The organism is Streptomyces sp. NPDC015345 (assembly GCF_043078805.1).
In the GTDB taxonomy this organism is placed as follows: Bacteria; Actinomycetota; Actinomycetes; order Streptomycetales; family Streptomycetaceae; genus Streptomyces.
In genome coordinates this window covers 1-55,451 of the sequence record NZ_JBIBTX010000001.1, presented here as the reverse complement: position 1 = coordinate 55,451, position 55,451 = coordinate 1, and the positions used below count along the sequence as shown (strand labels likewise).

Annotated in this window: 60 protein-coding genes (1 of these 60 running past the window's edge); 35 read left to right on the top strand and 25 right to left on the bottom strand. The window is 71.2% G+C overall.

The genetic code is table 11. The annotated features are described in order from the left end of the window. The 3 genes from abc-f to ACF062_RS00290 all read left to right on the top strand — a co-directional run. Positions 1-301: the 3' portion of a ribosomal protection-like ABC-F family protein gene (gene abc-f / locus ACF062_RS00300; protein ID WP_392133717.1), read on the top strand. 1,298 nt of this gene lie to the left of the window's left edge; only the last 301 of its 1,599 coding nucleotides appear in the window; its start codon lies off the left edge, out of view; the stop codon is at positions 299-301. Positions 302-659: 358 nt separating this feature from the next. After that, positions 660-881 (top strand): helix-turn-helix domain-containing protein, encoded by a 222-nt coding sequence (locus tag ACF062_RS00295; protein WP_055550175.1) that lies wholly within the window; start codon positions 660-662, stop codon positions 879-881. Positions 882-1,018: 137 nt separating this feature from the next. Next, on the top strand, positions 1,019-1,822 hold the full coding sequence (locus ACF062_RS00290) for an enoyl-CoA hydratase/isomerase family protein (RefSeq protein WP_392133714.1): 804 nt from the start codon (positions 1,019-1,021) through the stop codon (positions 1,820-1,822). 58 nt (positions 1,823-1,880) lie between these two features. Here ACF062_RS00290 and ACF062_RS00285 read toward each other — a convergent pair whose 3' ends face one another. After that, positions 1,881-2,597: a nucleopolyhedrovirus P10 family protein gene (locus tag ACF062_RS00285; RefSeq protein ID WP_392133711.1), complete on the bottom strand. Its 717-nt coding sequence runs from the start codon at positions 2,595-2,597 to the stop codon at positions 1,881-1,883. 95 nt (positions 2,598-2,692) lie between these two features. Here ACF062_RS00285 and ACF062_RS00280 point away from each other — a divergent pair, with 95 nt between their 5' ends. The 5 genes from ACF062_RS00280 to amaP are packed head-to-tail and all read left to right on the top strand — an operon-like array spanning position 2,693 to position 5,067. Continuing rightward, the gene (locus tag ACF062_RS00280; protein WP_223773897.1) at positions 2,693-3,178 is read left to right on the top strand and encodes an Asp23/Gls24 family envelope stress response protein; all 486 of its coding nucleotides are present in this window, start codon (positions 2,693-2,695) and stop codon (positions 3,176-3,178) included. Between the two features lie 58 nt (positions 3,179-3,236). After that, entirely contained in the window at positions 3,237-3,422 is a 186-nt protein-coding gene (locus ACF062_RS00275; protein ID WP_223773896.1) for a hypothetical protein, read from the top strand. A 3-nt stretch (positions 3,423-3,425) separates the two neighbouring features. Continuing rightward, positions 3,426-3,809, top strand: coding sequence for a hypothetical protein (locus ACF062_RS00270; RefSeq protein ID WP_392133709.1), 384 nt, complete (start codon positions 3,426-3,428; stop codon positions 3,807-3,809). Further along, complete coding sequence (locus ACF062_RS00265; protein ID WP_392133706.1) at positions 3,806-4,483, top strand: DUF6286 domain-containing protein; 678 nt, start codon at positions 3,806-3,808, stop codon at positions 4,481-4,483. Before ACF062_RS00270 ends, ACF062_RS00265 begins: the two co-directional genes overlap by 4 nt. After that, positions 4,480-5,067 carry an alkaline shock response membrane anchor protein AmaP gene (gene amaP, locus ACF062_RS00260; RefSeq protein WP_392133704.1) on the top strand — a complete coding sequence of 196 codons (588 nt, stop codon included), beginning with the start codon at positions 4,480-4,482 and terminating at the stop codon, positions 5,065-5,067. The genes ACF062_RS00265 and amaP overlap by 4 nt, the downstream gene beginning before the upstream one ends. Positions 5,068-5,217: 150 nt before the next feature. Here the strand turns inward: amaP and ACF062_RS00255 are convergent, their stop codons facing one another. The 6 genes from ACF062_RS00255 to ACF062_RS00230 all read right to left on the bottom strand — a co-directional run bounded on the left by ACF062_RS00255 (position 5,218) and on the right by ACF062_RS00230 (position 10,747). Next, positions 5,218-5,973 carry an SDR family oxidoreductase gene (locus tag ACF062_RS00255; protein WP_392133702.1) on the bottom strand — a complete coding sequence of 252 codons (756 nt, stop codon included), beginning with the start codon at positions 5,971-5,973 and terminating at the stop codon, positions 5,218-5,220. Between the two features lie 4 nt (positions 5,974-5,977). Further along, positions 5,978-7,762, bottom strand: coding sequence for a glycoside hydrolase family 15 protein (locus ACF062_RS00250; protein WP_392133701.1), 1,785 nt, complete (start codon positions 7,760-7,762; stop codon positions 5,978-5,980). Positions 7,763-7,805: 43 nt separating this feature from the next. Then, positions 7,806-8,594 carry an SURF1 family protein gene (locus ACF062_RS00245; protein WP_392133699.1) on the bottom strand — a complete coding sequence of 263 codons (789 nt, stop codon included), beginning with the start codon at positions 8,592-8,594 and terminating at the stop codon, positions 7,806-7,808. A 76-nt stretch (positions 8,595-8,670) separates the two neighbouring features. Continuing rightward, positions 8,671-8,904: a hypothetical protein gene (locus ACF062_RS00240; RefSeq protein WP_223773889.1), complete on the bottom strand. Its 234-nt coding sequence runs from the start codon at positions 8,902-8,904 to the stop codon at positions 8,671-8,673. A gap of 130 nt (positions 8,905-9,034) precedes the next feature. After that, the gene (locus ACF062_RS00235) at positions 9,035-10,030 is read right to left on the bottom strand and encodes a DEDDh family exonuclease (protein WP_392133697.1); all 996 of its coding nucleotides are present in this window, start codon (positions 10,028-10,030) and stop codon (positions 9,035-9,037) included. A gap of 66 nt (positions 10,031-10,096) precedes the next feature. Next, a complete protein-coding gene (locus ACF062_RS00230; RefSeq protein ID WP_392133695.1) occupies positions 10,097-10,747 on the bottom strand; it encodes a TetR/AcrR family transcriptional regulator in 651 nt (216 codons plus the stop codon). Positions 10,748-10,875: 128 nt separating this feature from the next. Between ACF062_RS00230 and ACF062_RS00225 the strand changes: the two genes are divergently transcribed. The 7 genes from ACF062_RS00225 (at position 10,876) to ACF062_RS00195 (ending at position 17,631) form a co-directional block, all read left to right on the top strand. Beyond that, a complete protein-coding gene (locus tag ACF062_RS00225; RefSeq protein WP_392133693.1) occupies positions 10,876-11,673 on the top strand; it encodes an acetoacetate decarboxylase family protein in 798 nt (265 codons plus the stop codon). 1 nt (position 11,674) lies between these two features. Next, positions 11,675-12,559 (top strand): SDR family NAD(P)-dependent oxidoreductase, encoded by an 885-nt coding sequence (locus ACF062_RS00220; RefSeq protein WP_392133691.1) that lies wholly within the window; start codon positions 11,675-11,677, stop codon positions 12,557-12,559. A gap of 14 nt (positions 12,560-12,573) precedes the next feature. After that, positions 12,574-13,866, top strand: coding sequence for an amidohydrolase family protein (locus ACF062_RS00215; RefSeq protein WP_392133688.1), 1,293 nt, complete (start codon positions 12,574-12,576; stop codon positions 13,864-13,866). Further along, entirely contained in the window at positions 13,863-15,101 is a 1,239-nt protein-coding gene (locus ACF062_RS00210; protein WP_392133685.1) for an amidohydrolase family protein, read from the top strand. The genes ACF062_RS00215 and ACF062_RS00210 overlap by 4 nt, the downstream gene beginning before the upstream one ends. Before the next feature lie 24 nt (positions 15,102-15,125). Beyond that, on the top strand, positions 15,126-15,836 hold the full coding sequence (locus ACF062_RS00205) for a VIT family protein (protein WP_392133682.1): 711 nt from the start codon (positions 15,126-15,128) through the stop codon (positions 15,834-15,836). 125 nt (positions 15,837-15,961) lie between these two features. Next, complete coding sequence (locus ACF062_RS00200) at positions 15,962-16,867, top strand: sterol desaturase family protein (protein ID WP_392133680.1); 906 nt, start codon at positions 15,962-15,964, stop codon at positions 16,865-16,867. Continuing rightward, positions 16,864-17,631 carry a lysoplasmalogenase gene (locus ACF062_RS00195; protein ID WP_392133677.1) on the top strand — a complete coding sequence of 256 codons (768 nt, stop codon included), beginning with the start codon at positions 16,864-16,866 and terminating at the stop codon, positions 17,629-17,631. Before ACF062_RS00200 ends, ACF062_RS00195 begins: the two co-directional genes overlap by 4 nt. On the opposite strand, the gene ACF062_RS00190 is transcribed toward ACF062_RS00195, so the two are convergent. The 4 genes from ACF062_RS00190 to ACF062_RS00175 form a co-directional block, all read right to left on the bottom strand. Beyond that, entirely contained in the window at positions 17,538-18,557 is a 1,020-nt protein-coding gene (locus ACF062_RS00190) for a CopD family protein (protein WP_392133674.1), read from the bottom strand. The genes ACF062_RS00195 and ACF062_RS00190 overlap by 94 nt on opposite strands. Before the next feature lie 106 nt (positions 18,558-18,663). Continuing rightward, the gene (locus ACF062_RS00185) at positions 18,664-20,127 is read right to left on the bottom strand and encodes a CoA transferase (RefSeq protein WP_392133671.1); all 1,464 of its coding nucleotides are present in this window, start codon (positions 20,125-20,127) and stop codon (positions 18,664-18,666) included. A gap of 108 nt (positions 20,128-20,235) precedes the next feature. Then, positions 20,236-21,819: a S8 family serine peptidase gene (locus ACF062_RS00180; RefSeq protein WP_392133669.1), complete on the bottom strand. Its 1,584-nt coding sequence runs from the start codon at positions 21,817-21,819 to the stop codon at positions 20,236-20,238. Positions 21,820-21,827: 8 nt separating this feature from the next. Then, positions 21,828-23,375: a S8 family serine peptidase gene (locus ACF062_RS00175; RefSeq protein WP_392133666.1), complete on the bottom strand. Its 1,548-nt coding sequence runs from the start codon at positions 23,373-23,375 to the stop codon at positions 21,828-21,830. A 361-nt stretch (positions 23,376-23,736) separates the two neighbouring features. Between ACF062_RS00175 and ACF062_RS00170 the strand changes: the two genes are divergently transcribed. The 3 genes from ACF062_RS00170 to moaA all read left to right on the top strand — a co-directional run bounded on the left by ACF062_RS00170 (position 23,737) and on the right by moaA (position 26,976). Next, positions 23,737-24,135 carry a DUF485 domain-containing protein gene (locus ACF062_RS00170; protein ID WP_392133664.1) on the top strand — a complete coding sequence of 133 codons (399 nt, stop codon included), beginning with the start codon at positions 23,737-23,739 and terminating at the stop codon, positions 24,133-24,135. Continuing rightward, positions 24,132-25,769 carry a cation acetate symporter gene (locus tag ACF062_RS00165; protein WP_392133661.1) on the top strand — a complete coding sequence of 546 codons (1,638 nt, stop codon included), beginning with the start codon at positions 24,132-24,134 and terminating at the stop codon, positions 25,767-25,769. The genes ACF062_RS00170 and ACF062_RS00165 overlap by 4 nt, the downstream gene beginning before the upstream one ends. A 172-nt stretch (positions 25,770-25,941) precedes the next feature. Beyond that, a complete protein-coding gene (gene moaA / locus ACF062_RS00160; protein WP_392133658.1) occupies positions 25,942-26,976 on the top strand; it encodes a GTP 3',8-cyclase MoaA in 1,035 nt (344 codons plus the stop codon). 575 nt (positions 26,977-27,551) lie between these two features. On the opposite strand, the gene ACF062_RS00155 is transcribed toward moaA, so the two are convergent. Next, the gene (locus ACF062_RS00155; protein ID WP_392133655.1) at positions 27,552-27,773 is read right to left on the bottom strand and encodes a hypothetical protein; all 222 of its coding nucleotides are present in this window, start codon (positions 27,771-27,773) and stop codon (positions 27,552-27,554) included. A 189-nt stretch (positions 27,774-27,962) separates the two neighbouring features. Next, on the bottom strand, positions 27,963-28,349 hold the full coding sequence (locus ACF062_RS00150) for a DUF3099 domain-containing protein (protein WP_392133652.1): 387 nt from the start codon (positions 28,347-28,349) through the stop codon (positions 27,963-27,965). A 225-nt stretch (positions 28,350-28,574) separates the two neighbouring features. Between ACF062_RS00150 and ACF062_RS00145 the strand changes: the two genes are divergently transcribed. Further along, positions 28,575-28,850, top strand: coding sequence for a GlsB/YeaQ/YmgE family stress response membrane protein (locus ACF062_RS00145; protein ID WP_223773874.1), 276 nt, complete (start codon positions 28,575-28,577; stop codon positions 28,848-28,850). Between the two features lie 101 nt (positions 28,851-28,951). Here the strand turns inward: ACF062_RS00145 and tyrS are convergent, their stop codons facing one another. From tyrS to ACF062_RS00130, 3 genes are all read right to left on the bottom strand, one after another. Further along, the gene (tyrS, locus tag ACF062_RS00140; protein WP_223773873.1) at positions 28,952-30,223 is read right to left on the bottom strand and encodes a tyrosine--tRNA ligase; all 1,272 of its coding nucleotides are present in this window, start codon (positions 30,221-30,223) and stop codon (positions 28,952-28,954) included. A 66-nt stretch (positions 30,224-30,289) separates the two neighbouring features. Further along, positions 30,290-31,684, bottom strand: a complete 1,395-nt coding sequence (locus ACF062_RS00135; protein ID WP_392133648.1) for a metallopeptidase TldD-related protein — start codon at positions 31,682-31,684, stop codon at positions 30,290-30,292. Next, complete coding sequence (locus tag ACF062_RS00130; protein WP_392133645.1) at positions 31,681-33,204, bottom strand: TldD/PmbA family protein; 1,524 nt, start codon at positions 33,202-33,204, stop codon at positions 31,681-31,683. Before ACF062_RS00130 ends, ACF062_RS00135 begins: the two co-directional genes overlap by 4 nt. A gap of 187 nt (positions 33,205-33,391) precedes the next feature. On the opposite strand from ACF062_RS00130, the gene fabG reads away from it, so the two are divergent. The 3 genes from fabG (at position 33,392) to ACF062_RS00115 (ending at position 35,350) form a co-directional block, all read left to right on the top strand. Continuing rightward, positions 33,392-34,111 (top strand): 3-oxoacyl-[acyl-carrier-protein] reductase, encoded by a 720-nt coding sequence (gene fabG / locus ACF062_RS00125; protein ID WP_223773870.1) that lies wholly within the window; start codon positions 33,392-33,394, stop codon positions 34,109-34,111. Positions 34,112-34,116: 5 nt separating this feature from the next. After that, positions 34,117-34,878 (top strand): enoyl-ACP reductase FabI, encoded by a 762-nt coding sequence (fabI, locus tag ACF062_RS00120; RefSeq protein ID WP_223773869.1) that lies wholly within the window; start codon positions 34,117-34,119, stop codon positions 34,876-34,878. 115 nt (positions 34,879-34,993) lie between these two features. Continuing rightward, on the top strand, positions 34,994-35,350 hold the full coding sequence (locus ACF062_RS00115; RefSeq protein WP_392133641.1) for a hypothetical protein: 357 nt from the start codon (positions 34,994-34,996) through the stop codon (positions 35,348-35,350). A 217-nt stretch (positions 35,351-35,567) separates the two neighbouring features. Here the strand turns inward: ACF062_RS00115 and ACF062_RS00110 are convergent, their stop codons facing one another. Next, on the bottom strand, positions 35,568-36,263 hold the full coding sequence (locus tag ACF062_RS00110) for a FadR/GntR family transcriptional regulator (protein WP_392133639.1): 696 nt from the start codon (positions 36,261-36,263) through the stop codon (positions 35,568-35,570). 68 nt (positions 36,264-36,331) lie between these two features. On the opposite strand from ACF062_RS00110, the gene ACF062_RS00105 reads away from it, so the two are divergent. From ACF062_RS00105 to ACF062_RS00090, 4 genes are all read left to right on the top strand, one after another. Further along, positions 36,332-37,645, top strand: coding sequence for a CynX/NimT family MFS transporter (locus ACF062_RS00105; protein ID WP_392133637.1), 1,314 nt, complete (start codon positions 36,332-36,334; stop codon positions 37,643-37,645). A 43-nt stretch (positions 37,646-37,688) separates the two neighbouring features. Continuing rightward, positions 37,689-37,805 (top strand): SGM_5486 family transporter-associated protein, encoded by a 117-nt coding sequence (locus ACF062_RS00100; protein ID WP_269075598.1) that lies wholly within the window; start codon positions 37,689-37,691, stop codon positions 37,803-37,805. 191 nt (positions 37,806-37,996) lie between these two features. Continuing rightward, positions 37,997-38,212 carry a hypothetical protein gene (locus ACF062_RS00095; protein WP_223773866.1) on the top strand — a complete coding sequence of 72 codons (216 nt, stop codon included), beginning with the start codon at positions 37,997-37,999 and terminating at the stop codon, positions 38,210-38,212. Positions 38,213-38,300: 88 nt separating this feature from the next. Continuing rightward, positions 38,301-38,819 (top strand): SixA phosphatase family protein, encoded by a 519-nt coding sequence (locus ACF062_RS00090; protein WP_392133633.1) that lies wholly within the window; start codon positions 38,301-38,303, stop codon positions 38,817-38,819. A 153-nt stretch (positions 38,820-38,972) separates the two neighbouring features. Here ACF062_RS00090 and serB read toward each other — a convergent pair whose 3' ends face one another. Continuing rightward, positions 38,973-40,187: a phosphoserine phosphatase SerB gene (serB, locus tag ACF062_RS00085; RefSeq protein ID WP_223773864.1), complete on the bottom strand. Its 1,215-nt coding sequence runs from the start codon at positions 40,185-40,187 to the stop codon at positions 38,973-38,975. A gap of 93 nt (positions 40,188-40,280) precedes the next feature. Further along, the gene (locus ACF062_RS00080; RefSeq protein WP_392133630.1) at positions 40,281-42,119 is read right to left on the bottom strand and encodes a streptophobe family protein; all 1,839 of its coding nucleotides are present in this window, start codon (positions 42,117-42,119) and stop codon (positions 40,281-40,283) included. Between the two features lie 306 nt (positions 42,120-42,425). Here ACF062_RS00080 and ACF062_RS00075 point away from each other — a divergent pair, with 306 nt between their 5' ends. After that, on the top strand, positions 42,426-45,044 hold the full coding sequence (locus tag ACF062_RS00075) for an FHA domain-containing protein (RefSeq protein ID WP_392133627.1): 2,619 nt from the start codon (positions 42,426-42,428) through the stop codon (positions 45,042-45,044). Between the two features lie 137 nt (positions 45,045-45,181). On the opposite strand, the gene ACF062_RS00070 is transcribed toward ACF062_RS00075, so the two are convergent. Continuing rightward, positions 45,182-45,874, bottom strand: a complete 693-nt coding sequence (locus ACF062_RS00070; protein WP_392133624.1) for a transglycosylase SLT domain-containing protein — start codon at positions 45,872-45,874, stop codon at positions 45,182-45,184. A 476-nt stretch (positions 45,875-46,350) separates the two neighbouring features. Between ACF062_RS00070 and ACF062_RS00065 the strand changes: the two genes are divergently transcribed. The 4 genes from ACF062_RS00065 to ACF062_RS00050 all read left to right on the top strand — a co-directional run bounded on the left by ACF062_RS00065 (position 46,351) and on the right by ACF062_RS00050 (position 48,835). Further along, the gene (locus ACF062_RS00065) at positions 46,351-47,496 is read left to right on the top strand and encodes a GAF domain-containing sensor histidine kinase (RefSeq protein ID WP_392133621.1); all 1,146 of its coding nucleotides are present in this window, start codon (positions 46,351-46,353) and stop codon (positions 47,494-47,496) included. Further along, a complete protein-coding gene (locus tag ACF062_RS00060; protein ID WP_356577778.1) occupies positions 47,489-48,151 on the top strand; it encodes a response regulator transcription factor in 663 nt (220 codons plus the stop codon). Before ACF062_RS00065 ends, ACF062_RS00060 begins: the two co-directional genes overlap by 8 nt. 159 nt (positions 48,152-48,310) lie before the next feature. Next, positions 48,311-48,556 (top strand): chaplin, encoded by a 246-nt coding sequence (locus ACF062_RS00055; RefSeq protein WP_392133618.1) that lies wholly within the window; start codon positions 48,311-48,313, stop codon positions 48,554-48,556. A gap of 39 nt (positions 48,557-48,595) precedes the next feature. Further along, positions 48,596-48,835, top strand: coding sequence for a chaplin (locus ACF062_RS00050; protein ID WP_392133615.1), 240 nt, complete (start codon positions 48,596-48,598; stop codon positions 48,833-48,835). A gap of 117 nt (positions 48,836-48,952) precedes the next feature. Here the strand turns inward: ACF062_RS00050 and ACF062_RS00045 are convergent, their stop codons facing one another. After that, the gene (locus ACF062_RS00045; RefSeq protein WP_392133612.1) at positions 48,953-49,735 is read right to left on the bottom strand and encodes a hypothetical protein; all 783 of its coding nucleotides are present in this window, start codon (positions 49,733-49,735) and stop codon (positions 48,953-48,955) included. Positions 49,736-49,856: 121 nt separating this feature from the next. On the opposite strand from ACF062_RS00045, the gene ACF062_RS00040 reads away from it, so the two are divergent. From ACF062_RS00040 to ACF062_RS00030, 3 genes are all read left to right on the top strand, one after another. Beyond that, a complete protein-coding gene (locus ACF062_RS00040; RefSeq protein ID WP_392133609.1) occupies positions 49,857-50,654 on the top strand; it encodes an ABC transporter ATP-binding protein in 798 nt (265 codons plus the stop codon). Positions 50,655-50,713: 59 nt separating this feature from the next. After that, entirely contained in the window at positions 50,714-51,151 is a 438-nt protein-coding gene (locus ACF062_RS00035; protein WP_392133606.1) for an NfeD family protein, read from the top strand. A gap of 99 nt (positions 51,152-51,250) precedes the next feature. Next, a complete protein-coding gene (locus ACF062_RS00030; RefSeq protein WP_127912969.1) occupies positions 51,251-52,186 on the top strand; it encodes an SPFH domain-containing protein in 936 nt (311 codons plus the stop codon). A 61-nt stretch (positions 52,187-52,247) separates the two neighbouring features. On the opposite strand, the gene ACF062_RS00025 is transcribed toward ACF062_RS00030, so the two are convergent. The 3 genes from ACF062_RS00025 to ACF062_RS00015 form a co-directional block, all read right to left on the bottom strand. After that, positions 52,248-52,754, bottom strand: a complete 507-nt coding sequence (locus ACF062_RS00025) for an HNH endonuclease (RefSeq protein ID WP_392133602.1) — start codon at positions 52,752-52,754, stop codon at positions 52,248-52,250. Positions 52,755-52,902: 148 nt separating this feature from the next. Then, positions 52,903-53,442 carry a YbhB/YbcL family Raf kinase inhibitor-like protein gene (locus ACF062_RS00020; protein WP_392133599.1) on the bottom strand — a complete coding sequence of 180 codons (540 nt, stop codon included), beginning with the start codon at positions 53,440-53,442 and terminating at the stop codon, positions 52,903-52,905. Between the two features lie 36 nt (positions 53,443-53,478). After that, on the bottom strand, positions 53,479-54,261 hold the full coding sequence (locus ACF062_RS00015) for a sporulation protein (RefSeq protein WP_223773851.1): 783 nt from the start codon (positions 54,259-54,261) through the stop codon (positions 53,479-53,481). Positions 54,262-54,424: 163 nt separating this feature from the next. Here ACF062_RS00015 and ACF062_RS00010 point away from each other — a divergent pair, with 163 nt between their 5' ends. Then, a complete protein-coding gene (locus ACF062_RS00010) occupies positions 54,425-55,066 on the top strand; it encodes a DNA-3-methyladenine glycosylase (protein ID WP_392136384.1) in 642 nt (213 codons plus the stop codon). A gap of 156 nt (positions 55,067-55,222) precedes the next feature. On the opposite strand, the gene ACF062_RS00005 is transcribed toward ACF062_RS00010, so the two are convergent. After that, the coding region (locus ACF062_RS00005; RefSeq protein WP_392133596.1) for a hypothetical protein at positions 55,223-55,451 on the bottom strand (229 nt) is incomplete at its 5' end.

The following is a 55,451-nucleotide window of genomic DNA, read 5'->3' as shown; positions in this document are numbered from 1 at the left end:
GGACGACGTCGACAAGCCGGCGGGCGTGCTCTCCGGCGGTGAGAAGACCCGGCTCGCGCTCGCGACCCTCGTCGTCTCCTCGGCCAACGTCCTGCTGCTCGACGAGCCCACCAACAACCTCGACCCGGCCAGCCGCGAGGAGATCCTCGGCGCCCTGCGCACCTACAAGGGCGCGGTCGTCCTCGTCACCCACGACGAGGGCGCGGTCGAGGCACTCCAGCCGGAGCGGATCATCCTGCTCCCGGACGGCGTCGAGGACCTGTGGGGCCAGGACTACGCGGACCTCGTGGCGCTCGCCTGAGCCCAGGGCGTCCACTTGGGGTGATCGAACTGCTGATCCACTGCGTATGGATCATTCGGCGGAGCGGTGATCCCTCATCTGTGTGAGCCGCCCTCGTACCGAGGTGTGTCATACACGGATTCCGCCGCCGTCGGGGCATGCGGCCCGGCCTCCCACCGGCACCGCGCTGACCTGCTGATTCGTCGCGCGGTCCGGACAGGCGTACGGAATCCAGCACGCGGAATAGTTGATTCCGCTCGTGGTGTGCCCCTCCGTCGCGGCAAACCTCGTCGTACGGACCTTGCCGAATGGGTGGCCAGGAAGCCCGGGAGGGGTGATCATGAGAAGTCCAGAGCGCACTTCCCATGAGGAGGCACGGGTGGCCGAGACTCTGAAGAAGGGCAGCCGGGTGACCGGCGCCGCGCGCGACAAGCTCGCGGCAGACCTGAAAAAGAAGTACGACGGCGGTGCGAGCATCCGTGCGTTGGCCGAGGAGACGGGCCGTTCGTACGGGTTTGTGCACCGCATGCTCAGCGAGTCCGGCGTCACGCTGCGGGGACGCGGCGGGGCGACGCGAGGCAAGAAGGCCGCCGCCGGCTGACGGCAGGCGCGGCCCGCTGTACCCATGGCCCGACGGTGGCCACCCGGTCGATCGCGTGATCGGCCGGGTGGTTACTGTGCAGTCACTTACGGGCGCTCCCGAGCACCCGGACCGACCGCACCCCATCGGAGGCACCCATGGCTTCGTCCGACAGCGAGCTCGCACCGGTTCTCGACAAGGACGGCGTACGCCTCACCATCGACGAGGCCGTCGCCACGGTGACGCTGACCAACCCGGCCAAAAGGAACGCCCAATCTCCCGCGCTGTGGAGGGCGTTGGCCGAGGCCGGTCAGCTGCTGCCGGGCAGCGTCCGCGTCGTGGTGCTGCGCGGTGAGGGCAAGTCCTTCTCCGCGGGCCTGGACCGGCAGGCGTTCACGCCCGAGGGTTTCGACGGCGAGCCGTCCTTCATCGACCTGGCGCGCGGCGACGACGGCGTACTCGACGCCACCATCGCCGAGTACCAGGAGGCGTTCACCTGGTGGCGGCGGAGCGACATCGTGTCCATCGCCGCCGTCCAGGGCCACGCCATCGGCGCCGGCTTCCAGCTCGCGCTCGCCTGCGATCTGCGGATCGCGGCGGACGACGTGCAGTTCGCCATGCGCGAGACCAGCCTCGGCCTGGTCCCCGACCTCACCGGCACGCACCCGCTGGTGGGGCTCGTCGGCTATGCCCGCGCCCTGGAGATCTGCGCCACCGGGCGCTTTGTCCACGCGGACGAGGCCGAGCGGGTCGGCCTCGCCAACCTCGTGGTTCCCGTCGGCCAACTCGACGCCGCCGCGCGGGACTTGGCCGCCGCGCTGATCTCCGCGCCGCGTGACGCGGTCATCGAGACCAAGGCACTGCTCCAGGGCGCCACGGGCCGCTCCTTCGAGGAGCAGCGCGTCGCCGAGCGCGCCGCGCAGGGCCGCCGCCTGCGGGACCTCGCGGGCCTCGGCGACTGACGGTCCTTGCCCTGGCCCGGCGGCGTGGGCCCACCTCTGCCGCCGCGCCTCCGGGGCGTCACTCCACGGCAGTGATGAGCACCGCCACCGACGGGCGGCCCGGCAGGGCCTCGCTCACCGCCGCGCGGACCGCGAGCGCCACATCCAGGGCACGGTGCCCGCGGTCCGTCGCGAGCTCCACGCGCGCGTGGCGGCGGGGCAGCGCGCCCGCCGCCGGGCGGCGCTCCTCCAGGTGCACGGCCGGACCGAGCGCCCCGGTCAGCCGGGTCACGCCGGGCACCGCGAGGGCGGCCCGCCCCGCGCGCGCCTCGTCGCCGTCGCCCGGGGGCGCCTGACCCGCTGGCGTGCGGGGCGTTTCCGGACGTACGTTCCCGTCGCCGACGCCTTCGTCCAGGAGCGCCGTCACCCGCAGGTCCACCTCGTCGACCACCAGGCCGAGCCGGTCCGCCGCCTCGTGGAGCGCGGCCCGCAACCGGTCCGCCGCGGCCGGCAGGGGCTGGACGGCGGCCGCGAAGTCCGCCGTGATCCGCAGTGGTCCGGGCGGCAGCGCGCTCGGCGGTGGCGGCACGGCAGCGACGTACGACCCACCCGGATCGGCCGGGGCGACGCGGACCGTGCCCAGCCGCACCCCGGTGACCCGTTGCGCCGCATGGCGCAACACACCGTCCACCGCCGATTCCGTCACCCACGTGCCGTCCGGCGCGCCGCCGAGCGGCAGTACCCGCCCGAGGCCCAGCTGCCTGCGCACCGCCTGGGTCCACCCGTCACCCGTCATGACTCCACCCTGCCGCATCCCTGGAGCGCTACCGCGCAACCCGTCTTAATGTGGGCAAAGAAAGCAGATCTCCTTGCGAAACGGACGGGACGGCCATGACCGACACCGGAGAGCGGAACACGTCTCAGACGCTCCAGAAGGACTTCCCTGGTGACGGCGCGGCGGGCGCCACCAGGCGCGGCGGCGGCGCCCCCGGGAGCCGGGGCCGTACCACCATCGCCGACGGAGTCGTCGAGAAGATCGCGGGACTCGCCGCGCGTGACGTCGAAGGCGTGCACGCGATGGGCGGCGGCCTCGCACGCACCTTCGGGGCCGTGCGCGACCGGGTCCCCGGCGGCACGAAATCCGTCTCGCGCGGCGTGAAGGCCGAGGTCGGCGAGGTGCAGACGGCGCTCGACCTGGAGATCGTCGTCGAGTACGGCGTCTCGATCGCCGACCTCGCCCAGGACGTACGGGAGAACGTGATCGCGGCCGTCGAGCGCATGACCGGCCTTGAGGTCGTCGAGGTCAACCTCGCGGTCAGCGATGTGAAGCTGCCCGACGAGGAGGACGAGGAGCAGCCGCAGGGCCGCCTCCAGTAGCACGTCAGATCCAGATCCCACTCACCCAGTCACGTCTCGCGACGCGAAGGAGCGCACGATGAGCATGGCCGTGATCGGCATGGTGGCGGGAATGGCGCTCGGCTTCGCCGGATACTTCGGCGGATTCGGGGCGTTCCTCCTGGTGGCCGCCCTGGGCGCCGTCGGCTTCGTGGCCGGGCGGTTCCTGGAGGGTGACCTCGAGCCCGGCGAATTCTTCCGCGCCCGCGGCGACCGGCGGCGGTGAGCGGTGGCGGCACAGGTCGCGCCGGGGGAGCGCGGCGCCACCCGGATCGCCGACCGGGTCGTCGCGAAGATCGCCGCGCGGGCGGCGCGTGAGGCGGTGCCCGCCGTGCCCGACGGCGGGTCCCCGCCGCATGCCACGGTCTCCGTGGCCCCCCAGGCCTCCGGCTCCCCCGGAGCGGGGGAGGCGCCCTTCGGCACCGCCCGCGTCCGCGTCAGTCTCGAACTGGACTACCCCTGCGACATCGGCCGCCAGTGCGGTGCCGTGCGTCACCAAGTCGCCCAGCGGGTAAGGGCGTTGGCGGGGATGGACGTACCCGAGGTGGTGGTCCAGGTGGAGCGGCTGCACTCGGCGCGGACACGCGCCGCGGCACAGGGGAGGACACGATGAGCGAACCCCCGAGCAGCGGCGGCACGCAGCCGCTGCCGGTCGTCGAACAGGCGCGGCGGGACGAGGACGAGCTCGGCCAGTCGGCTTCCGGTGCCACCTACCATCCGCTGCCCACGCTCTCCGCCGACGGCAAGGCCGCCCGCTTCTGGTCGCCGCGCCGGGTGCCCGCCGCCCTCCTCGCCCTGCTGGTCCTGGCCGGCGCCGGACTGCTCCTGTACGACGTCGTCGCCGTGCGGGCCGGCCACCCCGCGATGGGCTGGCGGCGCGAACTCGCCCACCAGCTCGGTGAGCGGCCCCTCGACGACGCCGCGGTGCTCGCCGGGGCCGCGGTCGCCGCACTCGCCGGACTGTGGCTCGTCGTGCTCGCCATCACGCCCGGGCAGCGCGCGCTGCTGCCGATGCGGCGCAGCGACCCCGACGTACGCGCCGGGCTCCACCGCGGCGCCGCCGCCATGGTGCTGCGTGACCGGGCGATGGACGTGGCGGGCGTGCAGAGCGCGCGGGTGCGCATGGCGCGTTCCAAGGTGGATGTGCGCGCCGTCTCGCACTTCCGTGAACTGGACGACGTACGCGGCGACCTGGACGCGACGCTGACCGAGGGCATCCATGGCCTCGGCCTCGCGCACACGCCACGGCTCTCGGTCCACGTCGCCCGGCCCGGAAGGAAGGGATGAGCGCCATGCTCCGCACGGTCAACCGCGTACTCCTCGCCCTCGCCGGGCTCGTACTGCTCGTCGCCGGCGGCTCGGTGCTTGCCATCGGGCTCGGCGCCTCGCCGCCCTCCTGGTGGCTCCACGAAGGCCGCCACGACGTGCTGGTCAGCGCCGCGGACCGGACCCGCTGGCGGGACGAGGGATGGTTCTGGCCCACGGTCATCGCGGTGCTCGCGCTGCTCGTACTGCTCTCCCTGTGGTGGCTCTCGGCGCAGCTGCGCAGGCGCCGCCTCGCGGAGGTCCTGGTGGCGACCGGGGACGGCGAAGGCGCGCTGCTGCGCGGACGCGCCATGGAGGACGTCCTGGCCGGGGAGGCCGAGACACTGGACGGTGTCGAACGCGCCCAGGCCGCACTGAGGGGACGGCGCACCACGCCGCGGGCGCGCGTGGACCTCGCCCTGGCACCCGACGCGACGCCCTCCGACGCGCTGCACCGCTTCTCCTCGGAGGTCCTGACACACGCCCGCGAATCGGCCGGCCTGGCGAGCCTGCCCGCCACGGTGCGGTTGCGCGGCGTCAGGCACCGCGCGGAACGGGTCAGCTGAGGCTGAGGTCTGGGCGTCTGGGGGGCGGAGCCTTCGGATTCCGCTGCGGGAGCACCCGCCGTCCCTGGCGCCGGGCTGCGCCGTACCGCTTCCTCTCGGGCTCAAGCAGCGTGCCGAGCGTGTCGGGTGACGGCTGGGCCCGCGGCGCGGTCAGAAGCCGCTGCGTGCCCCTCCGTCCACCGGCAGCATGATTCCCGTCAGGTACGAGGCCGCGGGCGAGAGCAGGAACGCCGCTGCTCGGCCGAACTCCTCCGGTGTGCCGTAGCGGCGCAGTGGGATGCCCGCCTCGTTGGCCGCGCGGGTCGCCTCCGGGTCCGGGGAGAGGCCGTCGAGCTGGCGCATGCGGTCGGTGCCGATGCGGCCGGGCAGTAGGCCGACGACGCGGATGCCGCGCGGGCCCAGGTCGTCCGCCAGGGACTTGGCGAAGCCGGCGAGCCCCGGCCGCAGCCCGTTGGAGATCGTCAGGCCCGCGATCGGCTCGTACACCGAACCGGACAGCACGAACCCGATGACGCCGCCTTCGCCCAGCTCGGCGGCGGCGGTCCTGGCAAGCCGTACCGCGCCCAGGAAGACCGCCTCGAAGGCCGCCTGCCACTGCTCGTCGGTGTTGTCCGCGACGAAGCCGGGCGGGGGCCCGCCGACGCTGATCAGTACGCCGTCGAAGCCGCCGAAACGCTCGCGCGCCGCCGCGATCAGCCGGCCGGCGACCGCCGGGTCGGCGTTGTCGGCGGCGACACCGACCGCGTTCGGGCCGAGCTCGGCGGCGGCCTCGGCGACGGTCTTCTCGTCGCGCCCGGTGACGACGACCTTCGCGCCGTCCGCGACCAGCTGGCGGGCGGTGGCGTTGCCGAGGCCGCGGGTGGCGCCGGTGACTACGTAGACACGGTCCTTCAGTCCAAGATCCATGGCCCTATCCTCCCGCTTCCTCGGCGAAGAGCGCGAGGGCGGTGTTCACCAGTCCGATATGGCTGAATGCCTGCGGGAAATTGCCGAGCTGACGGCCGGACACCGGGTCGTACTCCTCCGCGAGCAGCCCCACGTCGTTGCGGAGCGACACCAGGTGCTCGAACAGTTCGTGCGCCTCCTTCACGCGCCCCGTCATGTGCAACGCGTCCACCAGCCAGAACGAGCAGACGAGGAAGGTGCCCTCCTCACCGGGCAGACCGTCGATCTCCTTCTGGTCGGAGGTGTAGCGGCGCAGCAGACCGTGGTGGGTGAGGTCCGCGCGGACCGCGTCGATCGTGCCGATGACGCGCGGGTCGTCGGGCGGCAGGAAACCGGTGTGCGGGATGAGCAGCAAAGAGGCGTCCAGTTCACAGGAGCCGTAGGACTGCGTGAAGGTGTTGCGCTCCGGGTCGTAGCCCTTCTCGCACACCTCGCGGTGGACCTCGTCCCGCAGCTCCCGCCAGCGGTCCGGGTCACCGCGCAGCTCGGGGTTCTCCTCCAGGGCGCGCACCGCACGGTCCGCGGCGACCCACACCATCACCTTCGAGTACACGAAGTGGCGGCGCGGACCCCGCACCTCCCACAGCCCCTGGTCGGGCTCGCGCCACTTCTCCCGCAGGAATTCCAGGAGGCCCAGCTGAAGGTTCCAGGCCACCGGACGGCGGGTGAGGCCGGAGCGGTGCGCGAGCGCGAGGGAGTCGATGACCTCGCCGTACACGTCCAGCTGGAGCTGCTCCACGGCTTCGTTTCCGATGCGCACGGGCGTCGAGCCCTCGTAGCCGGACAGCCACGGGATCTCGTACTCCGGAAGGCGCCGCTCACCGGCGAGGCCGTACACGATCTGGAGGTCGGCGGCGCTGCCCGCGACCGCCCGCAGCAGCCAGTCGCGCCAGGCCTCGGCCTCCTCCAGATAGCCGGCCATGAGCAGCGCGCCCAGCGTGAGCGTGGAGTCGCGCAGCCAGCAGAAGCGGTAGTCCCAGTTGCGTACGCCGCCGATCTCCTCGGGCAGGGAGGTGGTGGGGGCGGCCACGATGCCGCCGGTCGGGGCGTAGGTGAGCGCCTTGAGCGTGATGAGGGAGCGCATCACCGCGTCTCGGTACGGACCGTCGTACTGGCAGCGGGCGGCCCAGGCGCGCCAGTCCTCCAGGCAGTGGCGCAGCGCCTCGTACGGGTCGACGAGGGGCGGGCGCGGCTCGTGCGAGGGGTGCCAGGTGAGGACGAACGCGACTTTCTGCCCCTCCTGGACGGTGAACTCGGAGTAGGTGCCGAAGTCGCGGCCCCAGGTGCGCACGGGCGGTTCGCTGCGCAGCCACACGGAGTCGGGCCCCGCGACCGCGACGCGGTGGCCGTCCACCTTGCGCATCCACGGCACGACCGAGCCGTAGTCGAAGCGCAGCCGCAGGGTGCTCTGGACGGTGACGCTGCCCTTGAGGCCCTCGACGATGCGTACGACGTCGGGGGCGCGGTCGCGCTGCGGCATGAAGTCCGTGACGCGCACGGAACCCTCCGCCGTGTCCCACTCGGAGTCCAGGACGAGGGTGTCGTCGCGGTAGGCGCGGCGGGTGCAGGGGCCCGAGTCCTTCGGGGCGACGCGCCAGTGGCCGTTCTCCTCGTCGCCGAGCAGCGCGGCGAAACAGGCGGCGGAGTCGAAGCGGGGCAGGCAGAGCCAGTCCAGCGAGCCGTCCCTGCCGATGAGGGCGGAGGTCTGGTGGTCGCCGATGAGTGCGAAGTCTTCGATGGGTCGGGACACGGGGAACGGGTTCCCGGGAAAGGGCCCGGTCAACCGGCGGAGCTCAGACGGTTGCCGGCGCCGTCTCCTGCGCGGGGGCCTCCGCGGCGGCCGCCCGGTCACGGCGCTCCCTGCGGACCAGCACCACCCAGCCGATGGGGACGCCCGCGGCGAACAGCCACCACTGGACCGCGTACGCCATGTGCGCGCCGATGCCGCTGTGGTCCGGTTCGCCGATCAGTTCGGGGGAGCCGTCGCGGGGCTCCGGCGAGGTCTGCTCGATGTAGCCGCCGAGGACCTGCTTGCCGAGGCTGTCGGCCTGCTGGCCGCTGCTGATCAGCATGATCTGACGGTCCGGCAGGCCCCGGACGTCCTTGATGCCGCTGGCCGCGGACGTCTCGTCGGCCATCAGGCGGCCGGTGACGATCACTTCGCCCTTCGGCGGGGCGGGGATCTCGGGGAAGGCGGTCTGCGGGCCGTCCGCCGGGATCCAGCCGCGGTTGACGAGCAGGACCTTGCCGTCGTCCAGGACGAACGGCGTCAGGACGTGGAAGCCGACCTTGTCGTCGTCGTTGGTGCGGCGCCGCACGACGACCTCGTGCTCCGCGTCGAACGTCCCCTTGGCGCTCACATGGCGGTACAGGTCCGTCCTCGGCACCTCGTGGCCGGGGGAGGTGAGCTCCTCGGCCGGGACCGGATCGGCGGCCAGCGCCTTGGAGATCCGTTCGTTCTGCGCGACGCGGTGCTCGTGCCGGTGCAGCTGCCAGAAACCCAGCTCGACCATCACGGGGATGAGAACGAGGGCGATCAGGGTGAGGATCACCCACTGCCGGGTCAACAGGAAGCGGTACACCCCACGACGGTACAACTCGGTCGTGGGGCGCCTGTGCGTGGGGTAGGGCAATTCAAGGGCCGGGCATATCGGGCGTTCATACTTTGTCGATGATGCCCACCCGCCCCTCGGCGCGTGAGCAGTGGGCGCCGCAGTACCAGTGGCCGTCCGCCTCGACGCCCTGGCCGATGATGCGGCACCGGCAGTGCTCGCAGATGGGCGCCATACGGTGGATGGCGCAGGAGAAGCAGTCGAAGACGTGCACCGCTCCTTGGGCATGGATCTCGAAGGACATGCCGTAGTCGTTTCCGCAGACCTCGCAACGTGCCATGCGCCACAGGGTGGGACGCCTCGGCGGCACGGGGCGGGTGGCCGGCGGGCGAGTCGCCGGCAATCACCCGTCTGACGGTCACCGCCCGGTCCCACTGCCCTGCTCTCCCCGTGACGCTCACCGCCCGGTCTCACTCCGGTGTCGCGGGTGTCACGTCCTGGAGGAGCTGCCCGAAGGCGGCCTCGTCGATGACCGGCGTGCCGAACGAGCGCGCCTTGACGGTCTTGGAGGTGCCCGAGTCCGGGTCGTTGGTGACGAGCAGGCTGGTGAGCCGGGACACACTGGTCGCGATGTGCAGACCCGCCTCGACCGCCCGGTCCTCGAGCAGCTCGCGCTCCACGGAGGTGTCTCCGGAGAACGCGACCCGCATGCCCTGCTTGAGCGGTTTGCCCGGTTCGTAACGCCCGGGGTTCGGATACGGGCACGGCTGCCGCTTGCGCGACTGGCGCCAACTCCCCGGGCGGTACGGCGAGGAGGGTGCGGGCCCCGTCGACTGGCGGCCGATGCGGGGCGCGCCGTCCGACCACTCGGTGAGCGGGCGGCACTCCAGGAGCGGCAGGCGCACATTGCCGCCGGCCGCCGCGAGCAGGCTCGGGCGGAACGCCTCGGCGAGCACGCGCGCGTCGTCCAGGGCGTTGTGCGCGTGGCGCTGCTCGACGCCGAAGTGCGCTGCCAGCGACTCCAGCTTGTGGTTGGGCAGCGGCAGCGCGAGCTCCTTGGAGAGCGCGATGGTGCACAGCCGTTGGCGCACGGGGGCGGTGCGTTCCGCGCGTGCGTACTCCCTGGCGATCATCGACCAGTCGAAGACGGCGTTGTGCGCGACGAGGACACGTCCTTCGAGGCGGCTCGCGAACTCCTCGGCGATGTCCTTGAACAGGGGCGCGCCCGCGAGCGTCTCGCTGGTGAGGCCGTGGATCCACACGGGGCCCGGGTCGCGCTGGGGGTTGACCAGCGTGTACCAGTGGTCCTCGATCTCGCCCTGGGCGCCCACCCGGTAGACGGCCGCCGACACTATGCGGTCGTCGCGGGCCAGGCCGGTGGTCTCCACGTCGACGACCGCGTACCCCGTTGGATACGCGGCCGGCCAGGGGGCGGCGGACGCTGCGGTCGTGCGGTCTTCGAGCATGGTCAATGAGGATACGGGCCGCGACCGACAGTCAGGTCCCCGGTCAGGTTCCCGGTCGTTCCCCGGTCAGTTCCCCGGCCCGAGAAGGCCCGTCACCAGAGCCGTGACGGAGGTGGTGAACAGCGCCTCCGGATCGAGGGGTCCGGCCAGAGCGCGGGCGAGCGCGGCGTCCCGCTCAGCCGTCGTCGCCGTCCACAGCCCGTCCTCGCCGGGGTGTTGCGCGGGCGCGCGTTCCCGGTTGCGTTCGACCAGGACGTGGCCGACGACGAGGACCTGGACGGCGCGCACGGCGTCGGCCGCGCGGGCGCCGCGCAGCCCCGCCTCGTGCACCTCGTGGACCAGGGAGCGCTGGGCGGGCAGGAACATCCGTTCCGTGAGGCCGCGTTCGTGGACCATCGCGACGAGGTGCGGGCGGTCGAGCAGCCGGCGGCGCAGGGTACGGGCCACGGAGACGACGCGCCGGGCGGGGGTGCGCCCGACGGGACGGATCTCGCCGAGATCGGCGAGGGTGCGCTCGACGAGGGCGTCCAGGAGCGACTCGCGGTTGCCGACGTGCCAGTAGATCGAGGTGACGGCGGTGTCGAGCTCGGCGGCGAGCCCGCGCATCGTCAGGGACCGCGGGCCGTTCCGCTTGACGAGGCGCGCGGCGGCGTCGAGCACGTCCTCCCGGCTGAGGTGCGTACGCGCCTTTTCGCCCTTCGCGTCTTTACCCTTCACGGCTCCTGTTGTAACTGTGTTACAGAACCCCCGCAAGTCGGGCCCCGCAAGTCCGGCCCCCGCAAGTCCGGCCCCCGCAAGTCCCGGCCGCGGACCCGTGAGTCCGCGCTGACGAAGGGTGGTACGACATGGCACGCGTACGGTATGGGGCGCGCACCGAGGCGGAGATCGCCACCGCGCGCACCGCGAGTTCCCGGCTCCCCGACATCTGGTCCACGGGCGTCGTCGCTCTCTGGGAGAGCGATCCCGACGCGGTCGCGGCGGTCCTGCCGCCGCCCCTGAAGCCCACCGGGCGCCCCCTGGTGCGGGCGAACATCAGCAGGGTGGACCTGCCGGGCTATCCGCTCGGCGCGGGCTCCGTGGCCGTCGCCGCCGAGCACGGGGGAGTGTCCGGCTGGTATCCGCTGGTGATGCCGATGACCCATGAGCGGGCCCTGATCGGCGGTCGCGAGGTCTTCGGGGAGCCGAAGAAGCTCGGCGAGGTCGAGGTGGAGCGCGACGGCCTGGTCGTGCGCGCCTCGCTGGCCCGGCACGGCATCGCGTTCGTGGAGGTGCGCGGCGCGGTCAACGGCGCGCTCCCCCTCCCCGAGCCGACCCGCAAGACGGACTTCTACTTCAAGTTCCTGCCCGCGGTGGACGGTTCGGGCTTCGACGCGGACCCGGTGCTCGTGCACTGCGTACGCAACGAGAAGGTCCGCAAGCTGGAGAGCGTCACCGGCGACGTCGTCCTGCGGGAGTCGATGTACGACCCGGTGGCCGACCTGCCGGTGCGCGCGGTCGTGGAGATCACCATCGGTGAGAAGACCACCGACCAGCGGGGCCGCGTCGTGGAGCGCGTCAGCGCGCAAGCCCTGCTGCCCTACATCCACCAGCGCTACGACGACCCGGCACAGATCCTCGACGGCCCGCCCGAGGGGAGCGTCTGAGATGGAGCTGCGCGAAGGGCAGGTCGCCGTCGTCACCGGCGCGGCGAGCGGCATCGGGCTCGCCATGGCGCGGCGGTTCGCGGCGGACGGCCTGCGGGTGGTCCTCGCGGACGTCGAGGAAGGCGCCCTGGATAAGGCCGCCGCGGGTCTGCGCGCGGACGGGGCGACCGTGCACGCGCGCGTGGTCGACGTCGGCGCACGCGAGCAGGTGCTCGCCCTCGCCGACGACACGTACGACAGGTTCGGCGCTGTCCATGTGCTGTGCAACAACGCGGGAGTCGGATCGGGCGCCGAGGGCCGCATGTGGGAGCACGACCCAAACGACTGGAAGTGGGCCTTCGAGGTCAACGTCTGGGGCGTCTTCCACGGCATCCAGGCCTTCGTGCCCCGGATGCTCGCGGGCGGTGAGCCGGGGCACGTCGTCAACACCTCCTCCGGCGACGGCGGCATCGCGCCGCTGCCCACCGCCTCCGTGTACGCGGTCACCAAGGCGGCCGTGGTGACGATGACCGAGTCCCTGTACGCGCACCTGAAGGCGGAGCACGCGCGCGTGGGCGCATCGGTGCTCTTCCCCGGCCCTCACATGCTGCGCACCGGCCTGTGGGAGTCGCACCGCAACCGGCCCGGACGGTACGCCAAGTCCCGCCCCCGCAGAACTCCTTACCGCAGCCTCGACCAGTGGGAGGCCGCGATGAAGGAGGCCGGTCAGGAGGTGCGGTTCACGCCCGTCGAACAGGTCGCGGACTTCGTGGCCGAGGGCATCGCGGCCGACCGTTTCTGGCTGCTCCCGGAGAGCGAGCACAGCGACCGGCAGATCAGGGCGCGGTCGCGGTCGATGCTGGACCGCTCCGACCCGGCGTACCTCGAACACTTCATCCTGGACTGAAGGGAGCGCCGTCGATGAGCGCTCAGGACCCGTACCTGATCATCTCCTCCGACTGTCACGCAGGTCTCCCCACCGAGGAGTACCGCCCCTACCTGGACAGCCGTTTCCACCGTGCCTTCGACGACTTCCTCGGCGAGCGGGACGCCCGCCGCGAGGAGGCGACCCGGCTCGGCATCCGCAACGACGCGTTCGCCGCCAAGTGGTTCCAGGACAACGAGGAGGGCCTGCGGGGCGGCTGGGACACCGCGCAGCGCCTCAAGGAGCTGGACGGCGACGGGGTGGCCGCCGAGGTCGTCTTCCCCGACGCGGACGCCGTGGACAGCCGGACGGCCGCCCCCTTCGGCGTGGGTCTCGGCCTCTCCGGGGACCAGGACCCCGACCTCGGCATGGCGGGCGCGCAGGCGCACAACCGCTGGCTCGCCGACTTCGTCTCGGAGCACCCCGAACGGCACTGCGGCGTCGCCCTGTTGCCGATCACCGGCGAGGTCGACCGGGTCGTCGCCGAGATCCACCGCGCCAAGGAGTCAGGGCTCGGCGCGCTGATGATCCCCTCCATGTGGGTCGACAAGGCGCCCTACCACGACCGCCGTTACGACCCGGTGTGGGCGGCGGCGGCCGAGTGCGCGATGCCCGTCGTCACACACTCCGGGGCCGCGCCCCGCCATGAGTACGGCGACCACCTGGGGATCTACGTCTCCGAGGTGACGTGGTGGCCCGCGCGCCCCCTGTGGTTCCTGCTCTGGTCCGGCGTCTTCGAGCGCCACCCCGGGCTGAAGTTCGGCGTCGCGGAGTCGGGCTGCTGGTGGCTGCCGAACCTCCTGTGGTTCATGGACCGCCTCTACCTCGGCGCGCACGGCGGCAAGAAGCTCTCCCCGTTCGCCGAGCTGAAGCGCCCGCCCCACGAGTACCTGGACCGGCAGATCTTCGTCTGCGCCACCAACACCAAGCGCCGCGAACTCGCCCAGCGCTACGAGATCGGCGTGGACAACATCCTCTGGGGCAGCGACTTCCCGCACCCCGAGGGCACCTGGCCCGACACGCGCGTGTGGCTGCGGAAAACCTTCCACGACATACCCGTGGTGGAGACCCGCCGCATGCTGGGCCTGGCCGCCGCCGAGGTCTTCGGCTTCGACACGGTGAAGCTGGCGCCGCTGGCCCGCCGCATCGGCCCGACGCCCGCCGACCTCGGCCAGTCCGTCGAGGGCGCGGGTCAGGCGGCCGTGGAGGCCTCCTGGGCGCGCTCACGCGAGGTCGGCCGCCACTGGCTGACCGACCACGACTTCCCGGCGCTGGGGGTGACCCCGTGACGGAGGACCGCTACACCGTCATCTCCGCCGACTGCCACGCCGGCGCCGATCTCCTCGACTACCGGCCCTACTTGGAGTCCCGCCACCACGACGCGTTCGACGCCTGGGCGGCCACGTACGTCAATCCCTACGAAGACCTCCTCGCGGACACCGCCGACCGCAACTGGAACTCGGACCGCCGCATCGCCGAGCTCGAAGAGGACGGCATCGTCGCGGAGGTGGTCTTCCCGAACACCATCCCGCCCTTCTTCCCCTCGGCCTCGCTGATGGCGCCGGCCCCGACCCGCGAGGAGTTCGAGCTGCGCTGGGCGGGGCTGCGCGCCCACAACCGCTGGCTCGCCGACTTCTGCGCCGCCGCGCAGGGCCGCAGGGCGGGCGTCTTCCAGATCCTCCTGAACGACGTCGACGAGGCCGTGGCGGAGATCCACCGCGCGGTGGCGGCGGGCCTCACGGGCGGGCTGCTGCTGCCCGGCACACCGCCGGGCTCGGGCCTGCCGGAGCTGCACTCAACGGCGTACGACCCCATCTGGGCGGCCTGCGCCGAGCTGGGCGTGCCGGTCAACCACCACGCGGGCTCGGCCTCGCCGCCGCTCGGCGAGGAGCCCGCGGCGCGCGCGGTGTTCATGGTGGAGACGACGTGGTTCTCGCACCGGGCGCTGTGGCACCTCGTCTTCGGCGGCGCCTTCCGCCGCCACCCGGGCCTGCGGCTCGTCCTCACCGAGCAGGGCTCCGGCTGGATCCCCGGCGTCCTGGACATGCTGGACTACTACCACGCGCGCCTCGTCGCCGCCGCGACGAAGGCGGGCACCGCCGACACGGCCGAGTCCAAGTTCGGCGCGGGCCTCGCCGATTCCATGGGCAAGGGCCCCTCCGAGGTGTGGCGCGAGAACTGCTTCGTCGGCGCCAGCTTCATGCGCCCGCACGAGGCGGCCCTGCGCCACCGCATCGGCCTCGACAAGATCATGTGGGGCAGCGACTACCCCCACGACGAAGGCACCCACCCCTACTCGCGCGAAGGCCTGCGCGTCGCCTACGCGGGCCTGCCCAGGGACGAGATCGCGGCCATGGTCGGCGGCAACGCCGCCCGCGTCTACGGCTTCGACCTGGAGCGGCTCGGCCGCATCGCCGCGCGCGTGGGACCGACGGTCCAGGAACTGGACGAACCCCTCAAGGAGGCCCCCGCCGACGCGACGAGCCCGGTCTTCGCGCCGGGAGGGTCGGTACGGGTCTGGTGACGCGGGTGGTGCGATGCTCCCTGCGTGACTGAAGCAACGCACGAGGAAGCACACGGCGGCGCCCTCGGCACCCGGCTCAACTGGCTGCGGGCCGCCGTCCTCGGGGCCAACGACGGCATCGTCTCCACCGCGGGCCTAGTCGTCGGCGTCGCGGGCGCCACCGACGACCGCGGCACCCTGCTGACGGCGGGCCTCGCGGGGCTGCTCGCCGGGTCCATGTCCATGGCCGCGGGCGAGTACGTCTCCGTCTCCACGCAGCGCGACTCGGAGAAGGCCGCCCTGGCCATGGAGAAGCGCGAGCTGCGCGAGCAGCCGGAGGCGGAACTGGCCGAGCTCACCGACCTGCTGGAGGAGCGGGGGCTCAGCCGTGACGTGGCCCGCGAGGTCGCCGAGCAGCTCACCGAACGCGACGCGCTGCGTGCCCACGCGCGCGTGGAGCTCGGCATCGACCCCGACGACCTCACCAACCCCTGGCACGCCGCCTGGGCCAGCTTCGTCGCGTTCACCGTCGGCGCGCTGCTGCCGCTCCTCGCCATCGTCCTGCCGCCGGCCGGCTGGCGCCTCGGCGTCACCGTCGGCTCGGTCCTCGCCGCCCTCGCGCTGACGGGCTGGAGCAGCGCACGCCTCGGCGCGGCGGTGGCGCGCCCGGCCGTGGTGCGCAACGTGGGAGGCGGGGCGCTCGCGATGGCGGTCACCTACGGGGCGGGGGCCCTGCTCGGCGCCGCCGGGGTGTGAGACCGGCCCGGCGGCCCACGGCCCCGGCTTTGGCGGAGATCACCAACAACTGCTCCCGTACCGCCGGTAATACTTGTCGGTAACAACCCCTAGTCGCGGACGAAGAGCCGTTCTACGGTGCACGCATGTCCCCGAACCTGCCCGATGTCGTGCTGTGGTCCATCCCGGCCTTCGTGCTGCTCACCGTCGTCGAGATCGTGAGCCACCGGATCCATCCCGATGAGGACGCCGCGGGGTACGAGACCAAGGACGCCGCCACCAGCGTCACCATGGGCCTCGGCAGCCTCGCCTTCGACTTCCTGTGGAAGATCCCGATCGTCGCGATCTACTCGGGCGTCTACGCGCTGACGCCGCTGCGCGTGCCCGTCCTGTGGTGGACGATCCCGCTGATGCTCCTCGCGCAGGACTTCTTCTACTACTGGTCGCACCGGGGCCACCACGTCATCCGCATCCTGTGGGCCTGCCACGTCGTGCACCACTCCAGCCGCAAGTTCAACCTCACGACGGCGCTGCGCCAGCCCTGGACGAGCCTCACGGTATGGCCGTTCTACCTGCCGCTCATCGCCTGCGGCGTCCACCCGGCGGCGCTCGCCTTCTGCTCGTCGGCCAACCTCGTGTACCAGTTCTGGATCCACACCGAACGCATCGGAAAGCTCCCCCGCCCCTTCGAGTACGTCTTCAACACGCCCTCGCACCACCGCGTGCACCACGCCTCCCAGGGCGGCTACCTGGATCGCAACTTCGGCGGCATCCTCATCATCTGGGACCGCCTGTTCGGCTCCTGGGTCGCCGAGACCGACCGGCCCGTCTACGGCCTGACGAAGAACATCACCACGTACAACCCGCTGCGCGTCGCCACCCACGAGTACATCGCCATCGCCAAGGACCTGAAGGCGGCCACCAGTTGGCGCGAGCGGGCCGGGCGGGTCTTCCGCGGCCCGGGCTGGCAGCCGAAGGCCACCGAGTCGCCCACGCCCACCGTGCGGGGCGCGGAGACCGCCCCGGCCACCGTCGCGGAGCGCGCGGCGTGACGGCCCCGCCCGCGCCGAGGCTGCTCCTCGGCCTCTTCGGCCTTGCCGCGCTCGGCGACCTCCTCGCGCTCCTCGCCGCCTGGGAACCCGGCCACGCCGTCCTCAAGCCGCTGCTCATGCCGCTCCTCGCGGCGTACGTATGGACCCGGTGCGGCCCGCGGCTGCTGATCGCCGCCCTTCTCTTCGGCTGGGGCGGCGACACCCTGCTGCTCTTCGACGCCGAACCCGCCTTCCTCGCGGGGATGAGCTCCTTCGCGGCCGGGCACCTCTGCTACCTCGCGCTTTTCAAGCGGTACGGCGACACCGGGAGGTACGCGGGCCCCGGCGGCTCACCCCGCGCGCGTGGGGCGGCGCTCGGGGCCGCGTACGCCCTCGCGCTCCTCGGGACCGTGGCGCTGCTCTGGCCGGACCTGCCCGCCGACATGCGCGGCCCCGTCGCGGGCTACAGTCTGCTGCTCACCACCATGGCGTTCGGTGCGACCACCCTGGGGGCGGCGGCCGCGGCGGGAGGGGCGCTGTTCCTGCTGTCGGACACGCTCATCGCCACCGGCGTCGCCGACTGGCCGCAACTGCCCAGGCCCGACTTCGCGATCATGCTCACCTATCTCGCGGCGCAGTTCCTGCTGGCCCGAGCCGTGCTGCGGGAAGCGGCGCCGCGGGGCAGCGGAAGTCACCACCGGATCGGCACCGGCACCGCGGTCAGCAGCGCCGACAGCGCCACGACCACCCCCAGCGCCACCACTTCCCGGCGCGCGGGAGCATAGGCGCCGACCCGGTCGCCCGCGCCGCGCAGCCGGCGGCGGGCCAGCAGCGCGAGCACCGCGACGACGGCCACCAGCAGCCCCTTGGCGAGCAGCGTGCGGCCGTACGCCGTCCCGGTGAGCTGATCGGCGACCGTGCCCGGCGGCATCCGGCGCAGCGTGCTGAAGACCCCCGTCACGGTGATCGCCGCGAACAGCACGGCGGCCACGCGCGCGTAGAGGCCGAGAACGCCCACGCCCGCCTCCGGAGCGGTCGCCCGCCACTGCCGCAGTATCCGCAGGACGTACAGCAGACCGCCCGCCCAGAGCGCCGCGCACGTCAGATGCACGAGCGTCAGCCCGCTGCCGACCAGGGGGTTGTCCTCCACCGGGGGATGGGCCCGCAGCGCCTCCGCGACGATCACCGCCGCCAGGGGGAGCGCGGCCGAGGAAGGGCGCCGTGAGTGGGCGCACAGCGCGGCCACGACGAAGGCGTTGACCTCCAGGAGGGCGAGCCTGCCGTCACGGGAGCCGGACAGCCGCCCGAGGTCCAGGTCGGACAGCTGCTGCGGGACGAGGTTGCCGTTCGCCACGATCGTGGCGAGCACCAGCGCCGCCCCGCACCCCGCCCACGCCGCGTACGCCGACCAGCGGCGGGGCGACCGGTCCAGCGGCGCCCCCGGGACACGCCGCGCGAGCCGGGTCGCGAACACCTCGCCCACCTGCACGCACAGCGCCGCGAACATGACCGTCCGCAGGAACGTGATGCCGCTGGTACCGGGCGCCAGGGCCTCGCCGGTGCCGCGCAGCGCCGCCGGGGGCCCGAGCAGCGGGATCATCGAGGCCGCGGCCAGCAGGACGAGCACGGCCACCGCGCGGCCCAGGGGAGGGGCAGCCACGTCGGTCGCTGCCTCGCCCCCGGGCTCGGCGGACGGTCGTATGGGGCTCACCACAAGATCTTCACCAGGGGTCCGCGAGGCGGGCAAGTCCTGAGGGACAAGTGGGGCAATACCGTTCCGACCGGACCATCGCATTCGGCCGAGTACCGCCCGCCCCTCAGAGCCAGCGGGGCAGGTCGCCTCCCCAAGGGCCGGGCGGCCGGGCCCAGTTGGCCGGGCCGCCCGCGAAGGAGAAGGGCGGCAGGGCGTGCCGGAGCCGCCCGAGCGGCCCGTCCGTCTCGGCGAGCCAGGGCCCGGGGCCGTCGTACCTCGCCGCGGGACGACCGTCGCTCGGGCCGCCGCCCGGACCGCATCCGTCCGCCTCGGCGGGCTCTGCCAAGTCTTCGCCGGGCTCCGCCAGGTCCTCGGCGGCCGGCCCCGTCAGCCACGCGGCCGTGTGCGCCAGCGCGAGCCGCGCCAGGTACGTCCCGCCCGTCAGGGACCGCTCCGTGAGCGAGCGCAGGACGGCCGCCGCGAGGAGATGGCCCGTGCCGTGGTCCAGCGCCTGGGCGGGCAGCGCCCCCGGCCGCTCGGCGGACCCCTCGACGGCGGCGATCCCGGTCGCCACCTGCACCAGACTGTCGAAGCCGCGCCGCCCCGCCCACGGCCCGTCCGCCCCCCACGCGGACAGCTGGGCGAGGACGGCGCCGGGCCTGCGCCCGGCCAGCGCCTCGGGGGAGAGGCCGAAGTGGTCGAGGGCGCCCGGCCGGTAGCCGGTGACGACCACGTCGGCGCGTTCCAGCAGGTCGTCGAAGGTCCGCCGGTCCGCGCGGGCGCCCAGATCGAGCGTGGCCGAGCGCTTTCCGAAGCCCGTGTCCGCGTGCTGGTCGGGCAGTTCCGGCAGCCCCGGCGGATCGACCCGCAGCACGTCCGCGCCGAGCAGCGCGAGTGTGCGGGTGGCGACGGGGCCCGCGATGACCCGCGTCAGATCGAGCACCCGCAGCCCCTGAGCGGGCAGCGCGGGATTGCCGTCGAGCGGCGGGAGGGGCCGCGCCGGGCCCTCATCGATCCGCTCGCGCAGCAGCAGCGGACGCCCGGCCACCGCCGCGCCCTGCGGATGCGCGGCCCACTCCCGTGGCGACCGCAGCGCCACGGCGAGGCCCCCGGCGGCGTACACGGCGTCCTCCACATCCACGGCCGACCGCTCGGCGAGGAGCGCGCCGACCGTGTCCACGTCAACGGACGGTGTGAGCCCGAGGGCGGCCGTCAACGCCGCCCGATGGTGCGGGTAGTTGGCGTGCGTACGCACCCAGCCGTCCGCGGTACGCCAGAAGCGGGACAGCGGCGCGAAGGAGACCGGTGCGCGCCCGTCCACCAGCAGCTGCCGCTCACTGGTGAACGCGGTCGCGACGGCCCCGTCGTCGACCCGCACCCGTGGCACCTCCCGCCCCGTGCGGTACGCGGTCGACTCGGCGGCGGCCAGCGCGCAGACCCCCACGCAGGCGCGGGCGAGCCCCATGACGGGGAGCCGCGCGGGCAGGGCGCCCGCGCGCGGGACCACCGAGACCCGGGAGACGAGGGCGGGGTCGCCGCCGAGCGCCGCCCAGGCCGCGCGCGTACCGTTCAACGATGTGTGCGTCATGCACGCACTATGGCGTACGAAACAGGCCCCACGGATGGTGAGGGCCGGGCGGCGCGCACCGCCCGGCCCCCGGCGCGCACCGCCCGGCCCCCGGCGTCACCCAGGCGCTTACTTCCGCACGGCGTCCAGCGCGTCGGCCATGCCCGCGCCGTAGAAGCCGTTCTTGTTCGTGCCGCCCTCACAGACCGCGTCCACTTTGCCGTCACCGTCGAAGTCGTACGGATCGGTGCACACCATCGCGTCCGCCTGGCGGTACAGGAGCGACTTGATCCGCGCCACCGAGGCGTGCGGGTGCGTGGACTTCAGCAGCGCTACGACGCCCGCGACGTGCGGAGACGCCATCGACGTACCGCCCTTGTAGCCGAACTTGCCGCCCGGCAGCGTGGACAGGATCCTGCCGTCGACGGCCGGCGGCCGCGGCGCCTGGAACTCGGTCCTGTCGCCGCCGGGTGCCGTGATGTCGATGACGCCCTGGCCGTAGTTCGAGTACGACGCCTTGAGTCCCTTCGCACCGGTCGCCGAGACGGTCACGACGCCGGGCAGCTGCGACGGGAGGTCGAGGCAGTCCTTCGTCTTGATCGTGCGCGGCACCGGTGTGGTGTCGTCGGGGCTCGTCTTGTCGAGGATCTCTTCCTGGGCGAGGTCGGTCTTGGCGTTGCCCGCGGCCGCGACGTTCACCGCGCCCTTGCGCTCCGCGTACCGCGCGGCCCGGCCGACCGCGTCGACCAGCGCCTTCTGGTCGGCGTCCGTCTTGCAGTTGAAGAGCCACGGGTCGGTGTAATAGCTGTTGTTGGTCACGTCGACGCCGTGGTCGGCCGCCCACATGAAGCCGCAGACGACGGCTTCCGTGTAGTACATGCCGGTCGCGGGCTCCGCCACCTTCAGGCTCGCGACCTTCACGCCGGGCGCGACACCCGTGACGCCGGTGCCGTTCTTCGCGGCGGCTATCGAGCCCGCCACATGCATGCCGTGGTCGCTCTCCTTGGCCACCGGACGCCACGCGTTGCCCTTCTGGACGGGCACGCCGCCCAGACAGCTCGCGGACGCCCGCCGGTCGAAGTTCGGCGCTATGTCGGGGTGCGTGTCGTCCACCCCGGAGTCGAGCACCGCGACCGTGACCTCGCGGCTGCCGAGCGAGATCTCGTGCGCCTTGTCCGCCTTCATGGCGGGCAGGTCCCACTGGAGCGGCTCCAGCTCGTCCTGGCCCGCGGCCGCCTCGCCCGCCGCGGCCTTCGCCTCGGCGGCGGTCAACGGCCGCTCGGAGTCGAGGGCGTTGTCGGACTGCGCGGACAGCGGAGCCGTCCGGGTCGCACCCGCCGAGTCGACGCCCTTCGCCTTGCGGATCGTCTTCGCGAAGTCCGGGTTCGCCGAGTGGACGACGATGACGCCGATCTTGTCGTACGCGATGACGACGTCACCGCCGGCCTTGGCGATGGCCCGCTGGACGCGCGTCGAAGTGCCCTTGCCGGGGCGGACGTTGACCACGTAGCTCATCGACGCCGCATCCGAACCCGCAGTCGACGCGGAGGACGCCGAAGCGGGCGCGTCCGGCATCGAGGCGGGCCGCGCCGACGCCGAACCCGGCAGGAAGGCGACGGCCGAGGCCACCGCGACCCCGAGGGGAAGGGCCAGCGCACGGCGGGAACGCGGGAAGCCGGTGGTGGTCCTGCCGTGGGACCTGGACATCTCCATGCCCCCCGTCACTTCTTCTTCACGGCGTCGAGCGCGTCGACGAGACCGCTGCCGTAGAAGCCGTTCTTGCCCTTGCCGCCGCTCTCGCAGACCGCGTCGACGTCACCGTCGCTGTCCGGGTCGTACGGCTCGGCCGGGCACTCCAGGGGATCGGCCTGCTTCTTTAGGAGGCGCTGCAGTTCGGCGGGGCCCGCCTTGGGATGCGTGGACTTCAGCAGCGCGGCGACGCCCGCGGCGTGCGGCGCGGCCATCGACGTACCGCGCAGCCAGCCGTACTCGCCGTTCGGCATGGTGGAGAGGATGTTGCCGTTCTTCGACGGGGTGTCGGCCGGCAGCTGGAACTTGTCGCCGCCCGGCGCCGTGACGTCCACGACGCCCTTGCCGTAGGTGGAGTACGACGACTTGAGGTTCTTGACGCCCGTCGCGCTCGTCGTGACGACGCCCGGCAGCTGGGTCGGCACGTCCAGGCACTCGCTCGGGTCGATGGTGCGGGTGACCGGCGTGGAGTCGTCGGGGCTCGACTTGTCGACGATCGCGTCGGAGGCCAGGTCGTGGTTGGAGTTGCCCGCCGAGGCGACATTCAGGATGCCCTTGCCCCGGGCGTACAGCTGGGCCCGGTTCACCGCGTCCAGGATGGCCTTCTGGTCCGGGTCGTCCTTGCAGTTGTACAGCCACGGGTCCACGTAGTAGCTGTTGTTGGTGATCTCGACGCCGTGCTCGGCGGCGAACACGAACGCGCAGACCACGTTCTCCGGGTAGAACAGCTCGTCGACCGGGTCGGCGACCTTGATGCCCGATATCTTCACGCCGGGCGCGACACCCGCGACACCGACGCCGTTGCGCGCGGCGCCTATCTCACCCGCCACATGCGTGCCGTGGTAGTGGTCCTTGTTCGCCGGACGCCAGGCGCCGGCCGAGGTGTCCGCCTTGCCGCCGACGCAACTCGCCGACTGTGCCGCCGAGAAGTTCGGGGCCAGGTCCGGGTGGGTGTCGTCGACACCGGTGTCGATCACCGCGACGGTGACCTTCTTGCTGCCCGGGTTGATCTTCGCCGCCTTGTCGGCGCCGATCGCCCGCAGGTCCCACTGGTCGGCCTCCATCGGCTCGGCGCCCGGCGCGGCGCTCCGCTTCAGGGACGTGGCGTCGGCCTTCGAAAGCAGCTTGGCCTTGCCGTCGTCCGTGGTGCCGGCCGCCCGCAGCGGAGCGGTGTGGGTCGCGCCGGCGGACTGCACACCGCGGACGCCACGCATCCGCTCGCCGAACCCCGGATCCGAGGAGTGCGCGACGATGACGCCGATCTTCTCGTGCGCGACGACGACGGAGCCGCCGGCCTTGGCTATCGCCCGCTTCACGTACGCGACCGTCTTGTGGTCGGTACGGGTGTTGACGACGTACGCGAAGACGGGGGCGTCCTTCGCGGCTCGGGCCGACACGGGGGCGGGTGACTCGTTCGGGGCCGCCGACGCGGCGCCGGGGACGAAGCCCACCGAGGCGGCGAGCGCGACACCGAGCGGCAGGGTGAGCGCCGTGCGGCGTCTTGAACGCAGATGAGCCATGGGATCTCCACATCATCCGGATACGGAACTGCCCGAACACAGCTGGTGCTCGGGCAGGTACATGACGGGTCGTGCAGGGGCGAAGCTATCCCCCGAACTCCCAGGCCAGCAATGGCCCGTAACAGAATCCGGAGAGATCCCGGAAAGATCAGGGAGTGATCAGGGAGTCGGGGCGCGTCGTACGCGCCGCCGTGACGTTGAGCAGACAACAGAAGCAACATCAACCCCTGTCGGATCACGCCCCATGGCCCTAGCATCGCCAACCGTGGCTCACGTGATCCGCGTCACGCCGGAAAGTGAGACCAGGCAGCACATGGAAAAACTGTCCGTCCCCACCCCACCCGCACCACGAGGAGACTCCGTGGCCACCGACGCACCGCCCCCTTCGAAGGGTGGCGCAGGAAAAGAACCCGCTCCCCACGCGCCCTCCACGGAGGAGTTCACCGAGGTGCAGGAGAGCGCGGAGTTCGGCGAACTGCGCCGCGCACACCGCTCGTTCGCCTTCCCCCTCACCGTCGCCTTCATCACCTGGTACCTCGTGTACGTCCTGCTCTCCAACTACGCGGGCGACTTCATGGGCACCAAGCTGTTCGGCAACATCAACGTCGCCCTGGTACTCGGCCTCGGCCAGTTCCTGACGACGTTCCTCATCGCCTGGTTCTACTCGCGGCACGCCGCGGCGAAGCTCGACCCGAAGTCCGAGGCGATCAAGTCCCGTATGGAGTCCGGCAACTCCGGCAACAAGGAGGGCGACGCATGAGCCCCGCGCAGACCGCCGTCATCGACCTCGCGGCGGCGTCCGACGCCTCCCAGCACCGGCCGCTGATCATCAGCCTCTTCGCCGCCTTCGTCGTCGCCACCCTCTTCATCACCGTCTGGGCCGGCCGCCAGACCAAGAGCGCCGCCGACTTCTACGCGGGCGGCCGCCAGTTCACCGGCTTCCAGAACGGCCTCGCGATCTCCGGCGACTACATGTCCGCCGCGTCCTTCCTCGGCATCGCGGGCGCCATCGCCCTCTTCGGTTACGACGGCTTCCTGTACTCCATCGGCTTCCTCGTCGCCTGGCTCGTGGCGCTCCTCCTGGTCGCCGAACCGCTGCGCAACTCAGGGCGCTACACCATGGGCGACGTCCTCGCCTACCGCATGCGCCAGCGCCCCGTCCGCACGGCCGCCGGCACCTCCACCATCGTCGTCTCGATCTTCTACCTGCTCGCGCAGATGGCGGGCGCGGGCGTCCTGGTCTCCCTGCTGCTCGGCATCACCTCCGACGCCGGCAAGATCCTCATCGTCGCCCTCGTCGGCGTCCTGATGATCGTCTACGTCACCATCGGCGGCATGAAGGGCACCACCTGGGTGCAGATGGTCAAGGCCGTCCTGCTCATCACGGGCACCGTGCTCATCACCTTCCTCATCCTGCTGAAGTTCAACTTCAACGTCTCCGATCTGCTGGGCTCGGCCGCCTCCAACAGCGGCAAGGGCTCGGCGTTCCTGGAGCCCGGCCTCAAGTACGGCGTGAGCGCCACCTCGAAGCTGGACTTCATCTCGCTCGGCATCGCCCTCGTCCTCGGCACCGCCGGCCTGCCGCACATCCTGATCCGCTTCTACACCGTGCCCACCGCCAAGGCCGCCCGTAAGTCCGTGAACTGGGCGATCGGCATCATCGGCGCCTTCTACCTGATGACCATCGTGCTCGGCTTCGGCGCCGCGGCCCTCCTCAAGCCCGGCGACATCATCGCCTCCAACAAGGCGGGCAACACGGCGGCGCCCCTCGCCGCCCTGGAGATCGGCGGCGGTGGCGACTCCACCGGCGGCGCGATCCTGCTCGCGGTGATCTCCGCGGTCGCCTTCGCCACCATCCTCGCGGTCGTCGCGGGCCTCACCCTGGCCTCGTCGTCGTCCTTCGCGCACGACATCTACGCCAACGTCATCCGCAAGGGCAAGGCCACCGAGAAGGAGGAGATGAAGGCCGCCCGCTGGGCGACCGTCTTCATCGGCGTCGTCTCCATCGCGCTCGGCGCCCTCGCCCGCGACCTCAACGTCGCGGGCCTGGTCGCCCTCGCCTTCGCCGTCGCGGCCTCCGCGAACCTGCCGACGATCCTCTACAGCCTGTTCTGGAAAAGGTTCACCACCCAGGGCGCCCTCTGGTCCATCTACGGCGGCCTCGCCGCCGCCGTCGGCCTCGTGCTCTTCTCCCCGGTCGTCTCCGGCAAGCCCACCTCGATGTTCCCCGACGCGAACTTCGACTTCTTCCCGCTGGAGAACCCCGGCCTGATCTCCATCCCGCTGGGCTTCCTGCTCGGCTGGCTCGGCTCGGTCCTCTCCAAGGAGAAGCCCGACAAGGGCAAGTACGCCGAGCTGGAGGTCAAGTCCCTCACCGGCGTCGGAGCCCACTGATCAGGAAACGTTCACATGTTCGTAGCGGCCGCGTCGTAGAGTCCTACGAGGCGGCCGCCGCGTTCCTCGTGGCAAATGGCCCATGGCGTTGTCAGAGGTGTCGCGTAAGGTCGTAAGCGAGTGGGCACCAAGTGGGACCCACCAGCAACCAACCGCCGGGGAGGGGGCCGCAGTGCTCATCGACACCTATGGCCGAGTCGCCACTGACCTGCGCGTATCACTGACCGACCGCTGCAATCTGCGGTGCACGTACTGCATGCCGGAAGAGGGCTTGCAGTGGCTGGCCAAGCCCGATCTGCTCACTGACGACGAGATCGTCCGCCTCGTGCGGATCGCCGTCACCCGGCTCGGGATCACCGAAGTCCGCTTCACCGGCGGCGAGCCCCTCCTGCGCCCCGGCCTCGTCGGCATCGTCGAGCGCTGCGCCCAGCTGGAGCCTCGTCCGAAGATGTCCCTGACGACGAACGGCATCGGCCTCAAGCGCACCGCGAAGGCGCTCAAGGCCGCCGGCCTGGACCGGGTCAACGTCTCGCTGGACACCCTGCGCCCCGACGTCTTCAAGACGCTCACCCGGCGCGACCGCCACAAGGACGTCCTCGAGGGCCTCGAAGCCGCCCGCGACGCCGGCCTCACCCCGGTCAAGGTCAACACCGTCCTGATGCCGGGCCTGAACGACGACGAGGCCCCGGACCTCCTCGCCTGGGCCGTCGAGAACGACTACGAGCTGCGCTTCATCGAGCAGATGCCCCTCGACGCCCAGCACGGCTGGAAGCGCGACGGCATGATCACCGCGGGTGACATCCTCCAGTCCCTGCGCACCCGCTTCGAGCTCACCGAAGAGGGCTCCGGAGAGCGCGGCTCGGCACCCGCCGAGCGCTGGATCGTCGACGGCGGCCCCCACCGCGTCGGCGTCATCGCCTCCGTGACCCGCCCCTTCTGCTCGGCCTGCGACCGTACGAGGCTGACGGCCGACGGCCAGGTGCGCACCTGCCTCTTCGCCACCGAGGAGACCGACCTGCGCGCGGCCCTGCGCGCGACCCCGGCCGAAGGCGCGGACGGCACGGCCGACGCGGAGGAGCTGACCGGCTCGGACGAGGAGATCGCCCGCATCTGGAAGCTCGCCATGTGGGGCAAGAAGGCCGGCTCCGGCCTGGACGACCCCTTGTTCCTCCAGCCGGAGCGCCCGATGTCGGCGATCGGCGGCTGACCCTAATAACTTAACGCCGACGCGACCTGCGCTGTAGTATTTCCCCGTCGTGGACGGTATCTCCGGGCATGACGAAGGGCCCGGCTCCTGCCAGAGCGAGGCCCTTCGCGCAGTAGTTCACGAGCCCGGTCGCCTTCTACTCGACCGGGCTCGCTGCGTTTCGCAGCGCACCGATCGCGACCGTCTCATGGGTGGGCGCCCTATCGGACGAACTGCCCCACACATCCGGTGATCGTTACGAGTAAGCCGAGCAGTCCGATCCAGACCTGCCACTTCTCAGGACCGGTCCAGCGCTCACGTGGCTCCCAGCGACGATCATTCATTTATCCACCCCCCCTCCACCAGGGAAACCAGGGAAATGGCCGCACGGAACCACACGCGGAAAGACTGTGGTGGTGTGCGTCGTTCCGACGGGGGATGCGGAACGCGAAGGAAGTATCCCAGGTGGTCCCCGCACCCGGCACTGGAACCACATGATTGATCTGAGCTTTTCTTGAGCTTGGCAGGTCAGGCGCCATGCCCAAGGAGCCCTGGAGGGTGGAGAATTGCCGGTGCCCGCTCAGCGCTTCCCGGCTTCACCTCTCGTCGGCGCGGGACTCCCACTCGGGCAGCGTCACGACTTCCTTCAACATGCCGCGTACGCCGAGGAATTGGGAGAGGTGCTCGCGGTGCTCCTCACACGCGAGCCACGTCTTGCGGCGCTCCGGCGTGTGGATCTTCGGGTTGTTCCAGGCGAGGACCCAGACCGCGGCCGCGCGGCAGCCCTTGGCGGAGCAGATCGGCGTCTCGTCACTCACAGTCGCGTCCAAAAACGTTCCGGAACAAGGCGACGCCGAGCAGCCACGGGGGGAGCTGCCCGGCGTCGGTCTGTCGCTCCGACGGGGGATGCGGAGCGCGTACGAAGTATGTCACGGGCGACCCGGTGACCGGCACCGGAACTACATGATTGATCTGAGCATTTCTTGAGCTTGGCGGAACGTCGACGGTCAGTTCTGCCCGCGTGAAGGGCCGCGCTGCTGGTCGTACCCGGCACCCAGGGGATCTTCCGGGACGGATTCCGCGGGCCCCACGGTGGCGGGCGGCGCCAGCATTGGCCGAGAAGGAGCGGGTACGAACGTCGAAGGAAGCGAAGGGTTGCTCTCGCGGCCCGCGTTGGCGATCACCACGGAGATGTACGGGAGCAGGACGCCGAGCACCAGGGCGACGATGGCGACATGCCGCTCCACGTTCCACAGCACGGCCGCGGCCACGACGGAGACGGTCCGCACCGACATCGAGATCACATACCGGCGCTGCCGGCCACGTACGTCCTCCGCGAGCCCCTGCCGGGCTCCCGTGATCCGGAAGACCTGGTTACCGCTCTGCTTCCGCATCACGTTCCACCACCCTGTCCGCTGTGCCGGACTCTCCCCGGTATCTACCCCGGCCCGGCTCACTCCACGTTACGCCTGAGCTGCGCACCCCACGAGACCGGGGCAGGCCTCGCCTCGGCGGGAATCCTGCGCCCCGCCACGTATGGGGGCGCCCGACATGCGCCGTACGGCGCACGGGCCGACACTGGCGGTAATGCTCACGTAGAGCCGTACAAGGAGGCAGCTATGGGCTGGTTGTGGGCGATCATCGTGGGATTCGTGCTGGGGCTGATTGCCAAGGCGATCCTGCCCGGTAAGCAGCACAGTCCGATCTGGCTCACCACGGTGTTCGGCATCATCGGAGCCGTCCTGGGCAACTGGCTCGCGACGCAGTTCGGCATCAACGAGACCAAGGGCATCGACTGGGGCCGCCACGCACTGCAAGTGGCCGCGGCGGTCGTGATCGTCGGCCTGGGCGACGCGCTCTACAAGATGGTCCGGGGCAACAGACGCACGGCGTAGCAGCCGCACGGAAACGGCATGGCAGCCGCACGGAAGGGGCCGGTCCGCATGGACCGGCCCCTTCCCTGTGCGTGGGGCCCTGCGCGCCGGGCGCGGGCGGGTCAGCCCGCCGCCGTGACCTCGACCGCCGCCAGGTTCTTCTTGCCGCGCCGCAGCACCAGCCACCGCCCGTGCAGCAGGTCCTCGCGGGCCGGCACGGCGTCCTCGGCGGCGACCTTGACGTTGTTCACGTAGGCCCCGCCCTCCTTCACCGTGCGCCGGGCGGCGGACTTGCTCGCCACCAGGCCGACCTCGGCGAACAGGTCCACGACCGGGCCCAGCTCGGAGACCTCGACACGCGGCAGCTCGGAGAGCGCCGCCGCCAGCGTCGCCTCGTCCAGATCCGCCAGCTCGCCCTGGCCGAAGAGCGCCTTGGACGCGGCGATGACCGCCGCGCACTGGTCGGCGCCGTGCACCAGCGTCGTCAGCTCCTCGGCGAGGGCGCGCTGCGCGGCGCGCGCCTGAGGACGCTCCTCGGTCTGCTTCTCGATCTCCTCCAGCTCCTCGCGGGACTTGAAGGACAGGATCCGCATGTACGTCGTGATGTCCCGGTCGTCCGTGTTCAGCCAGAACTGGTAGAACGCGTACGGCGTCGTCATCGTCGGGTCGAGCCAGACGGCCCCGCCCTCGGACTTGCCGAACTTGGTGCCGTCCGACTTGAGCATCAGCGGCGTGCCCATGGCGTGGACCGTGGCGTCCGGCTCCAGGCGGTGGATCAGGTCGATGCCCGCGGTGAGGTTGCCCCACTGGTCGCTGCCGCCGGTCTGTAGCGTGCAGCCGTACCGCCGGTAGAGCTCCAGGAAGTCCATGCCCTGGAGGAGCTGGTAGCTGAACTCCGTGTAGGAGATGCCTTCCTGCGACTCCAGGCGCCGGGCGACCGAGTCCTTCGTGAGCATCTTGTTGACCCGGAAGTGCTTGCCGATGTCGCGCAGGAACTCGATCGCGGACATGCCCGCGGTCCAGTCGAGGTTGTTGACCATCGTCGCGGCGTTCTCGCCCTCGAAGGACAGGAACGGCTCGATCTGCGAGCGGAGCCGGGCCACCCAGTTCGCGACCGTCTCCGGGTCGTTCAGGGTGCGCTCGGCGGTGGGCCGCGGGTCGCCGATCTGGCCCGTGGCGCCGCCGACCAGCGCCAGTGGGCGGTGCCCCGCCTGCTGGAGCCGGCGGACGGTGAGGACCTGCACGAGGTGCCCGACGTGCAGGCTCGCCGCGGTGGGGTCGAAGCCGCAATAGAACGTGACGGGACCGTCCGCGAGCGCCTTGCGCAGTGCGTCTTCATCGGTGGAGAGGGCGAAGAGCCCTCGCCACTTCAGCTCGTCGACGATGTCCGTCACGGGTCTCGCGTCTCCTTGGATGTACTGCTGCGTGTACTGGTCTGCACGGATGTGCAGGGTCCGAGGTTATACGCCCTGGCTGATCGAACTCATATTGAAATCCGGGACGCGCAGCGCGGGCATCGCGGCCCGGGTGAAGTAGTCGCCCCACTCGCGCGGCAGCGTCTTCTCCGTACGGCCCGCCTCCGAGGCCCGGCCGAGCAGGTCGACCGGCGATTCGTTGAACCGGAAGTTGTTCACCTCGCCCACGACCTCGCCGTTCTCGACGAGGTAGACGCCGTCCCTGGTCAGGCCGGTCAGCAGCAGGGTGGCCGGGTCGACCTCGCGGATGTACCAGAGGCAGGTGAGCAGCAGGCCGCGCTCGGTGGCGGCGACCATCTCCTCCAGGGAGCGGTCGCCGCCGCCGTCCAGGACGAGGTTGTCGATGGCGGGCGTCACCGGCAGGCCGGTGAGGGCGGCGCTGTGCCGGCTGGTGGCCAGGTGGGCGAGTTCTCCGGCGCGGATCCACTCGGTGGCGTTCAGCGGCAGGCCGTTGTCGAAGACGGACGCGTCGCCGTCGGAGGCGTGCGCGATCACGAACGGCGCCGACTCCAGGCCGGGCTCGTGCGGGTCGCTGCGCAGCGTCAGCGGCAGCTCCGCGATCCGCTCGCCGAGGCGCGTGGCACCCCCCGGCTTGGAGAACACCGTGCGGCCCTCGGCGGCGTCCCGGGCCGAGGAGGACCACATCTGGTAGATCAGCAGGTCGGCCACGGCGGTCGGCGGCAGCAGCGTCTCGTACCGTCCGGCGGGCAGGTCGATACGCCGCTGGGCCCAGCCGAGGCGCTGGGCCAGCTCGGCGTCGAGGGCGGCCGGGTCGACGTCCTTGAAGTCCCGGGTGGCGCGTCCCGCCCAGGCCGACTTGGTGCGGTCCGGCGACTTGGCGTTGAGCTCCAGGGTGCCGTTGGGCTGGTCGTGCCGCAGGCGCAGCCCCGTCGACGTACCGAGGTAGCTCGACACGAACTCGTGGTTCGCGAAGCCGTACAGCTCACGGCCACCCGCGCGGGCCCGGGCGAAAGCCTCGCCGAGGGCGGGGGCGAAGTCCGCGAAGACCGCCGAGGAGGTCTCCGCCGGGGCGTCCGTGAAGTCGGGGGAGGCGGCGGTGCCGGTCATCAGGGTCTGCGCGTCCTCGGCGGGGCCCGCGTGCCGGGCGGCCTCCTCGGCGGCCCGCACCAGCGGCTCCAGGTCGTTCGCGGTGACGGCCGAGCGCGAGACGACGCCCGAGGCGGTGCCTTCCTTGCCGTCGACGGTGGCGATGACGGTCAGGGTGCGGCCGCGGGTGACACCGTTGGTGGTGAGGGCGTTGCCCGCCCAGCGCAGGTTCGCCGTCGACTCCTCGTCGGCGATGACGACGCAGCCGTCGGCGCTGGACAGTTCGAGGGCGCGCTCGACGATTTCGTGCGGCTTGGTGGCGCTGCGGCTCATCGGCCGGCCTCCTGCGTGGTGTTCAGAATGTTCACGCCCCGGAACAGGGCCGAAGGGCAGCCGTGCGAGACCGCGGCGACCTGGCCCGGCTGGGCCTTGCCGCAGTTGAAGGCGCCGCCGAGGACGTACGTCTGCGGGCCGCCGACGGCGGCCATGGAGCCCCAGAAGTCGGGGGTCGTTCCCTGATAGGCAACGTCCCGGACCTGTCCGCAAAGACGGCCGTTCCGGATCATGTATGCCCGTTGCTGTGTGAACTGGAAGTTGTACCTCTGCATGTCGATCGACCAGGACCGGTCGCCCACCACATAGATGCCGCGGTCGACGCCCGCGATCAGGTCCTCCGTGGAGAGCCCGCCGGGGTCCGGCTGGAGCGACACGTTCGCCATGCGCTGCACCGGCACATGGCCGGGGGAGTCGGCGTACGCGCAGCCGTTCGAGCGCTCGAAGCCGGTGAGCTTCGCGATGCGCCGGTCCAGCTGGTAGCCGACGAGCGTGCCGTCCTTGACCAGGTCCCAGGACTGCGCGGCGACGCCCTCGTCGTCGTACCCGATGGTGGCGAGTCCGTGCTCGGCGGTCCGGTCGCCGGTGACGTTCATCAGCGACGAGCCGTACGCCAGCTTGCCGAGCTGGTCGAAGGTGGCGAAGGACGTGCCCGCGTACGCCGCCTCGTAGCCGAGCGCGCGGTCGAGCTCGGTGGCGTGGCCGATGGACTCGTGGATGGTCAGCCAGAGGTTCGACGGGTCGACGACGAGGTCGTAGGAGCCCGCCCGGACGCTCGGCGCCCGCATCTTTTCGGCCAACTGCTCAGGGATGCGCTCCAGCTCGCCCTGCCAGTCCCAGCCGGTCCCGGTGAGGTACTCCCAGCCCCGTCCGACCGGCGGTGCGATCGTGCGCATCGAGTCGAACTCACCGCTCGACCCGTCCACGGCGACCGCGGTGAGCTGCGGGTGCAGGCGGACCCGCTGCTGCGTGGTCACCGTGCCCGCCGTATCCGCGTAGAACTTGTTCTCGTGCACGGTGAGCAGTGAGGCGTCGACATGCGCGACCCCGTCGGCGGCCAGCAGCCGTGCGCTCCAGTCGGCGAGGAGCCCCGCCTTGTCCTCGTCAGGGACCGAGAAGGGGTCGATCTCGTAGGAGGACACCCACGTGCGGTCGGCGTGCACGGGCTCGTCCGCGAGCTCCACCCTCTCCTGGGACCCGGCGGCCCTGATGACCTGCGCGGACAGCTTGGCCATGGCCACGGCCTGCGAGGCGACCCGGGCCGCTGCGTCCATCGTCAGGTCGACGCCCGAGGCGAACCCCCAGGTCCCGCCGTGCACGACCCGGACCGCGTACCCCAGGTCCGTGGCGTCCGAGGTGCCGGACGGCCGGGCGTCCCGCAGCTGCCAGGACGCGCTGCGCACCCGCTCCAGACGGAAGTCCGCGTGGTCGGCGCCGAGCGCCCGCGCGCGGGCGAGCGCGGCGTCGGCGAGAGCCCGCAGCGGCAGCGCCGTGAAGGCTTCATCGATGGAATGAGGCACGAATGTCTCCCTGCTGTCGGCACCGGTCGGGTCCGATCATGTCGCGCCCGACGGGTCGGCGGCCAGAGCTTTCTGTAGGGACCCCACAGGGAGTCCCGCGCGCCACTGTCGGTCACCGATTCTCCGTATCGCGGAAGGTACCGATAGGTTTTCGAGGTACCAGACCGCTTATCGAAAGGGTGATCCGTTGAGCCGCTCGGTTCTCGTCACCGGAGGAAACCGGGGCATCGGCCTCGCCATCGCCCGCGCCTTCGCCGACGCCGGCGACAAGGTCGCGATCACCTACCGCTCGGGTGAGCCGCCGAAGGAGCTCACCGACGCCGGGGTCCTCGCCGTGAAGTGCGACATCACCGACGCCGAGCAGGTGGAGCAGGCCTACAAGGAGGTCGAGGAGAAGCACGGGAACGTGGAGGTCCTGGTCGCCAACGCGGGCATCACCAAGGACCAGCTCCTGATGCGCATGTCTGAGGAGGACTTCACGTCCGTCCTCGACACCAACCTCACCGGCACCTTCCGCGTCGTCAAGCGCGCCAACCGCGGCATGCTGCGGGCCAGGAAGGGCCGCGTCGTCCTGATCTCCTCGGTCGTGGGCCTCATGGGTGGCCCGGGGCAGGCCAACTACGCCGCCTCCAAGGCGGGTCTGGTCGGCTTCGCGCGCTCGCTCGCCCGTGAGCTCGGGTCGCGCAACCTCACCTTCAACGTCGTCGCGCCCGGTTTTGTCGACACCGACATGACCAAGGTGCTGACGGACGAGCAGCGTGAGGGCATCGTCTCTCAGGTGCCGCTCGGCCGTTACGCGCGCCCCGAGGAGATCGCCGCCGCGGTGAAGTTCCTCGCGTCCGACGACGCCTCGTACATCACTGGAGCCGTCATCCCCGTTGACGGCGGATTGGGCATGGGTCACTGATCACCATGAGCGGAATTCTCGACGGCAAGAAGATCCTGATCACCGGCGTCCTGACGGAGGCCTCCATCGCCTTCCACGCGGCGAAGGTCGCCCAGGAGCAGGGCGCCGAGGTCATCCTGACCGCCTTCCCGCGGCCCACCCTCACCGAGCGCATCGCGCGGAAGCTGCCCAAGCCCGCCAAGGTCATCGAGCTGGACGTGACCGACCAGGAGCACCTGGACCGGCTCGCGGGCCTGGTCAAGGACGAGCTCGGCGGCCTGGACGGCATCGTCCACTCCATCGGCTTCGCGCCGCAGGGCGCCTTCAACTTCCTGGAGGCGACCTTCGAGGACGTCTCGACGGCGATGCACGTCTCGGCGTTCTCCCTGAAGTCGCTCACCATGGCCTGCCGCCCCCTGATGACGAACGGCGGCTCAGTCGTCGGTCTCACCTTCGACGCGCAGTACGCCTGGCCGAAGTACGACTGGATGGGCCCGGCCAAGGCCGCCCTGGAGGCCACCTCGCGCTACCTCGCCCGTGACCTGGGCAAGGAGAACATCCGCTGCAACATGATCTCGGCGGGCCCGCTCGGCTCGATGGCCGCGAAGTCCATCCCGGGCTTCTCGGAACTCGCCGACGTCTGGAACAGCCGCTCCCCGCTGGAGTGGGACATGGCCGACCCGGAGCCCGCGGGCCGTGGCATCGTCGCCCTGCTCTCCGACTTCTTCCCGAAGACCACCGGCGAGATCATCCACGTCGACGGCGGCGTGCACATGATGGGTGCCTGACCAGGCCTTACGTACGAAGATGACGCCCCGTCCCCCGCAGTGCGCGGGAGGCGGGGCGTCACCCGTTCGGCCCCCTGGCCGGGCGGCGGCGGGGGAGGGCCGCGCACCCTGAAGTGTGCGTCTCTCCGGTGCGGTGCTCGCCGCTCTCGCCCTGCTGGTCGCCGTGCCCACGGGCGCCGCGTCCCTCGGCGACACCGGTCCCGACCGCCACGCGCACGGGAAGCGGGGCGAGCGGGAGCCCCGGCCCTTCGGCGCGGAGTGCCGCATCGGCGTCCACGGTTCCGCGGTCATCGCGTACTGCCACAACCCGTACCCCGAGACCGACCGGGTCCGGCTGCATGTGGAGTGCGACCGGTGGTGGGACATCGACGTCGACAGCGCCCCGGTCGAGGCGGGCCCAGCCCAGACCGTGCGGCTGGCCGGGCGGTGCTGGAAAGAGGCCCGCTCGGCCTGGGTCAGCCACGAGAAGTGAGGGCCGGCCACCAGGGTCGCCCTAGGGCCTGTCTGACAATTCCCGCCTGCCTCGCGACGCCATGCACGCACTCTCGCCGCACCGGGCGCAGAGCCAAGTACATCCAGTACGAGGCCCTACGCCCGGCACGCCGAGAGCACGCACCTGACGCCGCGAGGCCGCCCTCCGGGCGACGACGGGAATTGTCAGACAGGCCCTAGGCCGGCGCCGGTGACGGTCAGCCGCGGCCGGCGCCCCGGGTGAGCCGCTCCGGGCGGCACATGAAGGGGTAACTCGCCGCTTCCGCCGCGGCGGCCTCGGTGTCCCGCGCGCGGATCGCCTCGACCAGACGGGCGTGGTCCATGTGGGCCTCGGGGCTCAGGTCCTTGCCGATGTCCTCGCGCAGCCAGTCCCGCAGGACCTCGCCGAGGTCCGCGTACAGCGCCGTCATGACGTCGTTGTGGGACGCGGCCACGACGGCCATGTGAAGGGTCGCGTCGGCCGACACGAAGGCCTCCGCGTCTTTCGCCGCCCAGGCCTGCTCGCGGCGCGCGAGCAGCCCGTCGAGCTGCTTGAGGTCGCGCTCGGTGCGGCGCTCGGCGGCGAGCTTCGCGGCGCTCGACTCCAGCGTGCTGCGCAGTTCGGCGATGTGCCGGGGGTCGGCGTCGGCGAACCTGCGGTGCATCACGCCCGCCAGCTCGCTGGTCGCGACGACGAAGGTGCCGGAGCCCTGACGGATGTCGAGCAGGCCGTTGTGCGCGAGGGCGCGGACGGCCTCCCTGACGGTGTTCCTGGCCACGCCCAGCTGTTCGACCAGCTCCGGCTCGGTGGGGATGCGGGAGCCGACCGGCCACTCGCCCGAGGCGATCTGGTTGCGCAGCTCGGAGATGACCTGTTCGGAGAGCGCCGAACGGCGCGGAGTGGTCAGCGGCATGACGTTCCTTCGTGCGAGAACCGGAACCGATTGGACAGCCAATCATCCCATGATTCTATGATGGACCCATGGCTAGTGAGGAAACCACGACGATGACACCGACGGCGACACCCTCCCCGCGTACCGGGACGACGGAGAAACAAGCCCCCACGCGCGCGTGGGCGACGCGTCTGGTCATCGTCGGCATCGTCCTCGCGGCCCTCAACCTCCGCCCGGCCATCACCAGCCTCGGCGCCCTCCTCGAAGAGGTGCGCGACGGCCTCGGCATGAGCGGCACCCTCGCCGGACTCCTCACCTCCGTGCCGCCGCTCTGCTTCGCGGTCTTCGGCGTCATGGCACCCAGGTTCGCCCGCCGCTTCGGCCCGAGCGCGGTGGTCTGCGTCGGCATGGCCGCGATCGCCGCGGGCCTGGTGATACGTCCCTTCGTCGGGGGCACGGCCGGCTTCCTCGCCGCCACCGCGCTCGCCCTCATGGGCATCGCGGTCAGCAACGTCCTGATGCCGGTCATCGTCAAGCGCTGGTTCCCCGACCGGGTCGGATCCATGACCGGCCTGTACTCGATGGCCCTCGCACTCGGCACCTCCCTCGCCGCCGCCCTGACGGTCCCGATGACCGACGCGCTGGGCGGCCGCTGGCAGACCGGCCTCGCCGTCTGGGCGGCGCTCGCCGTCGTCGCCGTCGTGCCGTGGATCCCGCTCGTCCGTGACCGGAGCGCGGCCTCCGCCGCCCCGGAGCACATCAGCACCACCGTCCGGCACGAGGACGCGGAGCTGCGCATCACCCACAGTCGCACCGCCTGGGCCCTCGCCGTCTTCTTCGGACTCCAGGCCACGGCCGCGTACATCACGATGGGCTGGATGCCGCAGATCTTCCGGGACGCGGGCGTCCCCGCGGGCGAGGCGGGCGTGCTGCTCGCCGTCACGATGGCCATGGGCGTGCCGCTGGCGTTCGTCATCCCCAGGGTCGCCACGCGCCTGAACAACCAGGGCCCCGTCGTCCTCGTCCTCGGCCTCTGCGGCCTCTCCGGATACGCGGGCCTCTACCTCGCCCCCGCGGGCGGCGCATGGGTCTGGGCGCTGCTGCTCGGCATCTCCAACTGCGCCTTCCCGCTCGCCCTCACCATGGTCGGCATGCGGGCCAAGAGCAGCGTGGGCGTGGCCAAGCTCTCCGCCTTCGCGCAGAGCACCGGCTATCTGATCTCTATCCCCGGACCGCTCCTGGTGGGCGTCCTCTACCAGCACAGCGGCGGCTGGGGCCTGCCGATCGCGCTGATGGCGGGCCTGATGGTGCCGCAGATCATCGTCGGCACCCTCGCGGGCCGCAATCGCACGGTCGAGGACGAGGTGGCCGCCGGGGAGGCCAGGACGGCCCCGACGGCCTGACCCCGGCGGCGGGGGCACGGGTCAGGGGTGCGAGACTTGCGGTATGCCCGTCCTTGACCCGAACCCCCAGAACGGCCAGAAGAAGCTGCTCATCGTGCTCGGCTCGATGCTGGCCATCACCGTGATCATCGGCATCGTCGCCTCCATCGCCTCCCCGTGAGCTGACCCCGGCAGCGGTCCGAACGGGCTCCGAGAGGGCGGGTGGTGGGGTTAGCACCCCCATCCCCTAGGGGGTCAGTGTCAGGGTCAAGTGGGTGGATCACCGGATGGGCCCAGGGCCGCCGATCGCCTAGTTTCGAGTTGTGCCCGCGACGCAGCGGGCACGGACCACTCGAAGACCACGGAGGCGGCATGTCGGTCCGTACGCACACCCGGCGCGACCCCGCGGAGTCCGGCAGCGTCGAGATCCAGCTCCCGTGGTGGGCCGTCGCCCTGCCCGCCATCGCCTTCGCGGCCCTGCTCCTGCTGGTCCTGAACCCCGCGGACGCGCACGCCGCGAGCAGCGAGCCCGTCGTCACCACCCTCATCGAGCGCATACAGGCCCTGATCTCGCGGACGACCCCGTGAGGCAGGCCCCGCCGGAGGCGTCACCCGTGCCGGGCCACCGCTTCAACTACCTGCGCCCCGTGGCGCGTTTCATGCGAAGCTGGGACGCATGAGCGTCGAAGAACCCCGCAGGATTGTCCTCTTCCGGCATGCGAAGGCCGACTGGCCGCAGGTCTCCGACCACGAGCGGCCGCTCGCCGACCGGGGCCGCAGGGACGCCCCCGTCGCCGGACGCAAGCTGGCCGACAGCGGCATCCCCTTCGACCTGGCCCTCTGCTCGACCGCGACCCGGACCCGCGAGACCTGGAAGCTCGCCGTCCAGGAGCTGCCGCAGCGGCCGAAGACCATCTACGAGGAGAGGCTGTACGAAGCCTCTCCCGGCGAGCTGATCGCCGTGCTCAACGAAACCCCGGACGACGTGCGGAACGTCGTCCTGATCGGTCACAACCCCGGCATCCAGGGCCTGACCGACGTGCTGGCCGGGGAGGCCGAGGACGACGCCCGGGAGCGGCTGAACCGCCGGGGTTTCCCGACCGCCACCTTCTCCGTCCTCACGTACTCCGGCTCGTGGAAGGCGCTCGAACCGGGCGTGGCCACCCTCGTCGACTACTGGGCGCCGTCCGAGTAACCTCCACCGTCCCTCCTTCCCTTTGATACGCGGACGGGGCCCCGCACCACCCGGTGCGGGGCCCCGTCCGTGCGTACGCCGGGCAGCGAAGGAAGCGGCCGGCTGTCAGTCATGGGAAGCGGCAGGCCGTCAGCCGTGGGAAGCGGCCGGCTGTCAGTCCAAGTGGGTGTCCGCCGCCTCGACCTCTTCGCGGGTGATGCCGAGGAGGTAGAGGACGGTGTCCAGGAAGGGCACGTTCACCGCGGTGTGCGCGGCCTCGCGGACCACAGGCTTGGCGTTGAAGGCGACACCGAGCCCGGCCGCGTTCAGCATGTCGAGGTCGTTCGCGCCGTCCCCGATCGCGACGGTCTGCTCCAGCGGGACCCCCGCCTCCTTGGCGAAGCGGCGCAGCAGCCGGGCCTTGCCCGCCCGGTCGACGATCTCGCCGGTCACCTTGCCGGTGAGCTTGCCGTCGACGATCTCCAGGGTGTTGGCCTGGGCGAAGTCGAGGCCGAGACGCTCCTTCAGATCATCGGTCACCTGGGTGAAACCGCCCGAGACGACGCCCACTTGATAGCCGAGGCGCTTGAGGGTGCGGATGAGGGTGCGGGCCCCCGGGGTGAGCCGGACCTCGGCGCGGACCTTGTCGACGACCGACGCGTCGAGACCCGCGAGCAGCTCCACGCGCGCGTGCAGCGACTGCTCGAAGTCCAGCTCGCCGCGCATCGCCGCGGCCGTCACCTCGGCGACCTCGGCCTCGCAGCCGGCGTGCGCGGCGAAGAGTTCGATGACCTCGTCCTGGATGAGCGTCGAGTCGACGTCCATCACGACCAGGCGCTGCGCGCGGCGGTGCAGGCCCGCCGCGACGACCGCGACGTCCACGCCGAGCTTCGCGGCCTCTATGGCGAGGGCGGTGCGCAGCGGCTCGGTCCCGGTGCCGGACACCGCGAACTCGACGGCGGTGACCGGGTACTTGGCGAGCCGGAAGATACGGTCGATGTTGCCGCCGGTGGCCGTTATCCGGGCGGCGATCGCGGCCGTCGACTCCGACGTCAGCGGGTGGCCGAGCACCGTCACGAGCGAGCGCCCGAGGCCGCGCGGACGGTTGTCGCCGATGCCCGAGATGATCTCGGCCTGCATCTTCATGGACTCCGCCCAGCTGTGGACGGTGGCGCGCAGATCGCCCTCCAGGCCGGCGGGCGGCGCGGTCACGAGCGCGCACAGCACGATCCGGCCGCGGGTGACGACCTGCTCGATGTCGACGACGTCGACGGAGTAGGCGGCGAGGGTGTCGAAGAGGCCGGCGGTGAGGCCGGGGCGGTCCTTGCCGAAGATCTTGACGAGGAGCGTCGGGATGTCGGCCGGCTGAGGGGGCTGCGGAGCACTCATGGTGATCCCTACGGTATCCGCCCCCTCCACGTCGGCGCCCGGGCGGTCCGCGTGCCGGACACCGCGGACCGCCACGCCGCACGAAGGCGTACGTCAGCGTGGCCCGCGCGGTGCCTTCGGGGGTGGCGGGGGAGGCGGCGGCGGGGGAGGCCAGTCGCCCGGCCGGGGGCGGGGGCGGGCCTGCTCCGGCCGAGGACGAGGCGGCGGCACGATCGGCCCCACGACCGTGGGCGCGCTGGACACGTCCGGTGGCGGCCGCAGGTAGGGGTTGGTGTCCGGGTTCGGCGGCCGGTGCGGTGTGCCGGGGCGGTACGGCCCCGCCTCGTCCCTCGCGGCTCCGGCTTCGGCCCGCCCCGCAGCGGCCTCGTCCGTCGCCTTTGGGTTTCCCGAGCCGGACCCTGATCCCCAGGCCGAGTCCGGCTCCGAGGCCGAGCCTGACTCCGAGCCTGAGCCAGACCTTGAGGCCGCCCCCGAGCCTGGACGCAGGGCCAAGGCCAAGGCCAGCGGCGCAGCCCGCCCGCCCGCTGCCCCCGTTGCGTACGCAAGTGCCGCCCCCGCCGCCCCCGCCCCGAACCCCCACGCCGCCCCCAGCAGCGCCGCCGCTCCCACGCGGCCGTGCAGCTCGATCCCCGCGCCGAACGCGTCGATGCCGAACACGGACAGCGAGGCGTCGGCGGACACCCCGGTCAGCCACACCAGCAGCGGAAGCCCGACCGCGGTCGCGGCCCCGAGCCGAACCCCGCAGCGCCCGGCGAACCCCAGGGCGCCCGCCGTGCGCGCCGAAGCTTCCTGAACCACCGGAGTCCGTACCGCCGTCAGCACACCCGCGAACAACATCATCAAGGCGGCCGCTACCCCCAAGAGCCATACTCTGCCGTCAAGTTCGGCAAGGCGCCCCAGCGTGAGCGCCCGCTCCGAGCTTCCGGAGAGCAGGTCGTCCACCGGATCCGGGAGGAAGCGCGTGAGGACGCCCGTCGCGCTGCCGTCCCACGGGACGAAGAGCCCCACGGGGACGCCGAGCCACGCGCCGTTCGGCGCCCCGAGCAGCGCGGCGCCGGCGATCCGCCGGGGGTGATCGTCGCCGGTCATCGCGTACGCCGCCGCGGCGAACCCCGCGGCGACCGCCACCAGCGCCACCGTGACCAGCGCGGAAGCCGCGGGCCGCACCACCCGGTGCAGCGCGCCGAGGCCCCGCGGCAGCGGCGTGCGGCGCGACGCGAGCAACGCGATGAGCAGGACACCGGCCGCCCACACCGTCCCGCCGAGCAGCGTCGGCGCGGTGTCGACGGTGAACCCGACCGAGGCCTTGGCCTGCGCCAGATCCCCGAGCCGGTCGGGCAGCAACCCGCCGATGCCCCCGATATCCCCGATGTCGCCGAGGCCGTCGGGCAGCTTGTCGCCGATCCCGCCGGGCAACCGGTCGAGCCCTTCCTCGATGCCCTTGTCGATCTCCTTGTCGAGGCCGAGCCGCTCGCCGTCGATCGTGACGACGTCATGCCCCGCCCAGACGAGCCCCGCGAGCATCGCAAGGAAGAGCGCGATCACCGCGCCCGCCCGCGCGATGAGTTCGGCGGGGCTGATGACGACCCCCGCCATGCGCAGCGACCGCAGGAAGAAGTGGGCGAGGAGCAGCGCTCCGACCAGGCCCACGCCCAGTGGCGCGATATCGACCGCCGTGGTCGCCTCGGCCTCGTCCAGACCGAACGCCGAGACGTCACCGGACGGCGTGACCGAGCCGCCCGCGCCGAGCGCCACCGTCGCGGCCGTCATCGGCCCGAGGGAGCCCACCGAGTCCGCGCCGAGCAGATGCAGCCCCAGCGCGGCCGTCCCCGCCATGCCGATCAGCGACCAGCTCACCGCGGCGATCGCGCAGAGCAGTACGTCGCCCCACCGCACGCTCCGGCCTTCGCCCTTGTCCGCACCGGCCTGCATAGGACCCCCGAACCGCAGTGCGCCGCCCCGTCGCCACGCCGTTCGCGCTCCACACGAAACATGCGCTACACACGAAACATGCGTTTCACGCATCTCATGCGTGTAAAGGCCGAGATAGGCGCTTACTACTCTCCAGGGCGGTTTCTGCCCCGTCAACGGGGCAACCGAACAGGCCCGTACTCAGTCTTCACAAGGCCCGACTTTCGGTCAGAGGCCTCCGCCTGAAATAGTTCCTCCCGATGTTCGACATCCCTAGACTCCCCATCGACGGGGGCTAGCTCGGGGGACAACTCAGTGGGGCATGGAGTGCCGGAACTCGTACTGGAATTGAATGGAAGGACCTGGACGCTTGACGCGTCCAGGCCATACACCCTCGGACGTGATCCGCAGGGGGATATCGCGCTCGACGACGCCAGGGTCTCCTGGCGTCACGCCACGATCAGCTGGAGCGGGCGCAGTTGGGTCATTGAGGACCACGGCAGTACCAACGGCACCTTCGTGCAGGGCCAGCGGATCCATCAGATGGAGATCGGCCCCGGTTCGGCCGTGCACCTCGGCAACGCGACCGACGGCCCGCGGCTGAATCTGTCCGGTGCCGTCGGCGCGTCCGCGGAGCAGCAGTACGCCCAGCAGCAGGCCGCGCCGCAGCAGCACACGCCCCAGCAGGAGGCTCCCGGCTGGGCCGCGCAGGCCGGCGGGCAGCAGGCCCCGCACCACCAGGTCCCGCACCAACAGGCACCCCAGCAGCAGGCCCCGTACCAGCCGCAGCAGCAGGGCTGGCAGCAGCAGCACCAGCCTCAGCAGCATCAGCCGCCGCAGCAGCCACACGTGCCGCAGCAGTCCGGTCCCGCCGAACAGCTCGCGCAGAAGACTCCCGGTTCCGGCGGCGCTGCGGGGGCCCCGCCGGTCTACGGCGATCGCAGCCCGACGACGTTCCACCAGCTGGCGCTCGGCCGCAAGATGCGCATCGGCCGCGCCCTGGAGAACGAGCTGGTCGTCTCCGACCTCCAGGTCTCGCGCCACCACGCCGAGTTCACGGCGACGCCCGACGGCCGCTTCGAGATCCACGACCTCGGCTCGCACAACGGCACGTACGTCAACGGCCAGCCGATCGCGAAGTCCTCGACGGTCCTCATCGGCCCGAACGACATCGTCGGCGTCGGCCACTCGACGTTCCGCCTCGTCGGCGGGCAGCTCGAGGAGTTCGTCGACACCGGTGACGTCTCCTTCTCGGCCCGCCACCTCACGGTCACGGTCGACGGCGGCAAGCAGATCCTCAAGGACGTCTCCTTCGGCGTCCCGGAGAAGTCGCTCATCGCGGTCATCGGCCCCTCAGGTTCCGGCAAATCCACCCTGCTCAAGGCGCTCACCGGCTACCGGCCCGCCAACCAGGGCGACGTCCTCTACGACAACCGGAACCTGTACAAGCAGTTCGCCGAGCTGCGCCAGCGCATCGGTCTGGTCCCGCAGGACGACATCCTGCACAAGGAGCTGACCGTCAAGAAGGCCCTGAAGTACGCGGCCAAGCTGCGCTTCCCGGCCGACACCACGGAGGCCGAGCGCCAGTCCCGCATCGACGAGGTGCTGCGCGAGCTCAAGCTGGACATCCACAAGGAGAAGAAGGTCACCTCCCTCTCCGGTGGCCAGCGCAAGCGCGTGTCGGTCGCCCTGGAGCTGCTGACCAAGCCCTCGCTGATCTTCCTGGACGAGCCGACCTCCGGCCTCGACCCGGGCATGGACCGCGACGTCATGCAGCTCCTGCGCGGCCTCGCCGACGACGGCCGTACGGTCCTCGTCGTCACGCACTCGGTCGCCGAGCTGGCGATCTGCGACAAGCTCCTGGTGATGGCACCCGGCGGCTCCGTGGCGTACTTCGGCCCGCCGGAGGAAGCCCTCAACTTCTTCGGCTACAGCACCTGGGCCGACGTCTTCTCCGCCTTCGAGAACTACCGCGACTACGACTGGGCGGGCCGCTGGAAGGGCTCGCAGCACTACCAGATGTACGCCGCGGACATCGACGCCGTCGCCGCGCAGTCCGCACCGATGCCGCCCCCGCAGGCGGTGAAGCCGCCGAAGCCGCAGGGCTGGGGCTCCCAGCTGTGGACCCTGATCCGCCGCTACACCTCCGTGATCGCCTCCGACAAGGGCTTCCTCGGCCTGATGGTGATCCTGCCGGCGGTCCTCGGCATCGTCAGCGTCGTCATCCCTGCCGACTTCGGCCTCGCCCCGCCGAAGCCGCCCGCCAAGTTCAACGGCGACGCCGGCACGATCATGCTGATCCTCGCGGTCGGCATGTGCTTCTCGGGCGCGGCCAACTCCGTACGTGAGCTGATCAAGGAACGGGTCATCTACGAACGGGAACGGGCCACCGGCCTCTCCCGCTCGGCGTACCTGATGTCCAAGGTCATCGTCCTGGGCGTGATCACGGCCTTCCAGGGCGTCATCATCTGCGCCATCGGCTTCGCCCCGCGCGAGCTGCCGGAAGAGGGCCTGATCATGCCCCCGGCCGTGGAGATCTGCCTGACGATCATCGCGCTCGGCTTCACCTCGATGATGTTCGGCCTGGTCATCTCCTCGCTGGTGAAGACCGCCGAGAAGACCATGCCGCTCCTGGTCATGTTCGCGATCGTCCAGGTCGTGTTCACCGGCGTCCTCTTCCAGGTCTACGGCTCGCCGGGCCTGGAGCAGTTCGCCTGGCTGATGCCCTCGCGCTGGGCCATCGCGGGCGCGGGCGCCACACTCGACCTCGCGCACCTGATGCCGCCCTGGGACGCGAAGAACCCCACCGACCTGGACCCCCTGTGGGAGCACTCGGCCGGACAGTGGGGCATCAACATCACGGTCCTGCTCGCGCTCGGCATCATCTGCGGCTTCGCGGTCGCCCGCCTGCTGCGCCGGCACGAGCCCGAGGTCATGCGCAAGTAAGCACGCCACGACGTACTGAAGACGTACTGCGTGCGTACCGGCATACGAGAAGGGCGGCACCCCGCGTGGGGTGCCGCCCTTCGGCGTCTGCGGACCGAGTCTTCGGCTGAAGAGGTCCAGTGATCAGGCGATCAAGGTCAGTAGGCGCCGTTCACGTTGTCCATCGAGCCGTACCGGTCGGCGGCGTAGTTGGCCGCGGCCGTGATGTTGGCGACCGGGTCGTAGATGTTCGTGGACGTTCCCTCGACGTGGTACGCGTCGAAGGTCGGCTTGATGACCTGGAGCAGGCCGATCGACGGGGTGCCGTTGATCGCGTTGATGTCCCAGCCGTTGATGGCGTTCGGGTTGCCCGAGGACTCCCGGAGGATGTTGCGGTGCAGACCCTCGTAGGAGCCGGGGATGCCCTTGGCCTTCATGATGTCCAGGGACTGGCGGATCCAGCCGTCCAGGTTGTTGGCGTAGACGGGCTTGCGGGCGGCGGCGCGGCTCGCCGCCTCCTTGGCCTTGCGCTCGTCCTCGGCCTTCTTCTTCGCGGCGGCCTCGTCGGCGGCCTTCTTGTCGGCGGCGGCCTTCGCGGCGGCGTCCTTGGCCTGCTTGTCGGCGTTCGTCTGCTGCTTGGCGACACCGGCGTGCACCGCCTGCTGCGCGTGGGAAGACGCGGCGAAGGCGACGGGGGAGACGTCGGCGGCCTGGGCACTGGCCTCGGGGCTGCCCGGCACGAGGGAGAAGGCGAGGGCGGCGGCGCCGAGCGTGGCGACACCGGCGATCGAGAACTTCTGGGTCTTGGTCAGGTTGTTGCGACTATGACCAGGAGCGGTGTACTGGGACATGCGAAAGGGACCTCTTCAAGTAGCGGAGGTCGCCCTGGGCCGGTGGGGGACAGTTGCTTACCCGACACAAACGCCGCGGTGCGAGAACCGCGGCGCCGAGCGACGAGAGCAATTCTTAGCGGCCGCAAAATTGTGTGGCAAAGGTGTGACGTACGATCCCGGGTAGTGGATCAGGGGGTGCGAGCACACCCCGCAGGGCCCCGCGCCCCGCGCACGCAAAGGGGGCTCTCCTCCACTAGGCACCCTCGTACGTGACGCGGGTCCTATGCGCGGGCTCACATCAGGGGCGTAACAGTCTCACCAATAGTTGCCGCAGCAATGCGCTCCGTGAGGCCCCGAAATCCCGGCCGTCCCACCTCCTGCCCACACGCGGCGCACGCACACATGCCCCTCCCATGGGCCTAGGGCTCGGGGCCCAGACGGGGGCCGCCACAGGTCGGATACGCACTGTCACACCCCGCCGGTACGGTGTGGCCATGAGTCAAGGACCCCGATCAGGCCTGAACGCGGTGAGTGCCGCGCTGCTCGCCATGAGCAGGCATCTGGAGGTGCGCGACGTCCTCAAGACGATCGTCGCCTCGGCCCGCGACCTGCTCGACGCCGAGTACGCCGCGCTCGGGGTCCCCGACGACCACGGCGGCTTCGCCCAGTTCGTCGTCGACGGCGTCAGCGACGAGCAGTGGAAGGCCATCGGCCCGCTCCCCAGACAGCACGGCATCCTCGCCGCGATGCTCCAGAAGGCCGAGCCCGAGCGCCTGGCGGACGTGCGCGAGGACCCCCGCTTCGAGGGCTGGCCCACCGCCCACCCGGACATGTCCGACTTCCTCGGCCTCCCGATCCGCTACGGCGACGAGACGCTCGGCGCCCTCTTCCTCGCCAACAAGCGATGCCCCAAGCCCCAGGGCGGCTGCGGCTTCACCGCGGACGACGAGGAACTGCTCTCCCTCCTCGCCCAGCACGCCGCGATCGCCCTCAGCAACGCCCGCCTGTACGAGCGCAGTCGCGAGCTGACCATCGCCGAGGAGCGCTCGCGCCTCGCCCACGAACTGCACGACGCGGTCAGCCAGAAGCTCTTCTCGCTGCGCCTGACCGCCCAGGCCGCCGCCGCCCTGGTGGACCGCGACCCCTCCCGGGCCAAGGGCGAACTGCAGCAGGTCGCCGCGCTCGCCGCCGAGGCCGCCGACGAACTGCGCTCCGCCGTCGTGGAGTTGCGCCCCGCCGCCCTGGACGAGGACGGCCTGGTCGCCACCTTGCGTACGCACATCCAGGTGCTGCACCGCGCGCACTCCGCCGAAGTCACCTTCGAGAGCAACGGCGTACGGGCGCTGCCGGCCTCCCAGGAAGAAGCAATGCTCCGCGTCGCCCAGGAAGCCCTGCACAACGCCCTGCGGCACTCCGGGGCCGCACGGGTCCAGGTGCTCCTCGACAAGCGGGGCGCAGGCGCCGTGCTGCGCGTCGCCGACGACGGCACGGGCTTCGACCCGAAGGCCATACGGCGCGCGGGGCGGCACCTGGGCCTGGTCTCCATGCGGGACAGGGCGAGTGGGGTCGGCGGACGGCTGACCGTGGAATCGGTGCCCGGCAAGGGCACGACGATCGAGATGGAGGTCCCCGGTGGCTGACGCGGTGCGCAGAGCGAGGAACGGGATCCGGGTGCTGCTGGTCGACGACCACCAGGTGGTGCGCCGCGGTCTGCGGACGTTCCTGGAGATCCAGGACGACATCGAGGTCGTCGGCGAGGCCTCCGACGGCGCCGAAGGGGTGGCGCAGGCCGAGGAGCTGAAGCCGGACGTCGTCCTGATGGACGTCAAGATGCCCGGCATGGACGGCGTCGAGGCGCTGCGCAAGCTCCGCGAACTGGCCAACCCCGCGCGCGTGCTCATCGTCACCAGCTTCACCGAGCAGCGCACGGTGGTCCCGGCGCTGCGCGCGGGCGCCGCGGGGTATGTCTACAAGGACGTCGACCCGGACGCCCTCGCCGGCGCCATCCGCTCGGTGCACGCGGGACACGTCCTGCTCCAGCCCGAGGTGGCGGGCGCGCTGCTCTCCCAGGAGGAGGCGAACGGCGGCCATGGCAGGGGCGGTTCGCTCACCGAGCGCGAGCGGGAGGTCCTCGGCCTGATCGCCGACGGCCGCTCGAACCGCGAGATCGCCCGCGCCCTGGTGCTCTCCGAGAAGACCGTCAAGACGCACGTCTCGAACATCCTGATGAAACTGGACCTGGCCGACCGCACCCAGGCCGCGCTCTGGGCCGTGCGCCACGGCATGGCCGGCTGAGCCGCAGCGGACCGTCTCCTTCCGGAATGAGATGCATCCGGAATGAGATTCATACCGTCGTGTGAGTGTCACCCGGATGGCGCATCCTGCGCGCCGCTCGGCCGTTCTCCAGTGCGTGCCGCGGCGGCTGGCCGCGGCAAACGCAAGGAGGGCCCAGAAGTGAAGAACCTGAAGAAAGCCGCGGCCGTCACGCTCGTGGCGGGTGGCCTCGTCGTCGCCGGTGCCGGTCTCGCCTCCGCGACCGGCGGCGCCCACGCGCACGGCAAAGCCGTCAAGTCGCCGGGCGTCGGCTCCGGCAACCTGGTCCAGGCGCCGGTGCACGTCCCGGTGAACGCCGTCGGCAACACCGCGACCGTCATCGGCGCGCTCAACCCCACCTTCGCCAACGACGGCGTCAACCACTGACGGACGCCCGTCGGCCAACGGGCAGAAGGAAGACTTCCCATGAACATCGCCAAGAAGGCCGCGCTGGCGGTCACCGTCGCCGGTCTCGCCGCGGGTGCCTCCGCCGGTGCCGCTTTCGCCGACGCGACCGCCACCGGCGCCGCCACGCAGTCCCCGGGTGTCGGCTCCGGCAACCACGCCGAGGCCCCGGTCGACGTCCCGGTGAACGCCACCGGCAACAGCGCCAATGTGATCGGCGCGCTCAACCCCGCCTTCGGCAACGCCTCGGCGAACCACTGACGCACACTGACGCACCACCCACGCGCCACGCCCCTGGCATGGAAGGCCCCGCGGTCCACCCGGCCCGCGGGGCCTTCCCGCGCCCCGCCCCGCACCCGGCCCCGCGCGGAGCCGTCGTCAGCCCCGCTCCCGCTCCTCCACGTACGCGTTGTAGGCGGCCACCTGCGCCCGCCTGGCCGTCCGCTCGACCGGCCGCAGCGCCTGCCCCCGCGCGGCCATCTCCGAGGCGCTCACGGCGCCGCCGTGGCCGTTCTCGTACGCCAGGGAGATCAGCAGGCCGACCCGCTGCGCCAGCTCCAACACCCGTACCGCACGCGGCGGATACCCGGGCGCCAGCAGCTCGCGACCCGCCTCCGCCCGCGCCCGGTACGCGTCGAGCGCGGCCTCCGCGACCGGCCCCGACGCCGCGACGTCGAGCTGGGACAGGACCCGCGTGGCGTCCCGCAGCGCCTCCGCGAGTTCGCGCTCCGCCTCACCGAGCGAGGGCACATCGGCCGGCGGCGCCTCACGGACCGGCAGACAGTGCCAGAGGACCTCCACATGCACGTCGTCCTCGGGTCCCGCCTCGTACACCTCGGGCACCAGCCCGTACGGGGCGCCGAACCCGACGACGGCCTCCTCCGCCTCCAGGGCGCGCGCGTTGAACTCGGGCGGCCCGCTCAGCCCGAGCGGGTGCCCCGGCGCGGGCAGCGCCACCCGAAGGCCCGTCACGCCGAGCGTGCGCAGCCGGCCCATCGCGAGCGTCAGACCGACGGGCCCCGACTCCCCGGGAAGCCCCTCGACCCGGTGCACCGCGTCGTCGCCGACCATCGCGAGCACCGCGTCATCCGGAGATGCAAATCCGGCCAAAAGGGCATTTCCCCATGCGGCCAACCGTCCTGAACGTGGTTCCGAGAGCATGCGCACAGCCTAAGGACCGGCCTCGCGACAGGAACGCCCGACCGGTGGCGTAGGTTTTATCCGGGGGCCGCGTCCACCGGCGCGAGCGACGACCGAGACTGCAATGGGAGACAGCGCGCTCATGAGCGATGTACTGGAGCTTGAGGACGTATCTGTGGTCCGCGAGGGCCGGGCTCTGGTGGACCAGGTCTCCTGGTCGGTCAAGGAAGGGGAGCGCTGGGTCATCCTCGGCCCGAACGGCGCCGGCAAGACCACCCTCCTCAACATCGCCTCCAGCTACCTCTTCCCGAGCACCGGCTCCGCCACCATCCTCGGCGAGACCCTCGGCAAGCCCGGCACCGACGTCTTCGACCTCCGCCCGCGCATCGGCGTCGCCGGCATGGCCATGGCGGACAAGCTCCCCAAGCGCCAGACCGTCCTCCAGACGGTGCTCACCGCCGCGTACGGCATGACCGCCGGCTGGCGCGAGAACTACGAGGACGTCGACGAGCAGCGCGCCCGCGCCTTCCTCGACCGCCTCGGCATGAGCGACTACCTCGACCGCAGGTTCGGCACCCTCTCCGAGGGCGAGCGCAAGCGCACCCTGATCGCCCGCGCCCTGATGACCGACCCCGAGCTGCTGCTCCTCGACGAGCCCGCCGCGGGCCTCGACCTCGGCGGCCGCGAAGACCTCGTACGCCGCCTCGGCCGCCTCGCCCGCGACCCGATCGCCCCCTCGATGATCATGGTCACGCACCACGTCGAGGAGATCGCCCCCGGCTTCACCCACGTCCTGATGATCCGCCAGGGCAAGGTCCTCGCCGCGGGCCCGCTGGAGCTGGAACTCACCTCCCGCAACCTCTCCCTCTGCTTCGGCCTCCCCCTCGTCGTCGAACAGCGGGGCGAGCGCTGGACCGCCACGGGCCTGCCCCTCTCCTGAGGGGCGCGCCCCCGCCCGCCTGATCGCGCCCTGTCCCGAAAGGGACACGCGGTCCTACCATGGCCCCCGTGGACATCGACGCATGGGTGTGGTGGCTGATCGGCGCCGCCGCGCTCGGAATCCCGCTCGTACTGACCGCGATGCCGGAGCTCGGCATGCTCGCCGTGGGGGCCGTCGCGGCCGCCGTGACCGCGGGCCTCGGCGGCGACACGGTCCTCCAGGTGCTCGTCTTCGCCCTGGTCTCGGTCGCGCTCATCGCCGTCGTACGCCCCATCGCCACCCGGCACCGGGCACAACGGCCCGAACTGGCCACCGGGGTAGAGGCGTTGAAGGGCAAGTCGGCCGTCGTCGTCGAACGGGTCGACGGCTCCGGCGGCCGCATCAAGCTCGCGGGGGAGATCTGGTCGGCCCGCTCGCTCGACAGCGACCTCGCCTACGAGGCGGGCCAAGAGGTGGACGTCGTGGAGATCGACGGAGCGACGGCCATCGTCATGTGAATGCCCCACGGGCCGTGCGGCGGTCTGACAGACTCGACCAGCAAGATCTTTGAGAACCCGCGGACAAACGCCGAGGCATGAAGGGTACGGGGAGTCACGATGCAACCCATCATCATCGTCCTGATCATTCTGGTGGTGCTGGTCTTCATCGCCCTGATCAAGACCATCCAGGTCATCCCACAGGCCAGCGCCGCCATCGTCGAGCGCTTCGGCCGCTACACCCGCACGCTGAACGCCGGACTGAACATCGTCGTCCCGTTCATCGACTCCATCCGCAACCGCATCGACCTCCGCGAACAGGTCGTCCCCTTCCCGCCCCAGCCGGTGATCACCCAGGACAACCTGGTGGTCAACATCGACACGGTCATCTACTACCAGGTCACCGACGCCAGGGCCGCGACCTACGAAGTCGCCAGCTACATCCAGGCGATCGAGCAGCTCACCGTCACCACGCTGCGCAACATCATCGGCGGCATGGACCTGGAGCGGACCCTGACCTCCCGCGAGGAGATCAACGCGGCTCTGCGCGGCGTCCTCGACGAGGCCACCGGCAAGTGGGGCATCCGCGTCAACCGCGTCGAGCTCAAGGCGATCGAGCCGCCGACCTCCATCCAGGACTCGATGGAGAAGCAGATGCGCGCCGACCGCGACAAGCGCGCCGCGATCCTCCAGGCCGAAGGTGTCCGCCAGTCGGAGATCCTGCGCGCCGAGGGCGAGAAGCAGTCCGCGATCCTGCGCGCCGAAGGTGAGGCCAAGGCCGCGGCCCTGCGCGCCGAGGGCGAGGCCCAGGCGATCCGTACGGTCTTCGAGTCCATCCACGCCGGCGACCCGGACCAGAAGCTCCTCTCCTACCAGTACCTCCAGATGCTCCCGAAGATCGCCGAGGGAGACGCGAACAAGCTCTGGATCGTCCCCAGCGAGATCGGCGACGCCCTCAAGGGCCTCGGCGGCGCGCTCGGCAACTTCGGCCCCATGGGCGGCGGTTCGGTCCCCGCACAGGCCAAGGAGCGCCGCGAACAGCCGCCGATCGACTGACGCGAGAAACCCGCGCCCTGACGCGAGAAACCCGCGCCCCTTCAGGGGCGCGGGCACGGCGCTAGGCGGCGGGCTGCGCCAGCCACTCCGGCAGCGAAGCCAGTTCACCCCGGCCCAACGACAGCAGCATCGCGTCCGCCGGCGTCGGCTCGAACGGCTGCCGCAGCAGCGGCATCCCGGCCTCCTCGGGCGTCCGATTCGCCTTGCGGTGATTGTCCGGCGCACACGAAGCCACCGTGTTCAGCCAGGAGTCGGCGCCGCCCTGCGAGCGCGGCACCACGTGGTCCACCGTCGTCGCGCGCCTGCCGCAGTACGCGCACCGGTGCTGGTCGCGGACGAGGACTCCCCGCCTCGACCAGGGAGCCCGTCTTCGAAACGGCACCCGGACATATCTGCAGAGTCTGATCACCCGCGGCACCGGAATCTCGACCGCCGCCGCACGCACACGGAGTCCCGGGTGGGCCTGTTCGACCACCGCCTTGTCCTGGAGCACCAGAACGACGGCCCGGTTGAGCGTCACCGTCGAGAGCGGCTCGAAGCTCGCGTTCAGCACCAGCGTGTCCCGCATCAACCTGCCCACCTCCCGTATGCAGCGGCCCACCGCCCGGCGGGCTGGGATCAACTCTGGCCGGGCACGCCGAGATGGACAACGCAATAAAAAATGCCCGTCCCTGATCACTTCCATGACCAGGGACGGGCAAACAATCGGTGAACGGTCAGTTCTCCGCGGGGGCGGCGTACTCACCGACGAGCTGCGCACGCGCGATGGTGTGGAACCGCAGGTTGAAACCGACGACCGCGGGCGAGGCGTCCGAGTCCGGACCCAGCTTCTCCTGGTCCACCGCGTACACGGTGAACACATAGCGGTGCGCGGGGTCGCCGGGCGGCGGCGCGGCACCGCCGAACTCCTTCGTCCCATAGTCGTTGCGCACCTGCACCGCGTCCTCGGGCAGCCCCTCGAACTTGCCGCTGCCCGCACCGGCCGGCAGCTCGGTGACCGACGCCGGGATGTCGAAGACGGTCCAGTGCCAGAACCCACTGCCCGTAGGGGCGTCCGGGTCGAAGCACGTCACGGCGAAGCTCTTGGTCTCCGGCGGGAAGCCCTCCCACCGCAGCTGCGGCGAGGTGTTCCCGCCGGACTGGACCTGAGCGTCCTTAAGGACGGCCCCCGGCTCGACGTCCTCACTCACGACCGTGAACGACGGCACGGGCGGGTGGAAGTCATGGGGAAGCGGCGGCCTCTTCGGCTCGGTCACGTGAGCACCTCCTGGTCGATTGCTGTGCGTCCGAGCCTAGAACCAGTTGCGCTTGCTGCCGACCTGGGACAGCCACTCGTTCAGGTACGCCGACCAGTCCGTGCCCTGGAAGTCGTTCAGACCCACCTTGAACGACCGGAACGAGTCGCTGCCCTCGCTGAACATCCCCGGCTTCTTGTCCATCTCCAGGACGACGTCCATCTCCCGGTCGTCCGCGACGAAGCTCAGCTCCACCTGGTTCAGACCGCGGTACTGCTGCGGCGGGTAGAACTCGATCTCCTGGTAGAAGGGCAGCTTCTGGCGCGTGCCCCGGATGTGGCCGCGCTCCATGTCGGCGCTCTTGAAGCGGAAGCCCAGCTGGATGAAGGCGTCCAGGATGGCCTGCTGCGCCGGCAGCGGGTGCACGTTGATCGGGTCCAGGTCGCCGGAGTCCACGGCGCGCGCGATCTCCAGCTCGGTGGTCACCCCGATGTTCATGCCGCGCAGCTCCTGGCCGTCGATGCTCGTGACCGGCGTCTCCCAGGGGATCTCGAGACCGAACGGCACCGCGTGCACCTCATTGGCCAGCAGCGTGAAGGCACCGCCGAGCCGCTGCTTGGCGAACTCGATGTCCTGCTTGGTCTCCTGGTCGCCGCCCTCGACCTCGACGCGGGCCTGGAGACCGACGGAGAGCCCCTCGATCTGCTGGTCAACGGACCCACCCTGGATCCGCACCTCACCCTGGACCACGCCGCCCGGGACCACGTTGACCTCGGTCAGCACGGTCTCGACGGAGGCACCGCCGGCCCCCAGACTCGCGAGCAGCTTCTTGAACCCCATGACTCTCCTCCCCAGGCACCGGCCTGTGGCTCATCTCGACTGAATCCTTGATCGGTACAAACGCGGGGCGACCCCGCCCGGTTCCACGCCGGCACCTCGACGATCGGGTGACCCGAAGGCCATCCGTATATACAGACCGGGTGCAGTACGCTCGTTAGGCATGATCGACGCGGCCCCTGACCGTACGCCCTTGACCCGAGACTTCTTCGACCGCCCTGTCCTGGAGGTCGCACCCGACCTCCTGGGACGTGTCCTCGTACGCGACTCGGACGACGGACCGATCGAACTCCGCCTGACAGAGGTGGAGGCGTACGCGGGAGAAGCCGACCCGGGCTCACACGCCTACCGGGGCAAGACTCCCCGCAACGCCGTGATGTTCGGCCCGCCCGGACATGTGTACGTCTACTTCACCTACGGCATGTGGCACTGCATGAACCTCGTGTGCGGCCCGGAGGGCATGGCGGGTGCCGTGCTGCTGAGGGCCGGCGAGATCACGGAGGGCGCCGAGCTCGCCCGCAAGCGTCGACTCTCGGCCCGCAACGACAAGGAACTGGCCAAAGGCCCGGCCCGGCTCGCCACGGCCCTTGACGTGGACCGGTCGCTGGACGGCGCGGACCTCTGCGGAGACCCGAACAGCCCCTTCAGGATCCTGACGGGCACACCTGTCGAAGCCAAGCAGGTCAGCGAGGGTCCGCGCACCGGAGTAGGGGGAGAGGGGTCGGTCCACCCCTGGCGGTTCTGGACGGCCAACGACCCTACGGTCAGCCCGTATCGGGCCCACGTGCCCCGTCGCCGCCGAACTTGACTCGGCCAGGGGGCCTCCGTAATGTAGTCCGAGCCGCTGAACCGGTCCCGGCAATCTGCCGGTAGCTGGAAGCGGCCAACCACTACTTACGACTTCCCCTCGGTGAGGGCTTATTTCGCATGCTCGCATGTCGAAATTTGAACTCGCGGAACTCGATTATGAGTTGCGGAGGGAATCCGCTAACGTAGTGAACACGCCGAAAGGCAAAGGTCCTCCAACGGCCACCGGAAATGAAATCCGAACCGGGAACGGAACGGAAAACGGATCTGGTAAGGTTGGAAACACGAAATACCGAAGGGAAGCGCCCGGAGGAAAGCCCGAGAGGGTGAGTACAAAGGAAGCGTCCGTTCCTTGAGAACTCAACAGCGTGCCAAAAGTCAACGCC

Bases quoted from the DNA above. Each gene is read 5' to 3' on its own strand.
- ACF062_RS00135 (WP_392133648.1), bottom strand. From the start codon at position 31,684: ATGAGCCGCAGCGCCACCAAGCCGCACGAAATCGTCGAGCGCGCCCTC.
- ACF062_RS00050 (WP_392133615.1), top strand. From the start codon at position 48,596: ATGAACATCGCCAAGAAGGCCGCGCTGGCGGTCACCGTCGCCGGTCTC.
- amaP (WP_392133704.1), top strand. From the start codon at position 4,480: ATGAGCGCCATGCTCCGCACGGTCAACCGCGTACTCCTCGCCCTCGCC.
- ACF062_RS00095 (WP_223773866.1), top strand. From the start codon at position 37,997: ATGTCGGTCCGTACGCACACCCGGCGCGACCCCGCGGAGTCCGGCAGC.
- ACF062_RS00145 (WP_223773874.1), top strand. From the start codon at position 28,575: ATGGGCTGGTTGTGGGCGATCATCGTGGGATTCGTGCTGGGGCTGATT.
- ACF062_RS00255 (WP_392133702.1), bottom strand. From the start codon at position 5,973: ATGGATCTTGGACTGAAGGACCGTGTCTACGTAGTCACCGGCGCCACC.
- ACF062_RS00030 (WP_127912969.1), top strand. From the start codon at position 51,251: ATGCAACCCATCATCATCGTCCTGATCATTCTGGTGGTGCTGGTCTTC.
- ACF062_RS00025 (WP_392133602.1), bottom strand. From the start codon at position 52,754: ATGCGGGACACGCTGGTGCTGAACGCGAGCTTCGAGCCGCTCTCGACG.
- ACF062_RS00080 (WP_392133630.1), bottom strand. From the start codon at position 42,119: ATGCAGGCCGGTGCGGACAAGGGCGAAGGCCGGAGCGTGCGGTGGGGC.
- ACF062_RS00185 (WP_392133671.1), bottom strand. From the start codon at position 20,127: ATGACGCACACATCGTTGAACGGTACGCGCGCGGCCTGGGCGGCGCTC.
- ACF062_RS00110 (WP_392133639.1), bottom strand. From the start codon at position 36,263: ATGCCGCTGACCACTCCGCGCCGTTCGGCGCTCTCCGAACAGGTCATC.
- ACF062_RS00175 (WP_392133666.1), bottom strand. From the start codon at position 23,375: ATGGCTCATCTGCGTTCAAGACGCCGCACGGCGCTCACCCTGCCGCTC.
- ACF062_RS00215 (WP_392133688.1), top strand. From the start codon at position 12,574: ATGAGCGCTCAGGACCCGTACCTGATCATCTCCTCCGACTGTCACGCA.
- ACF062_RS00290 (WP_392133714.1), top strand. From the start codon at position 1,019: ATGGCTTCGTCCGACAGCGAGCTCGCACCGGTTCTCGACAAGGACGGC.
- ACF062_RS00235 (WP_392133697.1), bottom strand. From the start codon at position 10,030: ATGCTCGAAGACCGCACGACCGCAGCGTCCGCCGCCCCCTGGCCGGCC.
- ACF062_RS00035 (WP_392133606.1), top strand. From the start codon at position 50,714: ATGGCCCCCGTGGACATCGACGCATGGGTGTGGTGGCTGATCGGCGCC.
- ACF062_RS00105 (WP_392133637.1), top strand. From the start codon at position 36,332: ATGGCTAGTGAGGAAACCACGACGATGACACCGACGGCGACACCCTCC.
- ACF062_RS00220 (WP_392133691.1), top strand. From the start codon at position 11,675: ATGGAGCTGCGCGAAGGGCAGGTCGCCGTCGTCACCGGCGCGGCGAGC.
- fabI (WP_223773869.1), top strand. From the start codon at position 34,117: ATGAGCGGAATTCTCGACGGCAAGAAGATCCTGATCACCGGCGTCCTG.
- ACF062_RS00045 (WP_392133612.1), bottom strand. From the start codon at position 49,735: ATGCTCTCGGAACCACGTTCAGGACGGTTGGCCGCATGGGGAAATGCC.
- ACF062_RS00040 (WP_392133609.1), top strand. From the start codon at position 49,857: ATGAGCGATGTACTGGAGCTTGAGGACGTATCTGTGGTCCGCGAGGGC.
- ACF062_RS00165 (WP_392133661.1), top strand. From the start codon at position 24,132: ATGAGCCCCGCGCAGACCGCCGTCATCGACCTCGCGGCGGCGTCCGAC.
- ACF062_RS00280 (WP_223773897.1), top strand. From the start codon at position 2,693: ATGACCGACACCGGAGAGCGGAACACGTCTCAGACGCTCCAGAAGGAC.
- ACF062_RS00200 (WP_392133680.1), top strand. From the start codon at position 15,962: ATGTCCCCGAACCTGCCCGATGTCGTGCTGTGGTCCATCCCGGCCTTC.
- ACF062_RS00065 (WP_392133621.1), top strand. From the start codon at position 46,351: ATGAGTCAAGGACCCCGATCAGGCCTGAACGCGGTGAGTGCCGCGCTG.
- ACF062_RS00285 (WP_392133711.1), bottom strand. From the start codon at position 2,597: ATGACGGGTGACGGGTGGACCCAGGCGGTGCGCAGGCAGCTGGGCCTC.
- serB (WP_223773864.1), bottom strand. From the start codon at position 40,187: ATGAGTGCTCCGCAGCCCCCTCAGCCGGCCGACATCCCGACGCTCCTC.
- ACF062_RS00070 (WP_392133624.1), bottom strand. From the start codon at position 45,874: ATGTCCCAGTACACCGCTCCTGGTCATAGTCGCAACAACCTGACCAAG.
- ACF062_RS00100 (WP_269075598.1), top strand. From the start codon at position 37,689: ATGCCCGTCCTTGACCCGAACCCCCAGAACGGCCAGAAGAAGCTGCTC.
- ACF062_RS00240 (WP_223773889.1), bottom strand. From the start codon at position 8,904: ATGGCACGTTGCGAGGTCTGCGGAAACGACTACGGCATGTCCTTCGAG.
- ACF062_RS00275 (WP_223773896.1), top strand. From the start codon at position 3,237: ATGAGCATGGCCGTGATCGGCATGGTGGCGGGAATGGCGCTCGGCTTC.
- ACF062_RS00225 (WP_392133693.1), top strand. From the start codon at position 10,876: ATGGCACGCGTACGGTATGGGGCGCGCACCGAGGCGGAGATCGCCACC.
- ACF062_RS00150 (WP_392133652.1), bottom strand. From the start codon at position 28,349: ATGCGGAAGCAGAGCGGTAACCAGGTCTTCCGGATCACGGGAGCCCGG.
- ACF062_RS00265 (WP_392133706.1), top strand. From the start codon at position 3,806: ATGAGCGAACCCCCGAGCAGCGGCGGCACGCAGCCGCTGCCGGTCGTC.
- ACF062_RS00090 (WP_392133633.1), top strand. From the start codon at position 38,301: ATGAGCGTCGAAGAACCCCGCAGGATTGTCCTCTTCCGGCATGCGAAG.
- ACF062_RS00180 (WP_392133669.1), bottom strand. From the start codon at position 21,819: ATGGAGATGTCCAGGTCCCACGGCAGGACCACCACCGGCTTCCCGCGT.
- ACF062_RS00015 (WP_223773851.1), bottom strand. From the start codon at position 54,261: ATGGGGTTCAAGAAGCTGCTCGCGAGTCTGGGGGCCGGCGGTGCCTCC.